Here is a 46,780-nt window from a genome sequence, read left to right on the forward strand (position 1 = left end):
ATGAAGGCGATGATGTAGCAAATGGTGGCGCTGAGCAAGGTAGGAATCATCAAGACGCCGAACCAACCGATGTAAATGCGGTTGTCTGTGCTTGTGACCCACTCGCAGAAGCGTTCCCACACGTTGGCGCTTTCGCGCTGCTGTAAGGTTGTTGTCATGGTTTTATGATTGCTGTATTTGGTTGTCAATGTTCGGATGATGTTTCTATTATTAACGGTGTTGTTAACGTTTGTAAAGGGGTTGAGCGACAGTTTAACTGATGACTGTGATTAGGAAAGCTGATGAAAGGAGAGAGAGGGGCAAAAAAAGCCGATCGCTAGACCGATCGAGATGACAATGTAATTATGTCCGCACCAACTCCAACCGATATCGGTACAAAGCCACAGGATGCCCGCCAGCAGCAAAATAATCCGGGTCTTGCGGCGACAAATAAATCGCTGTCACCTGATCGGCCTCAATTCTTTTATCCGCAGAATCGCCATTTTTCCCGCCTCCAACAACTCGATAAGCCGTTGTTGTCTCCACCTCATTTAAATAAATATCAGACTCTCCCCGAAAAATCTGCTGAGAAATCTCTGTAGACACAAACTCCCGAGGATTCGGCGTCTCAGTTCCCCGACTGGTAACAATCGAAATTAATTGGCGTTCCCCTTTCAAAACAGTAATTTGGCGGTTGGGATTGGTCGGATCGACTTTCACCGAAAGTACGCCACGATCGCCTAAATAAGCCTTGGCAATGTTCAAACCGTTAAAAGTGCGATCGGCTACAATTTTTTGAGTCTTTTTAAATGTGTAATTAGAAATTAACCCAAGATTTTTTTCAGGTTGAAATCGCACTTTAAATAATATCGGCTGCTGCAAATACTGGCGGTTGCTTTCAAATCCTGGCGTGACAATATTTGGCGCTAAAGGAGCGGCTAAATCTACCAAAGTGCTAGAAACATTCCAATTCCCCGCCATCCAGTCTGGATATACCAAATCTCCATTAGCTACAGCGATAGGAGGCTTGCTTTCCCAATTGGGAAAACTTGATATGCGATCGCCCAAAACCCCCGCTCTCGCAACGCCACCCCACAGAAGTACCGCCAAAACCAGACAAAAACCCCAAATTACCTTCATACGCAATTAAATTCAAACAATTAACCTGATATTTCTCTTTCTCTTCTTTATCTCTTCTGGGCGTTCTCTGCGCCCTCTGCGGTTCATTAATTCAAAAATTAGACAAAAAATCAGTTAAACATCATATTTTATACCATTTTCATAAACAGGCAAGATGCCTGTTGCACAAAAATAAATGTTCTGCTTGTGGGGAGTAGGGGTTGGACAGGAGAGCCCGCCCCCAATATGCGATTTAAAGGTAGAAACACCTATTTTTTAAAGCGCCTCAACAGATGTAGGTTCCCACACTTCGCCGTATTTTTCCTTCAATTCGTGCCAATTTTCCACCTGTCCTGGTTCGTATTCCCCTGGCTTTCCCCATTGCAAAAACGCGCTCAAAGCAGCCTCATTTTGCTCATCGAGAAAACGAATTGCATAAGTAGTGAAATTGCCTCTTTTTGCCTCACCCGTTTCAAACTTCACCTGTTTTATTTTGTCCATATTTAGGTGAAACTCAAATATTTCGGCGTGCATATTGGCATACTTTCCCTTCGGCAACTCCGCATAAAACAGCTTGTGAATTGAACCGCGCACTTCCAGCACAGCCGCGCTGCTAGTCACGATTAAACGCAACGTTCCCAATCTTTCGCACGCTTCCAAGAATTCTTTCAGGTTAGGCATAATTTAATTTGGGAATTGGGTATTGGGTATTTGGAATTTGGAATTGGGAATTGGGAATTGGGAATTGGGCATTGGGCATTGGTAATTAAAAACAACAATAACTAACAACCAATGACTACTGACTAATGACTAATGACTATGTTTCGTGCAGTTCATAAGCAGCGACAATCCTCTGCACTAGAGGATGTCGCACCACATCCGCCTGAGAGAATTCGCAAAAAGCAATGCCCTCAACGTTGCGGAGAATGTTTTGGGCAACTGACAATCCCGACTGTTGGTTTGGCGGCAAATCTGTTTGAGTGATATCGCCCGTTACTACCATTCTCGATCGAAAGCCCAGACGAGTCAACACCATTTTCATCTGAGCCGGCGTCGTATTTTGAGCTTCGTCCAAAATTACGAAAGCATTGCTGAGAGTGCGCCCCCGCATATAAGCTAAAGGAGCTACTTCGATCAAGCCTCTTTCCATTAAATCGGCCATTTTTTCAGGGTCGATCATTTCTTGCAGGGCGTCGTAAAGCGGGCGCAAATATGGATCGACTTTTTGTTGTAAATCTCCCGGCAAAAACCCTAATTTTTCGCCAGCTTCCACGGCTGGCCTTGTTAAAATCAGCCGTTCATACTGCTTGCTTAACAGCGCTTGCACGGCGAAAATAGCTGCTAGAAATGTTTTGCCAGTACCAGCGGGGCCAATGCAAAATGTCAGGTCGTGCGTGCGTACTGCTTGGACGTATTGCCGCTGCTTGAAGGTTTTGGCTCTAATTTCTTCGCCGCGGCGGGTTCTGGCGAGAACGTCTCGCTGCAAGTCTTGTAAATCGCCTTGGCGGTTGGTATCCAAAGCTTGGCGCGCCGTCTGGATTTCAACTCCGGTAATATTTTTGCCGGATTTCCAATAGTCGGAAAGCGATCGCACTAATTTATGACACAATTCTACTTGACTTTTTGTGCCCGAAATCAGCAGTTCTTGCCCTCGCATTACCAGGGTAGCACCGGTTTGCTTAGAGATCATTTTCAGGTTTTCTTCTTGATTACCGGCCAGCGACATTGCGCTTTGAGCGCTCGGTAACTCTATTGTTAGTTTTTCACTCATGCCAACATAAGCTCCTCCAAATAAGCAATTAAAAGTTAACAACTACACGTTCAACCAGTCACTATTTGCGAACAAAAAGACGCCCGTTACTAGGTTTTACCTAGTATCTAAGGCGTCTTTTAGATTTAGCTCCCAAATGAGTTTGGTGCTTGAGGCACAAATCAAATCTCCCTTCTATTAAGTCAGGCAATTTTAGATTTTAGATGTGAAATTTTAGATTTTAGATTAACCTGATGCCGCTGACATTTGAAATTTAAAATTTTACATTTGTTTCCGATCGCAAAATCGGCAATCTCAAATCCAGCGGGGCTTGTAATACAAAGTTTACAACAGGCAATCTAAAATCTAAAATTGTTTTTTGGCTCTGCAGTTAATAACCGGGAGTATTTCTGCTCGTTCTAAACGTAGGTGTGTTAGTACGGCGAGGTTGTTCTCTCGGAGTTCTGCTAGCCAAGGGACTCGGCGACGGAGGTGGCGTCCGGGGTCGGAAGTCGCCTCGCGGCTCCCGCGAGCCACGATCTGGGCGGTCGCGATCCGGACGATCGCGATCGCCCCTGGGCGGCCCCGATCCACGATCGCCTGCTTCGCCATCGTATATATCTAAGTAGAGGGACTGACCCGCCGTCTGCGCCACCGCTTCGAGCGTAGTTCTAATTGCCTGAATATTGCGTCCGCCCCTACCGTAAACCCTGCCTTTGTCGGGATCTTCAAAAGCGAGCCTAACCCAGACCCGCGATTGGCGCGGGTGCAGTTCGCAATCAACCCGCAAAGAGCCTGGGGTCTCTAAAAAAGGCCCAATTAAAAACTTAACCAGTCCAGCGTAGTTGGGACTAGCTGACTGTTGTTGTGCTGGATTCAACGTTGGCTCCGGCTCCGACTTGTTCAAATACATGGGCTTTTCTCAGGATGTCACGCACGGTGTCAGTTGGCTGAGCGCCTTCTTGTAGGCGCTTGACAATCGCTGGAACATCCAGCCTGGTTTCATTATTTCTGGGGTTGTAATAGCCGAGCTCTTCTAGGGGACGGCCGTCGCGGCGGGTAGAACTGTTCATCGCTACAATGCGGTAGCTTGTCTCGCGTTTTTTCCCGTATCTCTTTAATCGCAGTTTGATCATCTTCTTGCACAATAGTCTTGTTCCAATTCTAAGCTATTTTGTCAGTGCTCTTTCCCCGAACCCCAACTCAACCCGTATTTCTTAACCTCCAACCAAAATATCGCTACGATTTGCTGCCCCCAAGGCAGGTCTGGCGCCGTCAATGTGCGGTGTAATTGCTAGTGGCAAAATCGATGCAGTTCCCCATTGCTGCACCAATTTTTGCAAAAATATATCTTGCTGCGCTCTCAAAGAGTCCCAATCGGTGCCGCGATTAATAATTGCAAACCAAACTAAACCCCGATCGCGCGTCGGTATCGCTCCAGCCAAAGCAATCACGGTGTCCAAAGTACCAGTTTTCACCACAGCCGATCGCGGAATGTGCCGATGTGCCACAGTGCCTTGATCGCGCCCGGACACCGGAAACAAGTCAGCAATCGTCAGCCCAGTAGTCTGAAGGTTGCGGGCGATCGCCTGCATCATCCCACAAGCTGCCCTCGGAGACATCTGATTTTCCACTCCCAATCCCGAACCGTTAACTAATTGGAGTTCGTCCTCCGGCACCCCCGCAGCCCAAGTAGCTTGCTGCTGCACTATTTTTGCCCCGCCCAAATCGTCGGCCAGCATCTGAGCCATTTCATTGTCGCTGTGGACGTTCATCTGCTTGAGAATTTCGGCTAAAGGAAGCGATCGGCGCTTCAGCAGCAAACGCCCCGAAGTCACAAATTTCTCAGCAATGACGCTGCCGGCCACCGTTACTTGGGGCTTTCTAGTTCCTGGAGCCATCTTAGAATACATTGCCACCACGTCCGCAGGCCAATTGCTACCCTCAAGAGCTTGCCGCAGTATCTCCCCCGCGACCAAAGGATCGAACTCATAATTCATGCGAAAATTGCCTGTCACCACCAAATTTCCCGCCACGCGCTCGATACCCATTTGATTGAGAGCATTGCCAACGGCGATCGCCTCCTCCCACACAAACAGCGGATCGCCCCCACCGCTGACCACCAAATCTCCCTGCAATACACCATTGCTAATCGGCCCCGTTGCTAGGAAGCGCGTTTCAAACTGATAATCCGCGCCCCAAGTCTCCAGCGACGCCAGAGAAGTCGCAATCTTAGTCAGCGAAGCCCCAGGCATCAGCGTCTTCCCCTGCTGACTTATCAGTGGCACCATTCCCGCTTGCACCCAAATTCCCTGATTTCCATCAATCAGGTTTTTGTCTTTTAAGTCTTTTAAATATTCCTGCACCGTCGCTTCTGCGGGCAAGTCTGGATTGGCCGCATTTATTCGCCCAAAAGCCAAATCTTCGGCCACCACTAACCCGGGCATCCCTCCCCGCCAAGCCAGCACTGACGCAGCATTAGGGGCGGCAGTGCCTACCCCAGCCATGTCCAGCCACAGAGACATCATCCCTGAGCTAAATAAATCCAGCATTTTTTACTCCTAAAGTCAATCGATTTTAGATTTTAGATTTTAGATTTCAGATTGAAGAAAGCGCTCCCACTGATAAATCCGGGGGCAAGTGATCAGGATGGGGAGCTTTTTTCTTGCTCCACGGATGAATCCGGGGTTCCCGGACTAAAGTGCTTGCGGTCATGTAAACTATTCCATTGATTTTTTCAATTGGCAGTCAAAAATAGTAAAGTAGTGACAAAACAAGTTCTATCAGAGTAGTCGGAAATGAGAATTGTCCGATCGCCGTTGCGAGCGGATTTTAGTTCTTTATTCAGACTTCTGGATTCACGCTCCTGACTTCCTGGTAGAATTTTTAGTGTTTCTCAAACATTGGTCAATGGGATCGACACGCGCAAGAATTGCAATAGACGCTATGGGCGGGGATCATGCCCCCGCCGAAGTTGTAGCTGGAGCGCTTAAGGCACAAGAAGAATTAGGCGTAGAGATTTTGCTCGTGGGCGACCCGCAGCAAATAGAAGACTCGCTCCGGCAACAAGACGCGATCGGCCGCGTCTCTACAGGTCAGCTAGAAATCGTTCCTTCTGAAGGAGCGGTGGAAATGCACGAAGAACCTTTGAGTGCCCTCAAACGCAAGCCCAACGCTTCGATTAACGTAGCGATGAACTTGGTAAAGCAGCAGCAAGCTGATGCTGTGGTGTCCGCCGGTCACTCCGGCGCGGCAATGGCTGCTGCCCTGCTCAGGTTGGGACGGCTCCCCGGAATCGATCGCCCTGCGATCGGTGCGGTTTTGCCGACAATGGTACCGGGCAGCTCTGTACTCATTCTCGATGTCGGCGCTAATGTGGACTGCCGCCCCAAATTTTTGGAGCAGTTCGCTCTTATGGGAACTATTTACAGCCAGTGCGTGCTGCGCGTCGCCGAACCTAAAATCGGCCTGCTCAACATTGGCGAAGAACCTTCTAAAGGCAACGATGCGGCAGTGCGGACTCACCAGTTATTGGTGGACAATCCGAACATTCCTTTTGTGGGCAATGCCGAAGGCCGCGACGTGCTGTCGGGGAAATTCGACGTGATTGTCTGCGACGGATTTGTCGGCAACGTGTTGTTGAAGTTTGCCGAAGCGGTGGGCGAAGTCGTCGTGCAAGTGCTGAAGGAAGAATTAGTCAAAGGACTCCAACATCAAATTAACGATCCTCTGCTGCAAAAAAGCTTGCAAGGATTTAAGCAGCGGGTAGACCACGTTGAACACGGCGGCGGTTTGCTATTGGGCGTTGCTGGAGTTTGCATTATCAGCCACGGTTCGTCTCAAGCTGGCTCGATTTTTAATGCCATTCGTTTGGCGAAGGAGGCTATTGACAACCAAGTGCTGGAGCGAATTCGATCGTCCAATCAGCAAAGCGCTCTGGAACAAGAAGCTGTGAATTAGAGGCAGTAAGTAGGAATTAAAAATTAAAAATGTCAAATTAAAAATGTCAGCTTAAACAAGCGGTTTTGCTTCCCAAAAAAGTAATTTCAGCAGTTTAAAAAATAATTTTAATTAGTAGTTTTTAATTTTTAATTTCTCGATCGAACGCTCATAAATGGAGAGGAATGTTGCAGCAATCAGGGTTCGGCATTGCCGTCACGGGTAGCGGTTCTTGTACACCGCAGGTTTCGCTGGATAATAACGGTTTGAGTCAGATTGTAGAAACTTCTGACGAGTGGATTGGGGCGCGAACGGGCATTCGCTCGCGTAGGCTGGCCGACGATCGCACTTCTTTGTGCGATTTAGCGTCGGAAGCATCGCGAAGAGCGATCGAAATGGCAGAGATTGCGCCGACAGATATCGATTTGATTATTTTGGCGACCTCAAGTCCCGACGATTTGTTTGGCACTGCCAGTAAAATTCAATATCAGTTGGGCGCCACAAAAGCTGTGGCTTTTGATTTGACAGCAGCTTGTTCGGGCTTTGTTTTTGGTTTAGTTACAGCCTCGCAGTTCATTCGGACAGGGGTTTATCAAAATGTTTTGCTGATCGGAGCAGATATTTTGTCTCGCTGGGTGAATTGGTCGGATCGGGGTACTTGCATTCTATTTGGAGACGGTGCAGGTGCGGTGGTATTGCAAGCTTCAGAAGTCGATCGCTTTTTGGGATTTGAAATTCGGAGCGACGGCACGCAAAATTCGTCTCTCAATTTGGCTTACAAAGCCGAGTCAAAAGAATTAATTGAGGGCGTCAGCGTTGCAGTTGGCGGATTTGAACCCATCACAATGAATGGTCAAGAAATCTATCGCTTTGCCGTGAAAAAAGTGCCGGAAGTCATAGAAAAAGCTATGTTTCGGGCAGATATTAGCGCTGCTGAAATTGACTGGCTGTTGTTGCACCAAGCTAATCAGCGGATTCTCGATGCAGTTGCCCAAAGGCTAAAGATTCCCCCCGAAAAAGTAATCAGCAATTTGGCAAATTACGGCAATACCTCAGCGGCTTCAATTCCCCTTGCCTTAGACGAAGCTGTGCGTCTGGGTAAAGTTAAAGCGGGCGATACTATTGCTTCGGCTGGTTTCGGTGCTGGTTTGACTTGGGGGGCGGCGATTTTTCAATGGGGAAGGTAATATTTGGCGACCGGCTGTAAACTGGCCCTCCCTGCTTATTGTCGGGAGTGCGACGGTTGCAAAATACAAATCCTTTAACACGCCATACATACGGCAAGGTGCGCAGCCGTACATGAGCGGGGCAGGAGTTCTTGACAAGCGCGCCCTGAGATTCAAAATCCTCTATTCTTCGATCGACTTTCCCTGGCTTGAAGGTGGAAAATTTTGTTACGGCTATTAATCAGATTAAAGTAGCAAAAAAAATAAAAAAGTCGTAAAAAACGCAATTATTATGTTAAAATCGTGAGTCGCGAGTAGATAGTTCGTTAACCGAAAGATAGCGGATACCAGCGAGCGAACTGAGAAGCGGGAAACAAAGAATTTTTGCAATCACCAATTAGCAACCACCAATTAGCAGATTACCGGAAAAATGACTAAAACAGCATGGGTATTTCCCGGACAAGGTTCCCAGGCGATCGGGATGGGTGCAGACTTATTAAACTTGCCAACAGCCAAAGCCAAATTTGAGCTCGCTAAAGAAATTTTAGGTTGGTCTGTCTCGGAAGTTTGCCAAAAAGAAGAAGCAAAACTATCTCGGACTCTCTACACTCAGCCTTGCTTGTTCGTAGTAGAAAGTATTTTGACCGACTTAATGCGAGAAAAAAGCGATCGACCAGCAGTGGTTGCCGGTCACAGTTTAGGAGAATACGTTGCCCTCTACGCAGCAGGCGTCTTTGACTTTGAAACCGGGTTGCGCTTAGTCAAACGCCGCGCTGAACTCATGGACACGGCCTCCGGCGGGCAAATGGTGGCTTTGATCGGGTTCGACAGACAGGAACTAGAACTGCAAATTCAATACAGCCGAGACGTAGTGCTGGCAAACGACAACAGCGAAGCACAAGTCGTGATTTCTGGAACGCCCGCAGCAGTAGAAGATTTACTTGCCAAAATCAAAGTCAAACGGGCCGTTAAATTGAATGTTTCTGGTGCGTTTCACTCTCCACTGATGGCCGGGGTGGCGGCAGAGTTTCAACTAGCGTTAAAGTCTGCAAGGTTTTCCGATGCTAAAATGCTGGTGCTCTCAAACGCAGAACCCTCAGCCACTACCAGCGCAGCCACTTTAAAGCAGCGGTTGACTCAGCAGATGACCAAAGGCGTGCGGTGGCGAGAAATTTCCCTGCAATTGCCGCAACAAGGAATTGATCGCGTAGTGGAAATTGGTCCCGGCAAAGTTCTCACAGGTTTGATCAAACGGACTTGTCCCGATTTAGCGCTGGTAAATGTGAGCAGTTTTGCAGATTTGCCCGCTTAATCTGTTTTTAACCTGTTATTCAACGGCAGGTTATAAAATTTAGAGTTAATGGGCCTGAAGATTGCCGAAAAACAAATAGCACAACAGGCAAATCCGAATATTGCCTGTTGTGCAACTTGGCCATATACGATCCAGACATTTAGAAAATATTAATCAAAAATCTAGATATCGATCGACCTGACCGAAAGCATCCAGCATACAAGCCCCCGGATTCATTCCAACGCACAAACTCAGGACCCAGAAATAAAAAACCTGTATCCGATAAACGAGATCCCGAATTGATCCGTGGGGTCAATGTTTCAATTCTAAAATCTAAAATCTAAAATCTAAAATCTAAAATCGATTGACGGGGCGATCAAGAAATCGTGATGTAAACTAGGCATAAAAACCAAGCTTATCTGGTACTTATATGAAAAAAGTCCTTTACTGGTTGATGGGCGACAAGGCAGGCAGAACCATAGTAGGTGCCTGGAATTGGATGTGGGGACTGCCCGTGGAATCCGGCGGGCAGGTGTCGGTGGCGGTAGCCGAAGAGTCGCTGCGATCTATGCAAGAATCAGTGCAAAAGCTAGCAGCAGCAGTCTCCACCCAAGTGGCAGCCTACCAGCGCGCCAAAACTAAATATGAAGAAAAAGTTAGGGAAATGCAAACCGTAGAGCGCCAAGCCATCACAGCCAAGCGCAACGGCAACGAAGAAGCAGCCCGCTTGGCAATGGCGAAGGTAATTCAGACAGAACAAATCCTGCCGCAATTAGAATCCCAAGTAAAACAAGCCGAACAATACGTCAACGCTTCCAAGGACAAGCTAAATCGAGAGCGGATGAAGCTGGAAGCCTACAAAACTGATATGCAAAATATGAAAGATATGGCCGAGATTAACGAAGCCCTCGGAGCCATATCCAAAGTCAACAACGACCTCAGTATCGATTCAGCTCGATCGCAATTTGAGCAAGCCAAAAACGCCGTCCACGGCCGCAACCTCAAACAGCAAGCTTTAGCAGAAATATCGGAGAATCCCCAAGAAAGACTTCAGGCAGAATTAGAAAATATGACCTTAGACGATGAAGTTAATCGCAGGCTGGAAATGTTAGACGACTCCAACAACAAAGAACTTCCCAGCTAAGAACAATTTTATGGCTAAGAGCGGGCCTCCCCCCATAGTTTTTATCCTGTTATTTCTCTTCCTAGCCGGTGGTGGCTGGTTCTTTTTTCTCAACAAACCAGCGTCGCAAGATGTTAGTAACAATCCCCCCACTCCCACACCCGCAGGCGATGTCGTCCCACTTCCCGTCGCGCCAGTAGTCGGCCGTGCTTCGCCTGTGGCAGCTAGTTCCTTTGCGCTTCCAGCTTCTGTTCCTGCGGGTACGACTGTCAGGATTCAAGGTTCTACCAGTATGGTGACAATCAACCTCAACCTTAAGAATGGCTTTCAAGCCAAGTTTCCTGGCACTAGAGTTGATTCCAAAGCTAACGGTTCTGCAAAGGGAATTCAAGATTTGGTCGCAGGAACAGCAGATATTGCTGCGGTATCGCAACCTTTGACGGCTCAAGAACAAGGTCAGGGTGTGGCAGCGGTGCCTGTTGCCCTAGATACGATCGCCCTTGTAGTTGGCATTAAAAACCCCTTCAAAGGAGGATGAGGGGCTTGGGGCAAGCTCAGCTTTTCTGTACACGATCGCAGGTGGTGATGCACGGGTTTTGACCTATTTTACCTGTTTATCACGGCGACTTTACTCTCGATCCCGCGATCGTATAACCGCGCCGTGTAACCTTTCTGCACTTATCCAGCAAGCCCTATTTATCACGCCAACTCACCTGAGTTTAACCCCATCGAACATTTATGGTGGGAATTAAAGGCATGGCTCAGGAGATTTGTACCTCGAAGTGTACAGATTGTGGAAAAACTCTTGGAATTGGGAGTGAAATTATGTTCAAGTAAGCAAATCGAAAATTATTTTGCTCACTGCTGTTACTGTACCTCTTAGTCACGCAAAGTGCTGTAAATATCTCTATTAAGATGCGATTACCGTGGCATTGTGTAATCTACCAGAGAAATTGTACGTATTCGTACTCGCTATTGGCAGCTTACAGAATATAAATTGTGCAGAATTACCGATCGACTAAAAACACAATTCCCAATTCCCCAATTTCATCGCATTTCAGGAACTCTCACAGTCTCTGTAGGAGGCATCATGGCTTCTTTAGCATTCAACTTTTGATTCAACTCCCGAATCCGGCGCGAAAGCAAGCGAATAATATTCACCGCAATTCCCGGCGTTTCATCAATCGCATCATAAAGCTGCATTTGAGTCAGCATCAAACACTCGGATTGTTCGAGAGTAGAAATAGAAGCCGATCGAGGTTCCGCATCAAACAGCGACATTTCCCCGAAACAAGCCCCCGCTTTCAACTGTGCCAAATCCCGATCGCCGATATGAACCCGCACCGTTCCCGATACCAAAATATAGAGAGACCGCCCTTCTTGTCCTTCCGTAAAAATCCTGTGCCTGGAAGGAAACGAAAGTTCATCCATTACCGATGCTAGACGCACGAGAAAATCATCCCGCAGTTCCTTAAAAATCGGAACCTCCCTCACAAACAATAGGCGTTCGACGCTGGTTAACATAATAAGATGCAGTGATTAATTTAAACTTAAACAAAGGAAGAGGAATTGGGGATTGGGGATTGGGCATTGGGGATTGGGCATTGGGGATTGGGCATTGGGCATTGGGCATAGTTTCTTTTTGTTCCCTCTTCCCTCTTCCCTCTTCCCTCTTCCCTCTTCCTTCTTCCTTCTTCCTTCTTTACCTTTTTCCCCCAGCACCCAACTCTGCCATCATCTCTTCAACTTGAGCGGATACCAAATTATCGGGGTCATTTTGAAGCCTGGGCAACAATTCGACCAAAGCCCGCGGCGAGGCTATTTTCAAATAGGCTAACACTGCTTCGCGGACAAAACCCGTCGGGTGTTGCAGACAGACAAGAGTTTGTTGAGCAGTAAGACTCCAGCGCGCTTCCCTCGCCAAGTGAAAGCAGCAGGCCAAAGCCCAATCCGAAAGGAAGTGGCGCAATTCTAGCAAGCGGCGCAAACGATCGCTAGGGGCTAGAGGTTTATAAACCATCAATTCCGAGAGGTTGCTCAATTTTTCTCTTTCCGAGTGTTGATCTAACAAATTGATGAGCGATCGCTTCCTAGCTATATCCACAGTATTGTCGAGAATTTCCAATCCCCTAGCAACCAAAGAAGGTTGGCCAGAAGCGATGTTGAAAGCAGCGGCTTGTACCGTGTCCAGCGGATAAAGAAACTTCATCAGCAAAAAACACCGCTCCCTAGCATCAGCTTCCAACCCCGCCAGAGCCCGCTGCAACAATTGAGCCGTATCGTTCCCAGGTGCACCGGTGCTGTTGGCTTCCCGATCCGAGAAATTGCCGTAGGTTGTTACCCCAGACAAATCTACTAGAGCTGCATAAATTTGACCGATAAACATTAACTCCTGTTCGATGAGAGTTTCCAAGCCGCTGCGGCCGATGCGGTCTAGAACCCCTTCTATCCCCGCTTCCGAAGGCATTTTTAACAGGATGCGGAGGATATTGCGCCTCGTCGTTCCCCAAGCCGTCATCAAATTGCTCACCAAAATGTCGATCGCCTCATTTGTCCCAATTTGACCCAGAGCCGTCCAAGCTTGCAACCTGACCAAATCAGACTTGTGGATATCCTCAGCCAAATAAACGAGCAAAGGGATGGCATCGTTGTGAAGTTTGACTATAGCCTGCAAAGCCGCTTCCCTAGTCGATTTATAACCGAGTCCGCGCAGCAGCGAAGGATAATATTCTTCCGAATGAGTAGACGAAATCACATCTAACAGAGCGCAGCGCACTCGCAGAGATTCATCTTGCAACAGATTGGGGATGTACAGCCGCAGTCCTTGCAAATAATCAGCCTCTCCCAGAGCCCGCGTCCCCATAACACGTTCCCGCTCTTGCTTGTGCGTCAGCATTTGCCGCAGCGTATTAGTAGCCTCTGCCTTTTGCTGGCGATCGCCCCTTCTCATAATTAAAGCAGCCGCCGTACCCCGCACCACCGGATCGACCGTCGGCTGCAAGTAAGGCCGCAAGCTCTCAATATTAGGTTCAGCTTCCGTCAGCCAGATGTAGCGCAAAGCCAAGGCCAGCACCTCCGGCGGCAAGGATTGCTGCGAAAGTGCGCGGACAGCTTCTAAATATGCGGGGTTCGGGTGTTGCAGCATCGTTTCCAAGCTCTGGCGCTGCAAACCTGGCGACAGCGAATCAAGGATGGGAGCCAGAACTTCTCCGACATTTTTGGGGTCAATTTGCGTCAGGAGTTCTATGCAAGAGCGCTTTTCATCTTCGCCCCCCGGCTTTTGTAGAGTTTCCACCACTGCGCGCTTGAGAGCTTTGAGGTCAACGTCTGTGACGCCCAAGCGCCCCCGTTCTGCACTTTTGACCAACAAACCCACGTATTGAGAGCGGATCAACCATACGACAAACACCCACAACAGTGCCAATATGACGATCGCGCCAATAAATATCAAGCTTTGCTGGTCGTGAAATACATTCTCGTCTTGCTGGGGGAGTATCTTGCCTGTCACCCACAGCATAATCAGGATGCCTACTCCTGTAGCTCCGCAGGACAAAGGTTCGCCCACACCGTTGACCAAAGTTTGAATTCCCGATCGAATATTGTCGGGAATCGGTTGAAATAAAACCGGGCTAACGGTTTCCAAAAGCGTGTAGTGCAGCAGTTCGTCTAAAAATCTCAGCAATATCAGCCCGATGAACACAGATACTAGCTGGCCCAGGGATGCTCCTATGGTCAGCACCCCGAGTATCGCGATGCCCGCCGGCAAAATCATCGCCGTCACGAATACACCGATTCTTTCCACCAACCGACTCGAAGCGAACCACTGAGTCGCCACTTGAAACAGGCCTTGTATGCCTTCGTAAATGCCCAGGAAGCTAGCGATCCAGCTCGCTCCGTCCCCCGGGTTTTGGTATTCTAGCTGGCTGTAGAATTGGAAATCTACCAGCACGTAGACGACTTCTGCGAGGATGAAGAAACTGACTAGAGGTACGGCGTATTTTTGCAGCGGGCCTGTAACTTTGCGGGCGGTAAATTCTTCTTGGTCGTCTTCCTCGTCATCGGTCCAGTGAGCCGTTTCCGGGAATGCTTGGCTGTATTTTTCCGTGAGGTAGTACAGCAACACCGAGCCTATCGCCACCATCAACCCCGATACGAGGGTAACGTTTTTGAGTTTGACTACGTGCAGCAAAACAGGCAGAGAAAATCCGCTGACTACTCCAGCGACTAGATAGCCGCTGCTGACTAGCGGATAGGTGCGCTTGATTTCTCTAATATTAAACAGTTGGTTGGAAGTGATAGAAGTGTTGAGGTCGTTCAGGACATAGCAAGCTTCCACCCACAGCCACATCAAAAAAATAGTAATAAAAGCAATGCTGATGCCAGCTATCTTAGTATTTTCGTAGCCGATGCCGAATCGAAACAAAAATAGCGGTATCGACATCATTCCCAGAACAACTACGACGGTGCGCCTCAGCGGCAGGATTTTTTGCATCCACGAGTAGACAAATCCCAAGCCTGAACCGATAAAGGCGCTGGCTATGTAGATATAAGGCATTTTGTCGGCACCGTACTCGTCTAGGAACAGACCTACCGTGCTGAGTTCCAGCCAGATCAGCCCGACGGAGGTTAGAGTGTAGACGAGGAACATCAGTACGGTTCGCTCTACTTCTTCCGATCGCAGGTTGAGCGATCGTAGCACTCCTTGCCTTACTCCCGCCGAACCGCTGATTTGAAAATTTTCCATGCAGCGTTGATTTCCCTGTGTGGTAGCTTATTCCTGACTAAATTCGGAAGTCATCAGCTATCAGTCACCAGTTTATGACTGATGACTGATAGCTGATGACTATCTATTTATACTTTCTTGGGCGACAGCAGCATCATCATACTGCGTCCTTCTTTTTTGGGGGCTTGCTGCACTTCTGCGATTTCCTGCAAATCTGTGGCCATGCGCTTAAGCAAGTCCTCTGCTAGGTTGCTGTGTTGGATTTCCCGACCTCTGAACATGATCGTGGCTTTTACTTTGTCCCCAGATTTGATAAAGCGGTCTGCTAGTTTGAGGCGCACTTGGTAGTCGTGTTCTTCAATTTTGTAGCGCATCTTCACTTCCTTCACGTCGGCAGTGTGCTGCTTCCGCTTTGCTTCTCGCGCTTTCTTTTCCTGCTCGAATTTGTACTTCCCATAGTCCATTACCCGGCATACGGGCGGGTCAGCTTTGTCGCTGACAAGTACGAGATCGAGTTCTTTTTCTTCTGCCAGGCGCAGCGCTTCTGCAGGCGTCAATATCCCTAGTTGCGCGCCGTCGGTATCGATCACCCGGATTTTGGGGTATCGAATATTTTCGTTGATCTGGGGTAGGTTGCGATTTTGTCTTCTTTCAATCACAGGCATGAATGGTTTTACAAGCAGTAGTTTAATAGCGAAGCTTCTTGATAGTTACAGATTAGAGCGGTCAATATTTCACGATTGACGATCAAACTGTTTTGTAAGGTATTACCCTTACCGGACGTACTACCGCGCCCTGTGTCCCCTCCGCTAAAGCCTTGGGGAATATTTGGACGATCGTAAATGAATTCTTACAATACTTGCTATTCTACTCAGTCTGGCTGAGTTTCTGCCTAGTTTTATTTTAACTTCACACACGATCGCCCGCCCCCTTGCCCGATTGATGAGAAAACCGTCAAAAATTCAGGGTAAAAGCTTAAGGATGAGGTAAAGTCGCTTTTCCTAGCCCATCTCGCCCGGTCTGGCAAGTCCCCCAAGTCGCCTGATTTGCCTTGTAGAATAGGTATAAGCAAGTGTAAATTTATGTTGCGCTCTGAGGCAAAATTGACAAATTCTCTGCTGTGGCACCAACGGGTGGGAACTCAACGAGACTGGATGTGGCGGGGTTGGCAAACTCGCTACACTTATTTGCGGCCCGATGGGGTACGAAATCAAGACGCGCTCGAATCTCAAGATTCTACGGCCCAGGGAATTGCCCCGCGCGCATCGGGAACGCCGATTATTTTACTGCACGGGTTTGGAGCTTCGATCGGTCACTGGCGACAAAATCTCGCCCAACTCGCCGAAAACCAAACCGTTTATGCCTTGGATTTGTTAGGGTTTGGCGCTTCCCAAAAAGCTCCGATCGACTACTCTGTCTCTTTGTGGGTTGATCAAGTTTATGATTTTTGGCTAACTTTTATCAGAGAGCCAGTAATATTGGCAGGAAACTCGATCGGCTCGCTAATTTGTCTGGCCGTAGCCGCAGCTCACCCGGACATGGTGGCCGGCACGGTGATGATTAGCCTCCCAGACCCCTCTGTGCGAGCCGAGGCGGTGCCCGGATGGCTGCTTCCGGCGATCGAAGCGGTTGAAAGTTTGTTTGTTTCTCCGATCGTACTCAGGCCTTTGTTTTATTTTGCCCGCAAGCCTTCTTTTGTCCGTCGCTGGGTTGGCTTTGCCTACTCCAACCCCGAAGCTGTTACCGACGAATTAGTGGAAATTCTAGCAGGGCCTGCGGGCGATCGGGGAGCAGCCCGCGCCTTCTGCGCTTTATTTAAAGCTGTAGGCAGTTCAAAATTTTGCCCCAGTGTCAAGATTGTGATGCGAAATTTAACGATTCCCATGCTGTTAATTTGGGGCAAACAAGACCGGATGATTCCCCCTCGCTTCGCCCGACCCCACCAATTTGTCGAATGCAATCCCAATTATGTAGAGCTAGTTGAATTAGACAATGCGGGCCACTGTCCCCAGGATGAATGCCCGCAACAAGTAAATCAAGCAATTTTGAACTGGATGAGCCGGAATTTTGCACCTATGGGCGAGAGCGAATTGCAGCACTGTTGATTAGACATGGGGCCGTGGATTACTAAGGGAAAAAAATAACTTGCAGGTATCGATCCCGCTCAGAAATAAATTTGCTAGAACTCGATCGCACCGGTGGTATGGTATAGCAGATGTTGAAGGCTGTAGCGGCGAAGCGGAGCGGGTAAAAAGAAGTCCTGCAAGAAGGTGCAATCGACCGCTTAGGTTTCAAAAATTAAGAACGTCCTCACCGTCAGGGCGGTTGCTATAGTACAAAACTTCCCTATCTTGAGAGTCAGTCGATTTGAGGTTCCAGATTGACCACGAATTTCAAAGGTGGTACCCGCCACGTGATTTATCCGTGGAATCAATCCAAAATCGAAAATCGAAAATCCTCAAGAAAGAGCATTTATCCGTGGGGTCGCCTCTAAAATCTCAAATCTCAAATCTCAAATCGATTGACTCCCCAGCCGCTATCTAGAGGCTTGAACTAACCTAAACCACTTTTTGGCTGTGGACGACTCCTGCTGGAAAGTAAGTCTCCGTCTTTCTGTGATGTCATGTATCTACTGTTATTGATTGACCCTGTTTTTAGAAGGTCAGAGATTGACACAATCACCAATATAGTGTATCTTCTCTAACTGGTAGTACACATCCAAGTTATGCAGTTAGTCGAAAGGCAAGTCATTAAACCAAATCACAGGTTTTACCCAGAAGCCGATCGATTGTCTTTGCTGTCCAACAAACTTTACAACTGCGATAACTACTATATCTACGGTCAAAACTTTTTCTCAGGTCAACCAACCAATGCTCTGGGTGTCGATCGTTCACTCAAAAAGAGTCTAAAGTACAAAGCATTGCCGAGCGAAGTAACACACAAAACTCTCCGATTACTGCTGAAAACATGGACTAGCTATCATAATGTTAAATTGGCGGGCGCGATCACGATTGCCCCACTAAGTTTCAAGCAGCACCGAAAATCCCTGATTTAAAAATTCAGAAAAAAAGAGAGCAAGGGCGATATGTAGTTGTATTTAACTGTCAATCTGTTAGCAAAAAAGCTTTACCTAAAGAATATGTCAGTTTATCTGGGACTAACATTTGGCGGCCTTGAAAAGTTACCTAAATCTTGAAAATCCGGATTGTTCGCGAGGTAAGTTGTTAAGTTATTGAGGTAGTTTAGGAAAAGTTAGAACAAAACGCAAGTGTAAAGCGGATTATAACCCTTGCCGTAACGAGCTTCGCCAACATTAAAGAGCTATGAAACCCCTCCCTGGAAGAACGGTAAAATTCTACCTTCTAACTTGTACCTTCTAACTTGTACCTTCTAGCTTCAAGAAACACCTTGTTTCTTGCTCCTAAAAATAAATACCTTCCCTTGTGCCAACAATCTTTCAGTCTGCTTATAACCGATCGCCCCCAAGTATACGGGAAAGTTCAAAAATGCCGGGATCTGGCATTTTGGAGCCTGTTAACTCATAAAAAAGTCAATTTAGCCAACAACTGACGGCCCCCGTGCCCCCGGTCTGCTGGCGGCTAACTGCTGAAAGCCGATCGGGCAAGCAGCGCCCTTCCAGCTTTTGGCAGTAACGCAAACGAGGAAAAAACTGTCGTGAAATTCCACTGGCTACTACCGAGTTTCTTAAGTGTATTTTTGCTCGCCGGAGCCGCCGAAGCAGCTAGACTGCAATCTTGGCGGTTTGATGCTTCAGAGAACCGGCTTTACATTACAACAGATGGGGGAGTACAACCCAAGGCTCAACTGATTTTCAACCCGATGCGGTTGGTAATCGACTTGCCGGGGACAAGTCTGGGTCGTCCCTCGGTCAGCAAACCGCTCTCAGGGGCGATCGAATCGGTGCGGGTAGGTCAGTTTGACAACGATACGACCAGAATTGTGGTCGAGATCAGAGACGGGTTTACTATAGACCCTCAGCAAGTAAAATTCCGGGGTATTTCTCCGAGCGAGTGGACAGTGGATTTGCCAACGCCGGTGCGGGCAGAAACTCAAAATCCGATTTCAGAGCCAGGGGGAGAAAGGTTATCAGTTGAACCTTCAGCATCCCAAGCCCAGTCTGCCGAGGCGACTGTAGTTCAAAACGTTCAGGTAACGGCGGACGGTTTTTTAGTCCGCACTGCGGGCGGTCGCCCCCAAATTAATTTTCAACAAAGTCGGGCAGGGGACATCGCCACCCTCGATATTGAAGGAGCGAGTTTAGCTCCAAGCCTAAGCAGCCAACAGCCTCAAACTAACGGTCAGCACGGGGTTGACAAGATTGAAGTCCGGCAACTGCCAACAGACCCGCCCGTTACCCGCGTGACTTTGCGGATGAAGAGTCCTAATACTCAGTGGCGGGCGTCAGTGAGCAATTTGGGCGGGGTTGTTCTATTGCCTGGAAGTGTAGTAAGACAGCCCTCGGTTTCCCGCAGCCTGACTGTAGATCCTCCGGCTAGACAAGCTCAAGGAAATTTAGCGAGAGTTCAGTCAATTGATTTAGCCAGTAACGGCACGCAACTGGTGGTGAGAACTGACCGCCAAGTCTCATATACCAGCGGGTGGGATCAAGGGTCGAGAGCTTACTGGATCAGGATCGCCTCTAGTGTCCTGACCGGGGAAATTCCTCAGCTTGATGGCAACAGTCCTGTATCGTTTACTGCCAGCCAAGAAGATGCGGAGACTGTGGTGATTTGGGTGCAGCCGCGATCTGGGGTAGAGGTAGGTAGGGTGACGAGACCAAACCCGCAGTTGCTGTCTTTGCAGTTGCGCTCTAATGCTAGCGCGCAGCAACCTTTGACTCGCACTCCCAATTTGTCGCCGCCGAGAAGGACTCTCGGAAGCGACGATTTGCCCCAAGTTTCTAACCGCCGCGCCGTAGTAGCGATCGATCCTGGTCACGGTGGCCGCGATCCTGGGGCAGTCGGGATTCAGAGCATTCAGGAGAAGGAGATTGTTTTGGATATCTCGTTTCAGGTGGCGAGGCTGCTGGAACAGCAGGGGGTGCAGGCGGTGATGACTCGGACTGACGACAGCGAAATCGACCTGGAACCGAGAGTTTCTTTGGCGGAACGGGTGGATGCTACTTTGTTTGTCAGCATTCACGCTAATGCGATTAATATGAGCCGGCCGGATATCAGTGGGATTGAGACTTATTATTTCGGTAGCGGGGAAGATTTGGCCCGGGTGATTCACGGCAGTATTTTGCAGGGGACGGGGGCGACTGACCGCCGGGTGCGGCAGGCGAGATTTTATGTTTTGAGGAAGACTTCTATGCCTTCTGTTTTGGTGGAGGTTGGTTTTGTGACCGGTGCTGAGGATGCTGCTAGGCTTTCTGACCCAGCTTACCGCAGTCAAATGGCTGCTTCGATCGCTCGCGGCATTTTAGTTTATCTTCAACAAAGATAATGGTAATGGGGCATCGGGCATTGGGCATCGGGCATCGGGCATCGGGCATCGGGCATCGGGCATGGGACAACTGCCAACTGCTTTCGTGTCAACTGACAACAGCTTTCCTGACAACTGCCAACAGATAACTAACTATTAACAAATGACAACAGACTCTGGACAACAAAGAATCGGTATTTTTGACAGCGGCGTGGGCGGTTTGACTGTTTTGACCCAGTTGTACCAACAATTGCCCAACGAATCGATACTTTATTTTGGAGATACGGCGAGGCTGCCTTATGGCACTCGCACGCCGTCGGAAATTGTGGAGTTTGTCCGCGAAATTATGGCCTGGTTGGTGGAACAGGATGTCAAAATGGTCATTATGGCCTGCAACACCAGTTCTGCTTTGGCTATGGAGATGGTGCAGGCTGAATTTGATATCCCGGTGCTGGGAGTTATTCTGCCGGGGGCGCAGGCTGCGGTGCAGCAAGGCAAGCGGATCGGGGTCATCGCAACTCCTGCTACGGCTGCTAGCAATGCTTATCGAAATGCGATTTTGGAGATGGACGATTCTTGCCTGGTGTGGCAGGTTAGCTGTCCGGCTTTTGTGCCGCTGGTGGAGCAAAACCGGATTCACGACCCTTATACTTGTGAAGTGGCGCGGGAATATTTGGCTCCTTTGATTCAGCAGCGCATCGATACGCTGATTTACGGCTGCACTCATTATCCGCTGTTGGCTCCTGTGCTTCGCTCGCTTTTGCCTGCTGGGGTGACATTGATCGATCCTGCGGTACGGGTGGTGGCTGCTGCTGCCAGAGAATTGGAGCTTTTGGGGCTGCGAAATCCTGGTACTGCGCTACCGACTCGTTTTTGCGTGAGCGGCCCCCCGCAGCAGTTCGCGGAGTTGTCGGTGCAGTGGCTCGGTTGTACTCCTGCTGTTGAGAAAATATCCCTGCCGACAGTTGTACCTAGCGAAGCGGGGCGTAAGCCATCGCCCGTATCCCTGGAATCTGCCGAATAAGCCGGAAAATCTATCGGTTGTTCGATCGAGCAAATCTAACCCCCCAAAACCGCAGTAAAGCTGGCTCTGGGGGGTTTAATTATTGCGATCGAGCCTAGCAATTACACATCAATAGGTAATAATATGGAAGAAAAGCTTTGATTAACAATGCAAATAACGTCCTATATGTGCTGGAGCTATTCAGCCTTGAACCATGTCAACCTATGTATCGCAAGCAGTTTTACTTGTAGACGGCTATAACATAATTGGACTTTGGCCTCGACTCCGAGAGAAGCGCGATCGCGACGAACTCGAAACAGCTCGCCGCGAGTTAATAGAGATTTTAGTTAACTACAGCGCCGTTCAAGATTTTGAGGCTCGACTGGTGTTTGACGCGCACTATCGAGATACTCCCGGCGTTAAAGAAATTATTACTAAAAATTTATCGGTGCACTACACTGACTTCGGTCAGACAGCAGATACTTATATTGAAAAATCTTGTGCTAGTTTGCGCTACGAGTTGCGATCGGTCAAAGGCAAAGGCCGCATGATTGTCGCCACATCAGACCGAGCGCAGCAATTGACCGTAGTCGGCTACGGTGCCGAATGGATGTCCGCCGAGCAACTAGCGGCTGATGTAGAATCCACCGCCCGCCGCAGCGAGCGTCGGCACAAATCCCGCAAACAAAATTCCAGTCGCTTTCTCTCCAGTTCCCTCGATCCAGAATCCCAGCAGCGCCTCGCCAAGTTGAGAATGGGGCTGCATTAACTGCTGAAACCCGCTCGCTGTCTGATAAAAAAAAAGTTTCTCAAAGGCCTTGCCAAATCGAGTAAGTTCAGCTATTGTTAGTAAATGTGGGTAACAAAAACCCCCAATCCTCGGTAGCTCAGTGGCAGAGCGGTCGGCTGTTAACCGATTGGTCGTAGGTTCAAATCCTACCCGGGGAGTTAGTAAAAGTCTGAAGCTGGAATTTTCCAACTTCAGACTTTTAGTTTTGAATAATTTCGGAATTAATACTACGCACAGTTAGGAAACTGCACGTGCCGTTTCCCTACAATTAATCGGGCGATCAATGTTTTGGGGTAGGGACACGGCAATGCCGTGTCCTCAATATTGCCGTGTCCTCAATTTCTTGTAGTGTTAATCTGTAGGGTGCGTCGCTGCGAAATATTGGTGGATAAAACTTGCAGATTGACGGTGGCGACGCACCTTACACGGGCTAGAAGATTGTGTGTACCACATCTACATGAAATATGCTGTATGTAGTGTGCCTGCGTCCAGGACTGTATTGTCAAACCCCCACTTGCCAATCTCGTCAATCGTGAGGCCATTGGATTAGCCGTCTAACTCACGTTATTTAGGATAGGCATAAGTCATTTTCGCTAACATACTCTGACCGCTCTTGAGATTTCATTACGTGCGTTAAATATTCGTACTGAGATGGCAAAGTAGCACTCAGGTAATGGGCTTTCTGCTTAATCAGGTTGAACTTGGCTAATGCCTTCTCGTCATCAATATGCTCCAGAAGCGGTAAACTGCCTTCAGGCTTATGATTGAGTCCGAGCAACATTACGGAATAAGAGTATGTCTCAAAGCCGTGAAAATTTGGATTGATATTCTTTTTATTTGGTAGCCTCTTTTTCCACAAGTTGAACCTCTCACGCAGTTCCTCTGAAACCTTAATCTCGTGCTTGGTTGCTTTCCAAAACGGTGTATCCGATCGATCGCTAGCATAGTAATGGAGTATCAAAAAGTCCCGAACACCATCTATACAGTTAGCGATAGCTCTATTATAGTTTCGGATCAACTCCTCACTAAATGACTTGCCTGGAAAGTGGTTGACTAGCTCTTCAATTCCATGCTGGATAAAAAATATCCCGGTAGACTCCAATGGTTCGACAAATCCACTGGAAAGACCTATAGCTACACAGTTTTTCACCCATGAGTTCCTGTTTCGTCCAATTCTCATCTTGATATGTGATGCTTCGCAATTATTAGAAGCGTCTCCCAGATGCTTGCGAAATTCCTGCTCTGCTTCCTCTTTAGAGATAAACGCACTTGAGTAAACGTACCCCGTGCCTATTCTTCCGTAAAGAGGTATATTCCAGATCCAGCCAGAGCTCTGCGCGGTTGCCGTTGTATAAGGGTCGATCCCATTTTTCTTGATATCAGCAGGTACCTGCATAGCAATTGCGCTGTCGCAGAGTAGTGACTCTGAAAAAGAAATAAATGGCTCATTAAGAGCTTTGTCGATCAGTAGACCGCGAAAACCAGTACAGTCTACGAACAGATCCGCACTGATACTGCCGTGTTCTTTGGTATGGATGCAATCTATGCTTCCGTCCTCTGTTAACTTTACGTCTACCACATCATCAACAATCTGCTTCACGCCTCTCTGTGTTGAATAATCTTTCAAGAACCGGGCAATTAGATTCGCATCAAAATGATAAGCATAAGGATACTGTCCTTCTGCATCAGCAAGCGTTATAAGTCTTTTTTCAGCTAAATGAGCGTGGGAAAATAAATGTTCAACTCTGTCATCGAAGACTTTGCCGTCCAGAAATCTGGGAGACCTCTGGTTGTCGCATAGTGTCGGTGCCATGAAACAGGAGTAATCAAATGGCTCACTGCCACTTTTCAGTTTCAGCCACCATTCAGAGATACTGAACCCATCTATAAAGTCAAATCTTTCAAAAGTGTGGAAGAAGTGTCTTTTGTCTGAATTCCAATCAACAAACTTAATCGCCATTTTATAAGTGGCATTACATTTTGGCATCCATTCATACTCTTGCAAGCCAAGAAAATCGAAGAATGACTTGATACTACTAAAAGTTGCTTCACCTACTCCAATCGTTGTGATGTTGGAAGACTCTACTAGAGTAATATGAACATTTTTGTCCAGGGCTTTGCTCAAATACGCCGCAGTCATCCAACCTGCTGAACCACCACCAACAATTACAACATTTATTGTATGTGATGACATGATAATAGTACCTCCTAAAGAATGTGCTAGATATAGATTATCGTCATTATTTGAGCATTGACGAGACAAATTCGGGCTGCACACCTTATTTCCAGAAAACAGAAAGTAGGTGGGGTTTCGTTCCTCAACCCAACCTACTTTTGCAGCAATAATCTGATTCTAAGATTTGTCTGGTTCTAAGAGTTGAAAATTTTACATCCGGTAAGCTACGCAGCTTTTAAAGGTTGTAAAATCTCGCGGGGTTCGGCAAAAGGTTGGTCAAAGCTATGGGTTTTTGCATAAACCAGAAGCTCAGCAATCTGTTCCGTGGAAACTGCAAACAAATTCTCAACTATCTCAAAAGCCTCTTGACGGCTCTCAATAGTTAGTTGTATTTTGTTGAGCGATTGCTCCACCTCCGGTGATCCTGTAGTATGACCTGTTTCCACAGCCAAATGAGAACAGCCAAAATAAACAAGCTCCTTTTGGGTAATTGGTCGTAGTTCTTCTGCAACTGATGCTGTCGCTGACAAGACCACACTACCCGTTGCTTCTATCACTTCCACGATTACTAGCTTAGCGATCGGACTGGCTCCAAAAGCATATCGAAACATTTGATATGTTACCAACCGCGAAGCTTTTGTTTCTTCATTCCAGATAAACTTCAAAGAATCGCTGAATTTCAATGATTTGTTAATACCCAGTGTTTCCAAATCTTTCAAAAGCCACAACCAGTGATGATCGTCTTCATAAGTATGATTGTTGACTATTTCCTGAAGAGGATCGTTGGTTGGTTCTTCTCGGAGGACATACTTGTTCAATTCACCAAAACTCATTGCAAAGTGAGCAATGCAGGGAGCGAAAGCTAGGCGTTGTCTTGGGTCTATACTTTTGTCTCGCATAAACTCAAATAGCCCAGATTTAGCAAATTCTTGCTTCTTCTTTTCAATTAAAGCTAATACTTCTTTCATCGTGATGCACCTGATTCTGATCAATAGGCTAGTAACTTAATCACGACGTAAATGTGATTTGAATCAATAATATTTGTGTTTAACATCACGTCTAGTTGTGATCTCGATCGCCTAAACCAATGTTTTCCAGCCCCCGGGCGTCTAATTTTTTCTTGGTAACAAGGGTCAAAAAGTTAGCTAAACCTTGAATTCATAAGGATTTGTCTTTCATGCGTGCGAGCGAAATCACAGAATATGTTACAATATTGTAATCAACTGGGTGAGGTGTCAGACCGTACATGATTAAGTCGGAGTTCAAACCAGATGTTCGGCTGTCCGTCCGTCCTCGCACTTTCAAAGTTTAGGCATCTCGCTATCTAAAAAATCCCTGAGTAATTATTGATATTTTAAAGTATCCCACTTACAAAAAATACTTAAGTGCCGTCCGCCCGCGCTCCGATCAATACCAAGCGCAATGTTAACCCAAAACTTCGTCAGAGAATAAAACTCATGAATACACTTCCCGGTTACAAAATCACAGAAGTTGTTCAACTTGGTGTGAAATCCATCATTTATCGCGCAGTCAGGGAATCAGATCGAGCATCAGTCATCGTTAAAACACTCAATACCGAATATCCCACAATAGAAGAAATAACCCGCTTGAGACATGAATACAAAATTAGCTCAAATCTCAAAGTCGAAGGGATTGTCCAACCCTATAGCTTAGAAAAATATAAAAACAGTTTCGCCTTCATATTAGAAGATTGTGGCGGTCAATCTCTCAAACACCATCTAGCGGGTAAAAGGATTAAAATTCAGAAGTTTTTGCCGCTGGCTATTCAAGTGGCTCAAACTCTCGGAGAAGTGCATCAAAACCAGATAATTCATAAAGATATAAAACCCTCAAATATTATCATTACCCCAGATTTTCAACAAGTAAAAATCACCGACTTTAGCATGGCAACGCGCCTATCTAGAGAAGTCCACCAAAATAGCAATGCCACCGTGCTAGAAGGCACTCTAGCCTATATATCCCCAGAGCAAACCGGTCGGATGAACCGAGACCTCGACTACCGAACAGACTTGTACTCTCTAGGCATCACCTTTTATGAAATGCTGACAGGAGATTTGCCTTTTAACTCAACCGACCCATTAGAATTAATTCACAGCCACATTGCGGTAACGCCAGTTCCTCCTTATCAACGAAACAATGAAGTCCCGCAGATGGTTTCATCCATTGTCATGAAACTATTAGCTAAAAATGCCGAAGACAGATATCAAAGTGCCTTTGGAATAAAAGCCGATCTGGAAAATTGTCTAACTCAGCTACAAACTACTGGCAAAATAGAAAATTTCATTCCAGGGACACTTGACAAATCCGGTCAATTTTTGATTCCCCAAAAACTCTACGGCCGCACACAAGAAGTCGCTGATTTGATGGCATCATTCGAGCGAGTCAGCTTTGGGAAAACAGAGATGGTGTTGGTAAGCGGTTACTCAGGCATCGGCAAAACTTCAGTTGTCAGTGAAATTCACAAACCAATTGTCAGGCAGCGGGGTTATTTTATAGCTGGCAAGTTTGACCAATTTAAACGAGATATTCCTTATGCTGCACTGACTCAATCCTTTGAGTCATTGATGCAGCAGTTATTAACAAAAAGCTCAGACGAGTTGGCAATTTGGAAAGAAAAGCTCTTGTCGAGGCTAGGTCAAAACGGTCAAATTATTATTGATGTTGTCCCTTCTGTCGAACTAATAATTGGTTCCCAGCCTGCTGTTCCACAATTGGGGCCGACAGAATCTCAAAATCGCTTTAATCGATTGTTCAAAGAATTCTTGAAGGTGTTTGCCCAAGCAGAACACCCCTTAGTTCTCTTTTTGGATGATTTGCAGTGGGCAGATTTAGCTTCCTTAAAATTGATTCAGGAACTAGCAACAGACTTGGAGAGCAGATATTTTTTACTGATAGGAGCCTATCGAGATAACGAAGTCTATTCGACTCATCCTTTAGTTCAAACTGTCGAAAAAATTCAACAGACTGGTGTTCAGGTGCATCACATTATGCTCCCGTGTCTAGAGGTGAGCAGCGTTACTGAGCTAGTGCGGGATACTTTAGGTAATGAAACTGAAAACTTCAAGTCACTGGCAGAGTTGATTTTCAAGAAGACTGGCGGAAATCCTTTTTTTATAACTCAACTTCTCTCAACTATTTATTCAGAAAAACTTTTAACTTTTGATTTCACTGTGGGTGCGTGGCAATGGGACATCATAGAAATTGAAGCCGCCGGCATTGCAGATTACAGTGTCGTTGAATTAGTTGCTCGGAATCTTCAACAACTGCCGGAGGAGACGCAGCAAGTATTAAAATTAGCTGCTTGTATAGGCAACCGTTTTAATTTAGAAAATTTGGCAATTGTTAGGGAAAAATCCGGCTCGGAAACGGCGGCTGATTTATGGAATGCGCTTCAAGCTGGTTTAATTCTACCAACGAGCGATGCTTACAAAATTCCCCTTTTTGACGAGGAAAGCGACTCCCAGCGGCAATCCGATGGGGATGGAGGTGCGAGTCGCGCTCAATCCCCAATATCTTACAGATTTTTGCACGATCGCGTACAGCAAGCCGCCTATTCTCTCATCCCTGACTCTCAGAAAAAACAAACCCACTTAAAAATCGGATACCTGCTACTGCAGCAGGGCGGGCACGGGGGCACAGCCCCTACGGCATCGGAGATAGCAGAAAATATCTTTGATATTGTCAACCAACTCAATATCGGGGTGGAATTTATCACAAATGAGGAACAGCGATATGAACTAGCTAACTTTAATCTCATAGCTGGCAAGAAAGCTAAGAATTCTGCCGCCTATGAAGGAGCACTCAAATATTTTAATGCAGCTCTAGCACTTCTACCCGATCGAGCTTGGCAGAGTCACTACGATTTAATGGTGGAACTCCATACCGAAGCGCTGGAATTGTCTTATATAAATACCGATTTTGAGCGAGCGTTCCAGCTATCAGAGATTATTATATTACGTACCCAAAATTTGCTAGAAAAAGTCAAAGTTTACGAGCTAAAAGTTAGTTTTTACTTTAATCAAAATCAACCCCAAGCTGCGATAGATATAGCTCTAGAAGCTTTAAAAATGCTGGGAGTGTACATCCCAAGAACCCCACAAAAATTGAAGATACTCAAGGAGCTATTTCTGACAAAACTAGCTTTAAGAAATAAGCAGATTGAGGATTTATTGGAACTGCCGCCAATGGCTGACCCTAATAAAATTGCGGTTCTACGGATTTTAATGAACATGAGTCCGGCTACTTTTGTAGCAGCACCCGATATGTTCCCATTGATAGTCTTTAAAATGGTTACACTTTCTCTTAAATACGGAAATGCGCCGCTATCTAGTTTCGGATATGGAAACTATGGTTCGCTCCAGTGTGGGGTGTTAGGCGATATGGATGCTGGATACCGATACGGTCAAATGGCTCAGGCACTTTTAGAACGATTCCACACCAACTTGCACAACTCTCAAATTTCACTAATTTTTAATAGTTTTATCCGTCACTGGTCTGAGGGGGGCCGAGCAAGTTTTACAGGTTTAATTGAGGGTATTCAGAGCGGAATAGAAACGGGAGATATCAGTAATGCTTGTTATTGTGCGAGTTTTTACAGCAATTATATATTTTTGAGCGGCGAACCTCTGGACTCCGTGGAAACTAAGCAGAATCAATATATTCAAATGTTGGTTAATTATAAGAATGAATCTATGATTTATAAAGCTAAAGTTGGGGCGCAAGTTGTCTTAAATTTGCAAGGAAAAACAGACAATCCTTGCCTATTGACTGGCGAAAAGTTTAATGAAGAAACTATGCTACCAGCATTAATGGAGGGTCAAAATAATCTGGTATTATTTGTAGTATTTTTCTATAAAACGTGGCTAAATTATATATTTAAAGATTATGCTAAATCTGCTGAAAATGCCGCGACAGCATCAAATTATTCTGAGGGTGCGATGTCTTCGATGTATGTTCCCATCCACAATTTTTACTATTCCCTAGCACTCTTAGCTTTGTATCCCACAGCTTCAAAAATCGAACAGAAGAAACATTTAAAAAAAGTTGGTTCGCTTCAGAAAAAAATGAAGCATTGGGCTTTGAACTCTCCGGGAAATTATCAGCACAAATATGACTTAGTAGAGGCAGAAAAAGCGCGAGTATTGGGACAATATGAAAAAGCTGCTCTGTATTACGATCGAGCGGTGAAAGGAGCATCGAACCATGAATACATCCACGAAGAAGCCCTAGCCAATGAACTAGCTGCAGAATTTTATCTAGATAACGGTCGAAATAAAGTAGCTCAGACTTATCTGATAGATGCTTACTATGGCTATATTCACTGGGGAGCAACCGCCAAGGTAAAACATTTGGAGTCACAGTATCCGAGTTCTTTACCGCCTGCATCGGTGGGAAAAGCCAGCGCCGATCGAACTATTACTAGCACTAATTATAGCACTAGCAGCAGTCACAGTAGTTTATTGGATTTGACAACTGTTGTTAAAGCATCTCAAGCGCTAGCTAGTGAAATTGTGTTGGACAAGTTGTTAGAAAAGTTAATGAAAATGGTGATTGAGAATGCTGGGGCGCAAAAAGGTTTTCTCCTGATGCCCAAGGACGGAAAATTGCGGATTGAAGCAGCGGCATCGGTGGAGTCTTCGGATGTTGCAGTTGAGCAATGTCCGACAGTTGCTCCAGCGGAGGTTTTACCAATAACGGTGATTAATTATGTTGAAAGGACGCACTCTGATGTGGTTTTAAGTCAGGCGGCTAGGGAAGGTCTATTTACAGATGACCCCTATATTAAAAGACGGCAAGTGAAATCGGCGCTTTGTACTCCCATTCTGAATCAAAGCAAACTCGTAGGCATTCTTTATCTGGAAAATAATTTAACTTTTGAAGCGTTTTATCCAACCAAATTGGAGGTGTTAAAAATGCTTTCTTCCCAAGCGGCTATCTCTCTGGAGAATGCCGTACTTGTTGCTAATTTGTCGGCGGCTAAGGAACAGTTGGAGGATTATTCGCGGACGCTGGAGGTGAGAGTAGAAGAGCGCACGCAGGAATTAAAAACTAAAGAAGCTAAGCTGCAAGAAGCTCAAAAACTGGCGCACCTCGGCAACTGGGAATTTGATTTGGAGGGGGATAAATTAACTTGGTCTGAGGAAGTATTCCGAATTTTTGGTCTTGACCCTGAACTACCAGAACCCACTATTTTAGAACACAGGAAGCAAATTCATCCAGATGACCTAAAGTTGTGGTTAGAGCGATTAGAGAAGATTATTCAGCTAGGAAAGCCTTGTGAGTTTGAATTGAGAATTTTGCGCCATGATGAAGCTGTCAGATATATTTATGTTAAGGCGCAAGCTATTTTTGATGGCGGTAAGGTGATTAAGTTATTTGGGACGATACAGGACATTACGGAGCGCAAGTTAGCGGAGGATGCTTTGCGACAGTCGGAGGGGCAATTGAGAGAAAAAGCGACACAATTGGAAGTTACTTTGTCCGAATTACGCTCGACGCAGACTCAATTAATTCAAACTGAAAAAATGTCTTCTTTGGGGCAGTTGGTGGCGGGGGTTGCTCACGAAATTAATAATCCGATTAATTTCATTTATGGCAATGTTCTCCATGCTAACGATTATAGCTCGGATTTGCTGGGATTGATTGATCTTTACCAGGAGTCTTACCCGAATGCTAATCCTGAGATTGTTGCTAAAACAGAAGATATTGACCTCGCTTTTATTCAAGAAGATTTGCCCAAAATTCTAAAATCAATGCAGGTTGGGGTCGATCGCGTTCGCAATATTGTGCTGTCCCTGCGGAATTTCTCACGCCTGGATGAAGCCGAGATGAAACCAGTGGATGTTCACTCCGGGATTGATTCGACTCTGCTAATTTTGCAGCACAGGTTGAAAAAGGATGCAGTCGGACATGGCATTGAGGTAGTTAAAGAGTACGGTCAACTGCCGGAGGTAAATTGTTATGCTTCTGGGTTAAATCAGGTGTTTATGAATATTTTGAGCAATGCAATTGATGCAATGGAGTTAGGAGTTGGGCGGCCGGAGACAACTGCCAAACTAGAAAATCCTTTATCTCCAATCTTTGAGCGAAAGATTGAGATTCGGACTGAGGTATGCGACAAAAACTGGGTGAGAATTTACATTGCTGATAATGGTCGGGGGATGACGGAGGAAGTACGATCGCGAATATTTGACCCTTTCTTTACTACAAAATCTGTGGGCCAAGGTACCGGTTTAGGGTTGAGTATCAGTTATCAGATTGTAGTAGAGAAACACGGCGGGAAGTTAATGTGCTTTTCCGCGCCCGGTGAAGGGGCTGAGTTTGTGATTGAAATTCCCGTGAAGCAGTGAAGTTTTTTTTAGTTTTTATAAGATTTTTTTAACCGCAGATGAACGCCGATGAACGCAGATAGAATTGTATCTGCGTTCATCTGTGTTTATCTGCTGATATCTGCGGTTCCCAATTATCAATCTAAATATTAAACATCGCGTTCTGTCCGCACCCATTTGGTTTGGCGCTTCAGGAGAAAACCCAGATACAAAGGTATTTTCCACAGGATGTAAAAAGGTACAGATAACAAAGTGGAACCGGAAATATCGGACCTCCCGAATTTGGCCCAAGCGCCGACAATTGAAACTAAAATCAGCAATCCTTGTACTGCTAACAAGACGGCGGGAATTGGAGATGTTCCCAAAATTGCTGCTAGTAAAGAGGTGGCAAAAGCAGCTAGCCAGATAGCTACTAACAGTGATAGGGGTGGGACGGATAAGTCGAGGGCGATCGCCAATAAGTCAAAACGTTTTTGCTCGACTGAAGCTGCTGTCAGCCGGGGAGTTTGAGTTAACAATGTCTGTATGTGACCGTGTTCCCACCTGGTTCTTTGACTTTTAGCTGCTTGCTGCTGCTGTGGCAAACACCCGGTAACGTTGGCTTCGGGGCAGAATACTGTTGGGTGTCCGGCGATCGCCAAATCCAAACTCATCTGCATATCTTCAACAATATTGCTGCTAGCTAGGGAAACCGATCGAATTATCGACCAGGGAAAAGCCATGCCAGTACCTGTTAGTAATGATGGGAATCCTAACTGTTTTAATCCGCTGGGACGGACTAAGTTTTTCACAAGAAATGCTAAAGCAGAAATGGAATCTTTAGGAGTAGGATTTGGTGGCTGTTCCATGAGATATGTTGCTTGCACTGGTCTTTGTTCAGCAACTGCAACCCGGGCTAATTTTTCTATAGAGTCTGGCTGACAGATGCAGTCTGCATCAACCATGATGACTACTTCTGGGGGGTCTGATTCGATCGACTGCAAGCCAAAATCCAGTGCGTATCCTTTGCCCTTGCGTTGTGTGTCTTGGCGTTCGATCGCACTTGCACCGCAGTTACGGGCGATTTCTGCCGTGGCGTCCGTGCAGTTGTCAGCAATCACTAACAAGCGGTCTTGAGGTGTTAGCTGTGGCAAGATGGTGGAGATGGTGGCGGCAATTCCTGCTGCTTCGTTGTAAGCGGGAATTAAAACTGCTACTTTGGGGCGGGGCGCTTTAGTTTCCGCTGTCTCGCCCTGGCCGGACAATAAAGCTGCACTGCATTCTAGAAATAGAACTGCAACGGGAATTAGAAGGATCAGGGCGATCGCCCATAGCGCAACATCAATCAATAGGAACAGTAGCTGATTAATTTCCACAATTCTAGTACCTTAATTTAATTTAATTCGTGGCGTTCATTGATCTTATTTAATTTAAATGCCCCTTTGTTAAGTCCCTGCGCCACTCTATCTAAAGTATCATCCTATCATGCCTGCAAAAAATCACCGTTATCACCTTTGTTGTGAGGACTTAAGTCCTCCTAAAACTACTAGGACGAGCGTCCTCACTACCAATTAATTTGATTGCGGTTGTTCAATCAGAAATAATATTATATCATGTGGATTCTGACAAGGTTAAGTCAATCAATTTAATTAAATTTAAAACAAGCCCACACGGGAGAAACCTGGTTTCTAAAAGAAACCAGGTTTCGGGATGTTCTGTTTTTAATCCACTAAACACTTAGGCGATGTTTAACATCAAATCCAGTTTCATCGGAATAATAAAATCGAATCAACAGTTAACACTCAAGCATTCAGTTTTTCGACCCCGAGTCAACTGTTAAAAAGCATTTCGCTCGTGCAACCGGAATCGATATAACTCATTCATCTCCTGTGGGTGGGCAGTCATCAAGCAATCTCCAAACTCAAAACTATGTTCAAGCTATGCAGCATCGCGGATAGCAACAGATTCAGATTTTTTTGTGGTGAACTGTGCGGGGGGTGCAAATTCTCTGAGATATCTCGACACCGATCGCAAATATCCCACTTCTGCTTGAATCAAATCCAGGGTAGAAAGACTCTCAACTAAGTCATCAAACTCATCTGTCGTAACTCCAGCACTGTGCAAGACTTCTTGGTTAAGTCGCCCGCAGATTCCTTGCAGGAGGAGTTCGATAATCTCGCTATAGTCAGCGATTTCCGTTCCGTAACCTTGCAATTTCTTCGGATTGATTCCCCATTGCAAAATCTTCAACAAGTCTTCAGGGGCACTCCACGCAAAAGAGGAAGCAATCACTTCTTTTTCCGCTGCGACAAGAGCGTGCTTGATTTGCACTTCGGGGAAATCTGGATCGATGATTAGGCTTTCGAGCTTCGACACTTGTTTATCTAACACGCGCAAAGAAAAAGGAGCTAATTCTACACTCACCATGTCGCCAGTATCGTTAATGCTTCTAAAAGGATCTTCCAAAACATTAATTAAGAGGTGAATGTCGGTAGGCTTTTTCCAGTCAAACTGTCCAAGGAAAAACGGTTCTTCGTATCCCGGCAAAAGTCCTTGAAAATAAATCGGCAGATTTTTGCCGGATTCAAGAATTTTATAAAGAGCTACTTCCAAGGTTTCTGTCGGCCACCCGAGATTACTTACCGCAACAAATTTCAGTTTTCCGGGAACGGACACAACCAGAGAATTCAGCAATAAATGTACGGCTTCAAAAAGATTTTGAGCCGTTACGTAGCGGTGAGGAGCGTGAACGTTGACAGTTTTACCTTGCTCTACTTTTTTGGACATTTGCTCGCAGAACAAGCTATTTTCCAACATATGAGTAAAGCGAACCATCCCGTAAGTCACATCTCCTTCTTGAGCTGCTTTGGCAAATTGCCATTCGGCAAACTTCTTCGAGGCGGCGTAAACTTCGGTTGTAAAATATCGAGATGTTTTGCCTGTAGAAGAGAAGATGCAGTGTTCTACGCCGTATTCTTCGCAGAGTTGGATGATGTGTTTACATCCTAACAGGCTGGTTGTAACTGTTTCTCGGATTTTGATTTCAGCTAGTCCGGGTTGGCGTTGGGCTGCTAGGTGAAAAACAATTGCTGGTTTTTCTACCTCAAATATGTGTTTGAGCGCCTCCAAGTTGCGAATGTCGGCGGCATAGAAAGTTACAGCACCTTCTCGGTTAAAAAGCGGGAGATTTTCTTCGGGGTTTTGACATCGGGCGTTGTCTGCGGAAATGATTTTAGTTGCGCCTAACTCGATGAGTTTTGCGATTAAGAAACGACCGACACATCCTTCTCCACCGGTGATGAGGATGGTTTTTCCTTTGATTTGGCTGCTGACTGCGGATGCGTATAGGTGAATAGTGCGACCGCGCACGTCGCTAAAAGGTTCGCTTTCTAATTGTCCATCGGCTTGATAGGCTGCGATTAGCTGTGCGGTCAGAGTTTGTAAGGTCGCGAGGATTTCAGGATCTTGGGGTTCTGGGGAACCGGGCGGAACTAGCTGCTGGATGCGCTCGATTATTTCCGCTTTGCTGGCACCTTCAAACACTTCTCTTTGGTTAAATGCACTCTTCACTTTTTTTGCTCCTTTAAATTCTAGAAATACAGTTGCTGATAAGCGAGTTGTTAAACAAATTTTCGAGGGACAGAATCTTTAAAAGTCTGCTTGGTTTTAGGATTTTTTCTAGGGAAAGCTACTTAATTCTAAAAACACGCCATCGGCTCTGCTTGTAGTTTTATTAAGCGCTTGTGTAACCTGCTTACTTTTGCGATCGGCAAATATAAGCAAAGTCGGAATGTTCTCTGTCCAAAATTGGTCACTACAACTATATACTTAAATTGCTGAGTGTTGGCAATACTCGGAACATATCTTTACTATTTCTTTGCAATCACCTGCGAGTTTTCACGCAATTTTAAAGTTTATGTAAAGTAGGGTCTACGTTTAAAAAAACTTAACAATACACTCGACATTGATTATAGCATTGTACTTTTTAAGTAAAATGTACTTTTTGTTACTAAATAAAGTTAAATTTTAAGTAAAGATACGCACAAAAGCTCGAATCAAATATTTCCCTCTGCTGAAAATTTTGTTACTTGATGGGTGGGGTAGTCCTGCAGTGCCTACCCCTGTATGTGTGCTGCTACTAGGCGCGAACAATGCGTTCTTTTTTGCTGCCTTCAAAGCCACGAGCATCCCCAACATCGTAGCCTCCTGTTCGCAAGCGACGGTCTAAATCGCTGGGTTCGGGAGAAGTTTTGGCCGCTTCTTCGATCGTGACTCTGCCTTCAAGCACGAGTTTGTAAAGACCCTGGTTGATAATCTGCATTCCTTCGTAGGTATCATGCTCCATTAATCGGAAAGCTTCATCATCAGCACCTTTCATCAAGTAATCGTGCATGGCAGGTGTATTCACCAAAATATCGTGAACTGCTACCCGACGGTTGTCAACTGTTGGTAGCAAAAGTTGAGCAATTACCGCTACTAAAGAATCGCAAATTTGAATCCGCATCGCCTGTTGTTCCTCGGGCGGGTAGAGGTTCAACAACCGATTAAGAGCGTTAATGGCGCTGCGAGTGTGGAGAGTTCCCAATACTAAGTGACCAGTTTGAGCTGCTTGCAACGCTGTATTGATGGTAACGCGATCGCGCATTTCCCCGATCAGAATTACATCTGGATCTTCCCGCAAAACAGCCCGCAAAGCCTGTTGAAACTCGTGGGTGTGCAAGCCGACTTCCCGCTGGCTGACCAAGCATTTTTTAGAAGGGTGAATGAATTCGATCGGGTCTTCAATTGTAACTACGTGCTTTTGCTCCATCTGGTTGAGGTGGTCGATCATCGCAGCTACGGTTGTCGATTTCCCCGAACCGGTAGGCCCCGTAACCAATATTAATCCCTGCGAGCGCAAAATGATACTTTTGAAAACTTCTGGCAACCTCAAGGAATCGATAGTAGGTATTTCCAAACTAATCAACCGCAATACCATCGCACCGCCACTGAGGGAATCAAAACAGTTTAGCCGACACCGCACGAAGCCAGGGTAAAAAATTGCTGAATCTAATTCCTTGGTAGTTGCAAACTGTTTTCGCTGTTCGGGGGTGAGAATTTCGGCTAGGTACTGTTCAAAAATTTCTGGCGTTACTTTGGGGTGGTTAGTTGCTACTTGCATCACGCCCCGAATCCGAAATCGAGGTACTTGGCCTACTCGAATGTGAATGTCGGAAGCCGAGGCACTATGGGCATCTCTGACCATTTGTTCGATCGTACTGACGGGTGTCTCAACAGGTCGCTGCTGCTGCTGGGCAGGGGGGGGCGCACTCGGCGCGGGTGGAGGAGGCGCGGGTGTTGCAGCCAAGGGCGGGGGCGGGGGCGGTGTTCGGCGGGCTTGAGCCTCTGGTCGAAGAGGTGTAGGATTGTTTAATGGGTTCATTGTTTTGTCTCCAGTCAGTCTATTTTAGATTTTAGATTTTAGATTTTAGATTTACTCCACAGATTAATCTGGGAGCAGGAACTAGAGTCTAAAATTTGGGGCTCGACCCTGACTGAGTGTCGGGGGCTTGTGTCCGTTTTTGGGCGGGGTCAATGTAGATTTATTGCGAAAAAATGCCCGATTTCTAATCTAATCGCTCGCAGCTAATTCGGTGTTAAATGCTGAGAATATTTTACAATTAGGCTTGATGGGGCGATCGAGTAATTAACAATTTCAACTCCTATGAACATCGGTCACAAAATCGCCGACTGGCTCGAAAATCGCGCTGTTACCCCTGCCTACGCGGGTTGGCTGCTGTCGGGAATGACGGTTTTCTTTTTTGGGTCGGCGACTAATACAATGTCTGGGTGGCTGTACGTGCTCAGCGGTGGGGGTTTGGCACTGTTGGCAGTAGCGGCTGTTTTGCCTGGAAAATCGCTCCGTTCCTTGGAAGTCCGTCGCCGCCCCATCGAACCGGTGAGTGCGGGCGATCAAATCACCGTCGAACTAGAAATCGAAAATAGCGCCCGCCAACCTAAGACTCTGTTGCAACTGGTAGACATCTTGCCGTTTGTATTGGGAGAACCCGTCGTCCGCCCGATCGAAGTCATAGAGCCTAACAGTATATACAGGGAGACATACTATTTAGAAGTTCGGCAGCGGGGGGTCTATCGGTGGCAAGAGGTAAACTTGAGGACGGCGGCACCTTTAGGGTTGTTTTGGTGCCGACGCAGCCGCCCAGTCAAAGCGGTGGCGGTTGTGTATCCACAAGTTTTGCCGTTGAGCACTTGTCCTTTGATCGATCGCATCGGTCAAGAAGACAGCCCGCAATTTTACAATCGTAGTCGATCGCAAACTGCTACCGAAGGCCTCACCCGCAACCTGAGACCTTACCGCCACGGAGACCCCACCCGCCTGATTCACTGGCGCACCAGCGCCCGCTACGGAGAACTGCGGGTAAGAGAGTTAGAAGTTGCAGCCGGCGGTCAAGAAATTATTATTGCTCTCGACAGCGCTGCCGCGTGGCAGCCAGAAGAATTTGAACGAGCCGTAACAGTAGCTGCGTCTCTTTACTTCTATGCTAGCAAGCGCCTGTTAAACGTCAAACTTTGGACTGCCGGGACTGGAATCGTATCGGGAAACCGGGTAGTTTTGGAAACTTTAGCGGCGGTTAATGCTGGGGAAGATGCGATCGATAATCGGCCGAAACTGCCGATAATTTGGTTGACTCAAAACTCTGCAAGTTTAAGCACTCTTTCCCTAGGCAGCCGCTGGGTACTCTGGCCGTTTGCAACTGCGAAAACAGGCGAAAAAATGTTAGTCAAATATGAGTTACCGGGTTTTGAAATTCGCTCCGACCGACCGTTAGAACTTCAGTTACAAGATACTCTGGAAAGAGCGCTTAATTATTAAGTAAGATAGACCACGAACAAACCTGTGAAAGAGCGATTAGTTATGAAGATTGACTTGATTAATCTAAAAACTCAAGAACCATGATACACTACAGGAGTGTAATTCATCAACCTAAGGGTCTTACAGGGTCTGGCAATTGCTTGGCAAGTTAAAAGCAGCTTAGATTACTATGACTCCGGTCATAAACATCATATCTCATTCACCAAACAGGAGAAAAAATGACTTTCTGGGAGAAATTAAAGCAGAACGTATCACAAATCAATGATTCTCTGCAAACCAATATTTCCAAGTTTAAAAACAATGATTTTGCTGATGCCTCCATGGCAATATGTGCATTGATTGCGGCTGCTGATGGCACTATCAATACCGAGGAAAGACAAAAAACGGCGGCTCTAATAATTTCCAATAAAACACTCCAAATTTTTCCGGCGTCGGAGTTAAAGCAAAAATTTGATTTTTATTGTGAGAAGCTCTCACAGGACTTCGATTTTGGTAAAATTGAGGCTATCCAAGCGATAGGGAAACTTAATAAAAAACTAGATCAAGGTCGTGCAGTCATCCAAATTGGCATTATTATCGGTGGTGCAGATGGTAATTTTGACAAAGATGAAAAGAAGGTTGTCAAAGAAGCTTGCCATGCTGTAGGCATTAATCCTGGGGAATTCGATCTCTAAATTCAGCTATTTTAGGGTTCTAGCCAATCAATTATTCAAGGCTTTATATCTGCGAATAGCATTGTTCATTGAGTTTATTTGCTCTGCGTGAAATGAGGGAGGCATTAAGCTATGAACAGTATGAACGAGTCCATTGTGCATGACATCGGTCGGAAGTGCAGAATGATCGAGTCCGAGTGTATGTCCTATTTCATGGGCAATGGTATTTGCAATTAAGTTAGATAGTTGATTGAGACTAAGGCTGGCATTGCAAGAAGCATAGAATACTTGGTCAATCCGAATAGTCGCCCGATCTGTAACCATTCCCGATTTGAAGCTAGCCACGCCGAGATAGTCAACCGGCTGGCTATCCACGAATATATAAACATGAGTAAAATCTTCGCCCCACTCTTTGCGATCGGGGGGATCGGAGGTCAAAAATACCTTGATGCTTCTAAATGCGCCGTAGAGTTTGGAGAAAGCGTCCATCAGTAAGGAAAATATCGCTTCTTTATTTTCGGGTGCGACATCCATTCCTGATACATCTACCCAAATGCAACGCCGAAAATCGCTATCATTATCAATTAGAACTCTTCCACAGGAAGGGCAAAACTCCCACTGAGGCTGGATACGGGAACGACAGATCTGACAGCGGAGTTTGGGGGGTTTAGTCAGGTTTAGCCGTTGAGAAAGGGGGAGTTTTAGCTTGCGATTGTGTTTGGTTAGGTCTAGGCGATCGTACAGAGACATTGACTGATTGTAGGAATTTTTTATCGTAGTATTCTTGTTAATTTGAGCTAATTTTAGCTAAGGCTATGGGTTGAGTTGATAGTTGCCACAGTCTCCAACAAAATGCTCCGATTTCCCTATTTTAATATTCCTTTCAATCTGGCCTGCTTAATCCAAGCGGGAAATTCATTCAGCAGTCTTTCATACAATTGTTCATCAGTGATTTTTCCCAAATCGTCTAAATGAAAAAAGTTAGCGTTATCAACCAGCCGGCCACCCATACTATCTAGTCTTTCCAGAATTCCATAGTTAAAACCAGCCAATCCCACAAATTGCCAAAAAATCGGATATTTTGCACCTTCAACTATAGATTTTTTAATTTCTGGCTCATTAGTAACGCCTCCATCACTGAGGAAAACAATAATGTAGGCAGTTTACTAGCCTTTTCCTGAGTATACTTCTTTATGACATCTTGTATTACCAAACTTTCATTGTTTCCCCCGCCTAATTCCAGCATCAGAGAAGGCATTTTAAAAACAAGTAAAGCTCTCTTCATTGCGCCGGCTTCTTTTGTGATATAGCCATCAACATTTGTCTCCGTCACCGATCTTGTTCTTTTGAATGTTGAGCCAAAAAACCAAACATCTAAAGTGGCATCATCATCTAGTCTGCTAGCTACTGGAACTATTCTTTCAAGGAACGCTTGCACTGCACCAGAACTATATTGATGGCTCATAGATACAGAAATATCCAAAACCAAAGCGACTCTTGCTAGGATACCCTCAATCCCTTTCTTTTTAAGACAAATATCTACTTTTGCTTTTAAAAGGATTATATCTGCTTTTTTTGTAATATCAATAGGTTGCTGTTTGGTTTCTTTTTCAGGTTCAGGAGTTAAGACAGGCTTGTCTACTTTCTTCTCTTCCTGTTTAATATCAACAAAATACCGATCTACAAAACTTTGCAAGCCGGCATTATAGCCTTCTCCTACTGCTTGAAATCTCCATGCCAAATCTTTTCTATACAATCTGCCAAACTCCAACGCTGTCTCTTGAGAAAAAGCTTCTTTTAAATCGTACCGAGCTAACTCGACTCCTGTTTCCTGGTTGTAAAGCCTGATAAACGCATTTTTAACTTGGCTGAAATTTTGATTTTTTTCCAGCCCTTCGTGAATAGTGACAACAAAAACTATTTGCTCAATAGCAATCTTGACTTTTGTCAAATCTACGTAGATCGTCTCATCATCATCTTCGCCTTGCCCAGTTCTGTTATCTCCTGAATGTCTTAAAGAGCCATCCAGTGATTTCAGATTATTATAGAATACAAAGTATTTTTCATGAATTATTTTGCCGGCAGCACCTAACATAAACACAGAAGCATCAATATCATAGCTTGGGCCAACCTGACTCACATCCCAACCTAAGCCAATCGCCACGTGTTTTAAATCGGGAGCAGCTTTAGAAAGATTTAACCTTTCACCTTTGGTTAATTGGATTCCCATTCTATTGGTTTTCCTTCAATGTAAATTCGGCTGATTAGCTATTGTCAACAAAAAAAGGTTTCGATCGTTGTTGTCCACTTCTGATTCCAGGAAGTAAGGAGCATCTATGTACCGAAGGAGTTGTTAAGCATAGGTTTTCACAAGTTCCTGTAACCCATTAACCTTAACACCGTTACCGATGGCTGCCATTTTCCACTCATTATTATGCTTGTAAATTTCTGCCATCAGCATCCCCGTCATGCCTTTGTATTCAGAACCTGATAGGTTATATTTTGCGAGCTCTTGATTATTAGACGTATTAACCAAACGCACAAACGCATTTTGAACTTGTCCGAAGTCTTGCTTGCGTGCAATGCAATCGTAAATGTTAACTGTAAAAACCAGTTTGACAATTTGCGCGGGAATTCGAGATAAATCGACGAGAATTTGCTCGTCATCTCCCTCTCCCGCTCCAGTCAGATTATCACCTAGATGCGTAATAGCTCCTGAACGGTGGGAGAGATTGCCAAAATAAACGATATTGGTCATATCATTCACTTTGTCATTTCGATCTAAACAAATCACTGAGGCATCCAAGTCATAATCTGGAGCACTGCTAAAAGCCCCAAACAAACCTCCACCGGAGCGTTTCGCCACATCCCAGCCTAATCCGCAGATAAGTTTTGTTAGCCCTGGCGCTTCTTTGGAAAGCGAGATGCGCTGTCCTTTTTGTAGGTTAATTCCCATGTGTTTTACCTTTTAGCTATAGCGATCGAGTAATGCTTGCAAACCACCTTGATAGCCTGCTCCCACTGCATTGAGACGCCACTCACCGTCTTTCCGGTAAAGTTCAGCCATGATCAGTGCGGTCTCTATGGAATAATCTTCTACAAGGTCATAGCGAACAGCTTCCTGTTGTGTTTGGGCATTAACGAGCCGCACGAAGGCATTTTGCACCTGACCAAAATTTTGACGGCGTTGCTGTGCTTCATGGATGGTTACAGTTACAAGAATTTTTTGGACATCATTAGGCACTTTTTTGAGGTTGATTTTGATAACTTCATCATCCCCCTCGCCCGCCCCCGTGAGATTATCTCCCAGGTGCTGCACTGATTTGTCGGGATCTGGACTTGTGAGATTGTTATAAAAAATGAAGTGGTTGTCAGAAATTAATTTTTCGTTAGCACCTAATAGGAACAATGATGAGTCTAGGTCAAAGTCAGAACCCGTGTCTGTAGCTTTAACGTCCCATCCCAGTCCTACGAATACTTCTGAGAGACCGGGTGAAATTTTTTCAAGCGATACCCGTTGTCCTTTTGTCAGAGATACTGCCATGATTCAATCTTCCTCTTTATTAGAATTAGAAGTGGTTATGGAGGGAGGCGCGGACTGGAAAACTTTATTAAGTTTTTGTTGGAAATAGTTGGAGAATTTTAAATCTTAAATAATAAGAATATTAGCTAACTGTGCCGATGTCAATAGGGGTTACAACTCTTAATTATTTTTTTTGTATGAGTACAAAGCAATCATGCCCTGCCTCCCACAGTTGTGTAATCTCAGCTTGGGTTATTGTGCTTGTGTATTTTGAACTCTCGGAACTTGGCTCTGTTTTGTGATGCCCGTGACCATTACCAGGCCGTTTCCACAAGGCGCTCCGCTGGGAAGTCTCCTGCGTTGCAATACCATCGACTTGTGGCGTCGATGGTGTTGCGACGGATTCCCAACGCTTGAGCAACTTCGATTTTCTTCATGCCATTTAACTCGATCGCTGGAATGACCTGATCAAAAAGGTATAAATGTACAGTTTGTGCCCAAAAGTCGGCGTGATCGCTCTGCAAAACTGGCCACTAATTGTAGTCTATTTTCTAACCGACGAAAGCGGTTGCTATAGTTTAATTTAAATGCCGATCAGCTCGAATCGAACTCTTTGCCTGACAATAAAATCTCAATCCCTATCACTCTCTAGTTTCGGGGAGAATTTCTACTACATACTCCGGTACATATTCGGGTCGATTCTCGGGCCGATTCGGGGGCAAATTCTGAGGAACATTCTCCGGTGGATGTTCCAGCCTGACTCGCCGGATCGGGAGATTTGCAATTAGTGCTGTAGCCCGCTGGTCGCTCTCCAGCGAGAACTCAGACCCGGTGGTATCGATTTCCACGTAACGAGACACCACCTCTAGAATTTCTCGGCGCATCGACTCAACCATTTCTGGGCTGAGTTCTGAGCGATCGTGGGCTAGAACCAGTTTGAGGCGCCGTTTTACCTCGTCGCGGCTGTTGTCAGGGGTGCGCGGGAAAAGTCGTTCGAGAAGTGTATGTATCATGGGTCGGGCTGTTTTGTCAAGGGTTAGGCATAGAAAAGGTCATACCATTTTCGATTTTCGATTTTCGATTTTCGATTGGGGAATCAGTGATTCCCGTCTGGTTTGGAGCTGGGCGACACTTTCATTCTTTTTGGGAACTGGTGTAACTGGGGGAAAATTTGGGCTAGTTTTTGTGATGCGGTCGCTGCTGTTAAAGATCGATCGCCAATAAGCACATCACATAATTTTAGTATTTAAGAACTTGCGGAGGCGAGTAAAGAAGTTTTCGGGACGGGGATTTAGATCGAGAAATTCAACTTTTTCGCCTTCTAAGCGGCGGGCAATATTGTCGAAGGCAGTTCCAGCTAAAGAGGCCGTTTCCGACAATACTAATGGTTCGCCTCGGTTGGTGGAAACGATGACGCGCTCGTCGTCGGGAACGACGCCTAACAGCGAAATGGCGAGGATTTCCCGCACGTCTTGCACCGACATCATATCATTTGCCAGCACCATTGCGGGTCTAATCCGGTTGACGATCAGGTTGATTTTCTTGACGTTGTTGGCTTCCAGCAGCCCGATGACTCGATCGGCATCGCGGACAGCAGCGATTTCGGGAGTGGTGACAATGATCCCTTCTTGGGCCGGGGCGATCGCATTTTGAAAACCTTGTTCAATTCCAGCAGGAGAGTCGATCAAAATATAGTCGTATTTTGCTCCCAACATCCCCACAAGCTGCTTCATTTGCTCAGCGCTGATGGCATCTTTCATCCGAGTTTGGGCAGCCGGCAACAGCACCAAGCGCGGCTGTCGCTTATCTTTCACCAAAGCTTGCTCTAATCGGCACTCTCCAGCGAGAACTTCTAGGGCCGTGTAAACAATCCGATTTTCTAAGCCCAGCAGCAAGTCTAAATTTCTGAGACCGAAATCGGCATCTATTACGGCAACGTTGCGCCCCCGCTTAGCTAAAGCCATGCCGAGATTGGCTGTGGAGGTGGTTTTTCCTACCCCGCCTTTGCCTGATGTAACAACAATAATGCGAGCCATAAGCGATTTTAGATTTATTGGGACTTGGTGATTGGTGATTGGTAATTGCTAATTGGTAATTGGTAATTGTAATTTGTCTTACTTTGGGTTGATAATTAGCAATTATTCTTGGGTAATTTGGCAGCCATCTGTTATTCAGTGAATTAGCTCAACACTCTCAACTCTCCTTGTTCTACTAATTCTCTATAAATTTGCACTTAAATTTTAAATCGTCCTTTAATGACTGATTTAGCCAAGGTCAAAATTATCAAGTGCCGGCTTAAAGAGAAAAGTATTACTAATTACCCATTACCAATTACCGATTACTCATTACCCCCGACTAACTGCGATTTGTCAAAATCAGAGGCTCTACCGATCCGAATCCCTTGAGGCGTCACATAGGCGACTTCCGGGAAAAACTGAGCGGGTGAGGTTTCTGGACCTCTGGCAACATACTTAGCAATCCTAATCACCATCGGTTCCATCTGCAAGGTCATAATCACGCTTTTGGTGTTGCCACCAGCACCGGCGTGCACCACTCCCCGCAAACGGCCCCAAACTAGGATATCGCCTCCGGCGATGACTGAGCCGCCGGGATTTACGTCTCCCAAAAGTACGACGGTGCCTGGATGACGAATTTCTACGCCCGATCGCACTGTCATCTGCAAATATAAAGGTTCCGCCAGCGATTGCGGTTTTTCAGCGGCGGCTTTATTCAGGGAAGAAACCGGAGGCTGCTGTTCTACACAATAGCCTGCTGTAGCTGCGGCAACGGCGGTTTGGCGGCGGTTGGTGTGGACTCGTTTGAGTTGCAGTTCCACTTCGGAGAGGGCATCAGCGATTTCTTGTAGTTGGCGGATATCTAAAAGTCGATCGTTCGCCATCAATTGTACTTCGGCATTTGCCTGCCAAAAGCGTTCTCCTGCATTCAGTCTGACTTTTAGCTGCTGCCAAAGTTCAGTCCAAGTCGAGGCTGCGGTTGTTCCGGGTTCGCTGTTGGTTTCGGGGGGGAGTAGCAACAGTAGCTGTCCATCTTCTGTCTTGAGTCGGACTTGCAACTCTAAGCTGACTTCGGGTGTTGATTGAGGGGCGGCAGCAGCGGCTCCGGGGGAGGCATCGGGTGTCATGGGACAGTTTGATCTCGGGTAGGGACAGGTTAACATCAATATTAGCCTGAGTCGTCTTTTGCCTCAGCATTTGGAGGGAAAAGTCTTGTTTTTTTATTTTTAACGGCAGCTAGGGCAATTCTCTTTCGTTTGTGAACAAGATTTTGTTTTGATGAACCGCAGAGGGCGCAGAGGGCACAGAGAAAGAGAATTAAGAGATCGGAAGAGAGTATGAGAGAAGTTCCTGTCGGGGCGACAAGTCGTCTATAACGCTGATAGAATAAGCCTCATAGCTCTTATGCCTTGTTGATAATTAGGTAGTTTATGTGGAGACAAAGACATTAATTCAACAACAACCTGCCAATTACTAAACATCAAATCGACCCATGATTCACCCCAAAGTCCAATATAAAAAGTGCTATGTCTAGCATATTTTCTGTGACTTTCTGTTTTTCTGCTTAGATATTCTTGAACTTGCTTTGACTTAATTTCTATCCCTTGGATTATACTCTTCAAGTATGCTAGTGATAACAGAATTAATAATTTACTCAATCGCTCGCCCGTGAGATTAGTCCTTTCTAGGTTATATCCTCCACCCTTAAAGTCTCTAAACATTTCTTCAATTCCAAATCTTTTTGCATAAGCATCAACTGCTGCTTGTATATTTGCCAAGCTTGTCAGAATATACCAAGGTTCTTCTGTAGTAATATTTCGATATTTACCCAGCCACTTACCTGCCAAATTAAACCCCGTAACTGGTGCGGTTTTTCGGATTGT

33 protein-coding genes, 1 tRNA gene and 3 pseudogenes are annotated in these 46,780 nt (G+C 45.9%); 14 read left to right on the forward strand and 23 right to left on the reverse strand.

Annotated elements, in window-relative coordinates:
- The 7 genes and pseudogenes from QUB37_RS22520 to QUB37_RS22550 form a co-directional block, all read right to left on the reverse strand.
- A pseudogene (locus tag QUB37_RS22520) lies at positions 1 to 158 on the reverse strand (photosystem II q(b) protein); the annotation flags it as partial.
- Positions 159 to 342: 184 nt separating this feature from the next.
- Complete coding sequence (locus tag QUB37_RS22525) at positions 343 to 1,119, reverse strand: DUF6816 family protein (RefSeq protein ID WP_333166321.1); 777 nt, start codon at positions 1,117 to 1,119, stop codon at positions 343 to 345.
- 255 nt (positions 1,120 to 1,374) lie between these two features.
- Positions 1,375 to 1,779, reverse strand: a complete 405-nt coding sequence (locus tag QUB37_RS22530; protein ID WP_333166323.1) for a ChuX/HutX family heme-like substrate-binding protein — start codon at positions 1,777 to 1,779, stop codon at positions 1,375 to 1,377.
- Positions 1,780 to 1,915: 136 nt separating this feature from the next.
- A complete protein-coding gene (locus tag QUB37_RS22535; protein ID WP_333166326.1) occupies positions 1,916 to 2,869 on the reverse strand; it encodes a PhoH family protein in 954 nt (317 codons plus the stop codon).
- 370 nt (positions 2,870 to 3,239) lie between these two features.
- Positions 3,240 to 3,728 carry a KH domain-containing protein gene (locus tag QUB37_RS22540; protein WP_333085049.1) on the reverse strand — a complete coding sequence of 163 codons (489 nt, stop codon included), beginning with the start codon at positions 3,726 to 3,728 and terminating at the stop codon, positions 3,240 to 3,242.
- The gene (rpsP, locus tag QUB37_RS22545; protein WP_333166328.1) at positions 3,700 to 3,984 is read right to left on the reverse strand and encodes a 30S ribosomal protein S16; all 285 of its coding nucleotides are present in this window, start codon (positions 3,982 to 3,984) and stop codon (positions 3,700 to 3,702) included. The genes QUB37_RS22540 and rpsP overlap by 29 nt, the downstream gene beginning before the upstream one ends.
- Before the next feature lie 81 nt (positions 3,985 to 4,065).
- Positions 4,066 to 5,400 carry a D-alanyl-D-alanine carboxypeptidase gene (locus QUB37_RS22550; RefSeq protein WP_333166330.1) on the reverse strand — a complete coding sequence of 445 codons (1,335 nt, stop codon included), beginning with the start codon at positions 5,398 to 5,400 and terminating at the stop codon, positions 4,066 to 4,068.
- Between the two features lie 358 nt (positions 5,401 to 5,758).
- On the opposite strand from QUB37_RS22550, the gene plsX reads away from it, so the two are divergent.
- The 5 genes from plsX (at position 5,759) to QUB37_RS22575 (ending at position 10,905) form a co-directional block, all read left to right on the forward strand.
- The gene (plsX, locus tag QUB37_RS22555; RefSeq protein WP_333166394.1) at positions 5,759 to 6,808 is read left to right on the forward strand and encodes a phosphate acyltransferase PlsX; all 1,050 of its coding nucleotides are present in this window, start codon (positions 5,759 to 5,761) and stop codon (positions 6,806 to 6,808) included.
- A 164-nt stretch (positions 6,809 to 6,972) separates the two neighbouring features.
- On the forward strand, positions 6,973 to 7,974 hold the full coding sequence (locus QUB37_RS22560; RefSeq protein WP_333166333.1) for a beta-ketoacyl-ACP synthase III: 1,002 nt from the start codon (positions 6,973 to 6,975) through the stop codon (positions 7,972 to 7,974).
- A gap of 409 nt (positions 7,975 to 8,383) precedes the next feature.
- Positions 8,384 to 9,265 (forward strand): ACP S-malonyltransferase, encoded by an 882-nt coding sequence (fabD, locus tag QUB37_RS22565; protein ID WP_190733372.1) that lies wholly within the window; start codon positions 8,384 to 8,386, stop codon positions 9,263 to 9,265.
- A 409-nt stretch (positions 9,266 to 9,674) separates the two neighbouring features.
- Positions 9,675 to 10,388, forward strand: a complete 714-nt coding sequence (locus QUB37_RS22570) for a PspA/IM30 family protein (protein WP_333166336.1) — start codon at positions 9,675 to 9,677, stop codon at positions 10,386 to 10,388.
- A 10-nt stretch (positions 10,389 to 10,398) separates the two neighbouring features.
- Positions 10,399 to 10,905: a substrate-binding domain-containing protein gene (locus QUB37_RS22575; protein WP_333166338.1), complete on the forward strand. Its 507-nt coding sequence runs from the start codon at positions 10,399 to 10,401 to the stop codon at positions 10,903 to 10,905.
- A gap of 509 nt (positions 10,906 to 11,414) precedes the next feature.
- Here QUB37_RS22575 and QUB37_RS22580 read toward each other — a convergent pair.
- The 3 genes from QUB37_RS22580 to infC all read right to left on the reverse strand — a co-directional run bounded on the left by QUB37_RS22580 (position 11,415) and on the right by infC (position 15,755).
- Positions 11,415 to 11,891 carry a Crp/Fnr family transcriptional regulator gene (locus QUB37_RS22580; protein ID WP_333166340.1) on the reverse strand — a complete coding sequence of 159 codons (477 nt, stop codon included), beginning with the start codon at positions 11,889 to 11,891 and terminating at the stop codon, positions 11,415 to 11,417.
- Between the two features lie 178 nt (positions 11,892 to 12,069).
- A complete protein-coding gene (locus QUB37_RS22585; protein WP_333166342.1) occupies positions 12,070 to 15,111 on the reverse strand; it encodes a HEAT repeat domain-containing protein in 3,042 nt (1,013 codons plus the stop codon).
- Between the two features lie 107 nt (positions 15,112 to 15,218).
- Entirely contained in the window at positions 15,219 to 15,755 is a 537-nt protein-coding gene (infC, locus tag QUB37_RS22590) for a translation initiation factor IF-3 (RefSeq protein ID WP_006635262.1), read from the reverse strand.
- Positions 15,756 to 16,172: 417 nt separating this feature from the next.
- On the opposite strand from infC, the gene QUB37_RS22595 reads away from it, so the two are divergent.
- From QUB37_RS22595 to QUB37_RS22620, 6 genes are all read left to right on the forward strand, one after another.
- Positions 16,173 to 17,195: an alpha/beta fold hydrolase gene (locus QUB37_RS22595; protein ID WP_333166344.1), complete on the forward strand. Its 1,023-nt coding sequence runs from the start codon at positions 16,173 to 16,175 to the stop codon at positions 17,193 to 17,195.
- Positions 17,196 to 17,815: 620 nt separating this feature from the next.
- Entirely contained in the window at positions 17,816 to 18,145 is a 330-nt protein-coding gene (locus tag QUB37_RS22600; protein WP_333166347.1) for a hypothetical protein, read from the forward strand.
- Positions 18,146 to 18,765: 620 nt separating this feature from the next.
- Entirely contained in the window at positions 18,766 to 20,556 is a 1,791-nt protein-coding gene (locus QUB37_RS22605; RefSeq protein ID WP_333166351.1) for an N-acetylmuramoyl-L-alanine amidase, read from the forward strand.
- A gap of 142 nt (positions 20,557 to 20,698) precedes the next feature.
- On the forward strand, positions 20,699 to 21,559 hold the full coding sequence (murI, locus tag QUB37_RS22610) for a glutamate racemase (RefSeq protein ID WP_333166354.1): 861 nt from the start codon (positions 20,699 to 20,701) through the stop codon (positions 21,557 to 21,559).
- Between the two features lie 193 nt (positions 21,560 to 21,752).
- Positions 21,753 to 22,307: an NYN domain-containing protein gene (locus QUB37_RS22615; RefSeq protein ID WP_333166357.1), complete on the forward strand. Its 555-nt coding sequence runs from the start codon at positions 21,753 to 21,755 to the stop codon at positions 22,305 to 22,307.
- Between the two features lie 107 nt (positions 22,308 to 22,414).
- Positions 22,415 to 22,486, forward strand: a tRNA-Asn gene (locus QUB37_RS22620).
- 410 nt (positions 22,487 to 22,896) lie between these two features.
- On the opposite strand, the gene QUB37_RS22625 is transcribed toward QUB37_RS22620, so the two are convergent.
- Positions 22,897 to 24,522, reverse strand: a complete 1,626-nt coding sequence (locus tag QUB37_RS22625) for a tryptophan halogenase family protein (RefSeq protein WP_333166359.1) — start codon at positions 24,520 to 24,522, stop codon at positions 22,897 to 22,899.
- A 206-nt stretch (positions 24,523 to 24,728) separates the two neighbouring features.
- On the reverse strand, positions 24,729 to 25,472 hold the full coding sequence (locus QUB37_RS22630; RefSeq protein WP_333166362.1) for a hypothetical protein: 744 nt from the start codon (positions 25,470 to 25,472) through the stop codon (positions 24,729 to 24,731).
- A gap of 489 nt (positions 25,473 to 25,961) precedes the next feature.
- Between QUB37_RS22630 and QUB37_RS22635 the strand changes: the two genes are divergently transcribed.
- Entirely contained in the window at positions 25,962 to 31,874 is a 5,913-nt protein-coding gene (locus QUB37_RS22635; RefSeq protein WP_333166365.1) for an AAA family ATPase, read from the forward strand.
- Positions 31,875 to 32,002: 128 nt separating this feature from the next.
- Here the strand turns inward: QUB37_RS22635 and QUB37_RS22640 are convergent, their stop codons facing one another.
- The 3 genes from QUB37_RS22640 to QUB37_RS22650 form a co-directional block, all read right to left on the reverse strand.
- Entirely contained in the window at positions 32,003 to 33,208 is a 1,206-nt protein-coding gene (locus tag QUB37_RS22640; RefSeq protein ID WP_333166367.1) for a glycosyltransferase family 2 protein, read from the reverse strand.
- Positions 33,209 to 33,770: 562 nt separating this feature from the next.
- Positions 33,771 to 35,402: a polysaccharide biosynthesis protein gene (locus QUB37_RS22645; RefSeq protein ID WP_333166370.1), complete on the reverse strand. Its 1,632-nt coding sequence runs from the start codon at positions 35,400 to 35,402 to the stop codon at positions 33,771 to 33,773.
- Between the two features lie 568 nt (positions 35,403 to 35,970).
- The gene (locus QUB37_RS22650) at positions 35,971 to 37,254 is read right to left on the reverse strand and encodes a PilT/PilU family type 4a pilus ATPase (RefSeq protein ID WP_333166373.1); all 1,284 of its coding nucleotides are present in this window, start codon (positions 37,252 to 37,254) and stop codon (positions 35,971 to 35,973) included.
- A gap of 282 nt (positions 37,255 to 37,536) precedes the next feature.
- On the opposite strand from QUB37_RS22650, the gene QUB37_RS22655 reads away from it, so the two are divergent.
- Together QUB37_RS22655 and QUB37_RS22660 are read left to right on the forward strand one after the other, a co-directional pair.
- Complete coding sequence (locus QUB37_RS22655; protein ID WP_333166375.1) at positions 37,537 to 38,706, forward strand: DUF58 domain-containing protein; 1,170 nt, start codon at positions 37,537 to 37,539, stop codon at positions 38,704 to 38,706.
- A gap of 218 nt (positions 38,707 to 38,924) precedes the next feature.
- Complete coding sequence (locus tag QUB37_RS22660; protein ID WP_190657273.1) at positions 38,925 to 39,380, forward strand: TerB family tellurite resistance protein; 456 nt, start codon at positions 38,925 to 38,927, stop codon at positions 39,378 to 39,380.
- A gap of 27 nt (positions 39,381 to 39,407) precedes the next feature.
- On the opposite strand, the gene QUB37_RS22665 is transcribed toward QUB37_RS22660, so the two are convergent.
- The 8 genes and pseudogenes from QUB37_RS22665 to QUB37_RS22705 form a co-directional block, all read right to left on the reverse strand.
- On the reverse strand, positions 39,408 to 39,893 hold the full coding sequence (locus tag QUB37_RS22665; RefSeq protein WP_333166379.1) for a matrixin family metalloprotease: 486 nt from the start codon (positions 39,891 to 39,893) through the stop codon (positions 39,408 to 39,410).
- Between the two features lie 332 nt (positions 39,894 to 40,225).
- Positions 40,226 to 41,589: pseudogene (locus tag QUB37_RS22675) on the reverse strand (TerD family protein).
- Positions 41,590 to 41,712: 123 nt separating this feature from the next.
- A complete protein-coding gene (locus QUB37_RS22680) occupies positions 41,713 to 42,315 on the reverse strand; it encodes a TerD family protein (protein WP_333166384.1) in 603 nt (200 codons plus the stop codon).
- Between the two features lie 12 nt (positions 42,316 to 42,327).
- Positions 42,328 to 42,903: a TerD family protein gene (locus QUB37_RS22685; protein WP_333166386.1), complete on the reverse strand. Its 576-nt coding sequence runs from the start codon at positions 42,901 to 42,903 to the stop codon at positions 42,328 to 42,330.
- A 620-nt stretch (positions 42,904 to 43,523) separates the two neighbouring features.
- The gene (minE, locus tag QUB37_RS22690; RefSeq protein WP_333166388.1) at positions 43,524 to 43,895 is read right to left on the reverse strand and encodes a cell division topological specificity factor MinE; all 372 of its coding nucleotides are present in this window, start codon (positions 43,893 to 43,895) and stop codon (positions 43,524 to 43,526) included.
- Between the two features lie 216 nt (positions 43,896 to 44,111).
- Positions 44,112 to 44,918, reverse strand: a complete 807-nt coding sequence (gene minD, locus QUB37_RS22695; RefSeq protein WP_333166390.1) for a septum site-determining protein MinD — start codon at positions 44,916 to 44,918, stop codon at positions 44,112 to 44,114.
- A gap of 302 nt (positions 44,919 to 45,220) precedes the next feature.
- Complete coding sequence (gene minC, locus QUB37_RS22700) at positions 45,221 to 46,024, reverse strand: septum site-determining protein MinC (RefSeq protein WP_333166392.1); 804 nt, start codon at positions 46,022 to 46,024, stop codon at positions 45,221 to 45,223.
- 243 nt (positions 46,025 to 46,267) lie between these two features.
- Positions 46,268 to 46,780: pseudogene (locus tag QUB37_RS22705) on the reverse strand (IS4 family transposase); the annotation flags it as partial.

It is taken from the genome of Microcoleus sp. AT3-A2 (assembly GCF_036705685.1).
Taxonomy (GTDB): Bacteria; Cyanobacteriota; Cyanobacteriia; order Cyanobacteriales; family Microcoleaceae; genus Microcoleus.

Bases quoted from the DNA above. Each gene is read 5' to 3' on its own strand.
- infC (WP_006635262.1), bottom strand. From the start codon at position 15,755: ATGCCTGTGATTGAAAGAAGACAAAATCGCAACCTACCCCAGATCAAC.
- rpsP (WP_333166328.1), bottom strand. From the start codon at position 3,984: ATGATCAAACTGCGATTAAAGAGATACGGGAAAAAACGCGAGACAAGC.
- minC (WP_333166392.1), bottom strand. From the start codon at position 46,024: ATGACACCCGATGCCTCCCCCGGAGCCGCTGCTGCCGCCCCTCAATCA.
- QUB37_RS22570 (WP_333166336.1), top strand. From the start codon at position 9,675: ATGAAAAAAGTCCTTTACTGGTTGATGGGCGACAAGGCAGGCAGAACC.
- QUB37_RS22595 (WP_333166344.1), top strand. From the start codon at position 16,173: ATGTTGCGCTCTGAGGCAAAATTGACAAATTCTCTGCTGTGGCACCAA.
- QUB37_RS22560 (WP_333166333.1), top strand. From the start codon at position 6,973: ATGTTGCAGCAATCAGGGTTCGGCATTGCCGTCACGGGTAGCGGTTCT.
- fabD (WP_190733372.1), top strand. From the start codon at position 8,384: ATGACTAAAACAGCATGGGTATTTCCCGGACAAGGTTCCCAGGCGATC.
- QUB37_RS22650 (WP_333166373.1), bottom strand. From the start codon at position 37,254: ATGAACCCATTAAACAATCCTACACCTCTTCGACCAGAGGCTCAAGCC.
- QUB37_RS22600 (WP_333166347.1), top strand. From the start codon at position 17,816: ATGCAGTTAGTCGAAAGGCAAGTCATTAAACCAAATCACAGGTTTTAC.
- QUB37_RS22525 (WP_333166321.1), bottom strand. From the start codon at position 1,119: ATGAAGGTAATTTGGGGTTTTTGTCTGGTTTTGGCGGTACTTCTGTGG.
- QUB37_RS22580 (WP_333166340.1), bottom strand. From the start codon at position 11,891: ATGTTAACCAGCGTCGAACGCCTATTGTTTGTGAGGGAGGTTCCGATT.
- plsX (WP_333166394.1), top strand. From the start codon at position 5,759: ATGGGATCGACACGCGCAAGAATTGCAATAGACGCTATGGGCGGGGAT.
- QUB37_RS22635 (WP_333166365.1), top strand. From the start codon at position 25,962: ATGAATACACTTCCCGGTTACAAAATCACAGAAGTTGTTCAACTTGGT.
- QUB37_RS22550 (WP_333166330.1), bottom strand. From the start codon at position 5,400: ATGCTGGATTTATTTAGCTCAGGGATGATGTCTCTGTGGCTGGACATG.
- minE (WP_333166388.1), bottom strand. From the start codon at position 43,895: ATGATACATACACTTCTCGAACGACTTTTCCCGCGCACCCCTGACAAC.
- QUB37_RS22630 (WP_333166362.1), bottom strand. From the start codon at position 25,472: ATGAAAGAAGTATTAGCTTTAATTGAAAAGAAGAAGCAAGAATTTGCT.
- QUB37_RS22660 (WP_190657273.1), top strand. From the start codon at position 38,925: ATGACTTTCTGGGAGAAATTAAAGCAGAACGTATCACAAATCAATGAT.
- murI (WP_333166354.1), top strand. From the start codon at position 20,699: ATGACAACAGACTCTGGACAACAAAGAATCGGTATTTTTGACAGCGGC.
- QUB37_RS22665 (WP_333166379.1), bottom strand. From the start codon at position 39,893: ATGGATGTCGCACCCGAAAATAAAGAAGCGATATTTTCCTTACTGATG.
- QUB37_RS22625 (WP_333166359.1), bottom strand. From the start codon at position 24,522: ATGTCATCACATACAATAAATGTTGTAATTGTTGGTGGTGGTTCAGCA.
- QUB37_RS22575 (WP_333166338.1), top strand. From the start codon at position 10,399: ATGGCTAAGAGCGGGCCTCCCCCCATAGTTTTTATCCTGTTATTTCTC.
- QUB37_RS22655 (WP_333166375.1), top strand. From the start codon at position 37,537: ATGAACATCGGTCACAAAATCGCCGACTGGCTCGAAAATCGCGCTGTT.
- QUB37_RS22615 (WP_333166357.1), top strand. From the start codon at position 21,753: ATGTCAACCTATGTATCGCAAGCAGTTTTACTTGTAGACGGCTATAAC.
- QUB37_RS22530 (WP_333166323.1), bottom strand. From the start codon at position 1,779: ATGCCTAACCTGAAAGAATTCTTGGAAGCGTGCGAAAGATTGGGAACG.
- QUB37_RS22535 (WP_333166326.1), bottom strand. From the start codon at position 2,869: ATGAGTGAAAAACTAACAATAGAGTTACCGAGCGCTCAAAGCGCAATG.
- QUB37_RS22680 (WP_333166384.1), bottom strand. From the start codon at position 42,315: ATGGGAATTAACCTACAAAAAGGACAGCGCATCTCGCTTTCCAAAGAA.
- minD (WP_333166390.1), bottom strand. From the start codon at position 44,918: ATGGCTCGCATTATTGTTGTTACATCAGGCAAAGGCGGGGTAGGAAAA.
- QUB37_RS22585 (WP_333166342.1), bottom strand. From the start codon at position 15,111: ATGGAAAATTTTCAAATCAGCGGTTCGGCGGGAGTAAGGCAAGGAGTG.
- QUB37_RS22685 (WP_333166386.1), bottom strand. From the start codon at position 42,903: ATGGCAGTATCTCTGACAAAAGGACAACGGGTATCGCTTGAAAAAATT.